The 57,671-nt window shown below is 49.1% G+C and carries 43 protein-coding genes, 1 tRNA gene and 4 pseudogenes (2 of these 48 cut by a window edge); 27 read left to right on the plus strand and 21 right to left on the minus strand.

The genetic code is table 11. The features are described from left to right. The 11 genes from rlmN to J5A66_RS04120 all read left to right on the plus strand — a co-directional run. Positions 1 to 855 carry the 3' portion of a 23S rRNA (adenine(2503)-C(2))-methyltransferase RlmN gene (gene rlmN, locus J5A66_RS04070; RefSeq protein WP_211791211.1) on the plus strand. It extends 189 nt beyond the left edge of the window, so 855 of the gene's 1,044 nt are visible here — the last part of the coding sequence; its start codon lies off the left edge, out of view; it ends in the stop codon at positions 853 to 855. Between the two features lie 100 nt (positions 856 to 955). Next, positions 956 to 2,074: a PdxA family protein gene (locus J5A66_RS04075; protein WP_211791212.1), complete on the plus strand. Its 1,119-nt coding sequence runs from the start codon at positions 956 to 958 to the stop codon at positions 2,072 to 2,074. Positions 2,075 to 2,077: 3 nt separating this feature from the next. Then, a complete protein-coding gene (locus tag J5A66_RS04080; RefSeq protein WP_211791213.1) occupies positions 2,078 to 3,130 on the plus strand; it encodes a lysylphosphatidylglycerol synthase transmembrane domain-containing protein in 1,053 nt (350 codons plus the stop codon). 155 nt (positions 3,131 to 3,285) lie between these two features. Continuing rightward, entirely contained in the window at positions 3,286 to 6,633 is a 3,348-nt protein-coding gene (locus tag J5A66_RS04085) for a protein O-mannosyl-transferase family (protein WP_211791214.1), read from the plus strand. 182 nt (positions 6,634 to 6,815) lie between these two features. After that, complete coding sequence (locus tag J5A66_RS04090; protein WP_211791215.1) at positions 6,816 to 7,427, plus strand: polysaccharide deacetylase family protein; 612 nt, start codon at positions 6,816 to 6,818, stop codon at positions 7,425 to 7,427. Beyond that, complete coding sequence (gene queG, locus J5A66_RS04095; protein WP_211791216.1) at positions 7,405 to 8,415, plus strand: tRNA epoxyqueuosine(34) reductase QueG; 1,011 nt, start codon at positions 7,405 to 7,407, stop codon at positions 8,413 to 8,415. Before J5A66_RS04090 ends, queG begins: the two co-directional genes overlap by 23 nt. A gap of 63 nt (positions 8,416 to 8,478) precedes the next feature. After that, positions 8,479 to 9,342 (plus strand): RNA polymerase sigma factor RpoD/SigA, encoded by an 864-nt coding sequence (locus J5A66_RS04100; protein WP_211791217.1) that lies wholly within the window; start codon positions 8,479 to 8,481, stop codon positions 9,340 to 9,342. 57 nt (positions 9,343 to 9,399) lie between these two features. Then, entirely contained in the window at positions 9,400 to 9,810 is a 411-nt protein-coding gene (locus J5A66_RS04105) for a hypothetical protein (RefSeq protein WP_211791218.1), read from the plus strand. Between the two features lie 41 nt (positions 9,811 to 9,851). Beyond that, entirely contained in the window at positions 9,852 to 10,733 is an 882-nt protein-coding gene (locus J5A66_RS04110; RefSeq protein WP_211791219.1) for a hypothetical protein, read from the plus strand. Further along, a complete protein-coding gene (locus J5A66_RS04115) occupies positions 10,709 to 11,194 on the plus strand; it encodes a S24/S26 family peptidase (RefSeq protein ID WP_211791220.1) in 486 nt (161 codons plus the stop codon). The genes J5A66_RS04110 and J5A66_RS04115 overlap by 25 nt, the downstream gene beginning before the upstream one ends. Before the next feature lie 35 nt (positions 11,195 to 11,229). Next, a complete protein-coding gene (locus J5A66_RS04120; protein WP_211791221.1) occupies positions 11,230 to 11,499 on the plus strand; it encodes a PqqD family protein in 270 nt (89 codons plus the stop codon). A 395-nt stretch (positions 11,500 to 11,894) separates the two neighbouring features. On the opposite strand, the gene J5A66_RS04125 is transcribed toward J5A66_RS04120, so the two are convergent. Next, positions 11,895 to 13,214, minus strand: coding sequence for an MATE family efflux transporter (locus J5A66_RS04125; protein WP_211791222.1), 1,320 nt, complete (start codon positions 13,212 to 13,214; stop codon positions 11,895 to 11,897). Positions 13,215 to 13,423: 209 nt separating this feature from the next. On the opposite strand from J5A66_RS04125, the gene J5A66_RS04130 reads away from it, so the two are divergent. The 3 genes from J5A66_RS04130 (at position 13,424) to J5A66_RS04140 (ending at position 17,186) form a co-directional block, all read left to right on the plus strand. Continuing rightward, positions 13,424 to 14,755, plus strand: coding sequence for a TolC family protein (locus J5A66_RS04130; RefSeq protein WP_211791223.1), 1,332 nt, complete (start codon positions 13,424 to 13,426; stop codon positions 14,753 to 14,755). A 475-nt stretch (positions 14,756 to 15,230) separates the two neighbouring features. Continuing rightward, positions 15,231 to 15,446, plus strand: coding sequence for a hypothetical protein (locus tag J5A66_RS04135; RefSeq protein WP_211791224.1), 216 nt, complete (start codon positions 15,231 to 15,233; stop codon positions 15,444 to 15,446). Positions 15,447 to 15,506: 60 nt separating this feature from the next. After that, on the plus strand, positions 15,507 to 17,186 hold the full coding sequence (locus J5A66_RS04140) for a hypothetical protein (protein ID WP_211791225.1): 1,680 nt from the start codon (positions 15,507 to 15,509) through the stop codon (positions 17,184 to 17,186). 967 nt (positions 17,187 to 18,153) lie between these two features. Here the strand turns inward: J5A66_RS04140 and J5A66_RS04145 are convergent. The 9 genes from J5A66_RS04145 to J5A66_RS04185 all read right to left on the minus strand — a co-directional run bounded on the left by J5A66_RS04145 (position 18,154) and on the right by J5A66_RS04185 (position 30,533). Continuing rightward, entirely contained in the window at positions 18,154 to 18,300 is a 147-nt protein-coding gene (locus tag J5A66_RS04145; RefSeq protein ID WP_211791226.1) for a hypothetical protein, read from the minus strand. A gap of 38 nt (positions 18,301 to 18,338) precedes the next feature. After that, positions 18,339 to 20,492, minus strand: coding sequence for a helix-turn-helix domain-containing protein (locus tag J5A66_RS04150; RefSeq protein ID WP_211791227.1), 2,154 nt, complete (start codon positions 20,490 to 20,492; stop codon positions 18,339 to 18,341). Positions 20,493 to 20,594: 102 nt separating this feature from the next. Further along, positions 20,595 to 21,134, minus strand: a complete 540-nt coding sequence (locus tag J5A66_RS04155; protein WP_211791228.1) for a low molecular weight protein-tyrosine-phosphatase — start codon at positions 21,132 to 21,134, stop codon at positions 20,595 to 20,597. Positions 21,135 to 21,256: 122 nt separating this feature from the next. Then, positions 21,257 to 21,347 (minus strand) — tRNA-Ser (locus J5A66_RS04160). Positions 21,348 to 21,414: 67 nt separating this feature from the next. Then, a complete protein-coding gene (locus tag J5A66_RS04165; protein WP_211791229.1) occupies positions 21,415 to 22,002 on the minus strand; it encodes a YigZ family protein in 588 nt (195 codons plus the stop codon). A gap of 139 nt (positions 22,003 to 22,141) precedes the next feature. After that, positions 22,142 to 23,392: a DUF1015 domain-containing protein gene (locus J5A66_RS04170; protein WP_211791230.1), complete on the minus strand. Its 1,251-nt coding sequence runs from the start codon at positions 23,390 to 23,392 to the stop codon at positions 22,142 to 22,144. 6 nt (positions 23,393 to 23,398) lie between these two features. Beyond that, positions 23,399 to 24,316 (minus strand): NAD(P)-dependent oxidoreductase, encoded by a 918-nt coding sequence (locus J5A66_RS04175; RefSeq protein WP_211791231.1) that lies wholly within the window; start codon positions 24,314 to 24,316, stop codon positions 23,399 to 23,401. A 96-nt stretch (positions 24,317 to 24,412) separates the two neighbouring features. Next, positions 24,413 to 25,480 (minus strand): 3-phosphoserine/phosphohydroxythreonine transaminase, encoded by a 1,068-nt coding sequence (gene serC / locus J5A66_RS04180; protein WP_211791232.1) that lies wholly within the window; start codon positions 25,478 to 25,480, stop codon positions 24,413 to 24,415. A gap of 622 nt (positions 25,481 to 26,102) precedes the next feature. Beyond that, positions 26,103 to 30,533: a translocation/assembly module TamB domain-containing protein gene (locus J5A66_RS04185; protein WP_211791233.1), complete on the minus strand. Its 4,431-nt coding sequence runs from the start codon at positions 30,531 to 30,533 to the stop codon at positions 26,103 to 26,105. Between the two features lie 568 nt (positions 30,534 to 31,101). Between J5A66_RS04185 and J5A66_RS04190 the strand changes: the two genes are divergently transcribed. From J5A66_RS04190 to J5A66_RS04200, 3 genes are all read left to right on the plus strand, one after another. Beyond that, positions 31,102 to 32,925 (plus strand): leucine-rich repeat protein, encoded by a 1,824-nt coding sequence (locus J5A66_RS04190; RefSeq protein WP_211791234.1) that lies wholly within the window; start codon positions 31,102 to 31,104, stop codon positions 32,923 to 32,925. Positions 32,926 to 32,946: 21 nt separating this feature from the next. Next, positions 32,947 to 33,147, plus strand: coding sequence for a hypothetical protein (locus J5A66_RS04195; RefSeq protein ID WP_211791235.1), 201 nt, complete (start codon positions 32,947 to 32,949; stop codon positions 33,145 to 33,147). A gap of 386 nt (positions 33,148 to 33,533) precedes the next feature. Further along, complete coding sequence (locus J5A66_RS04200) at positions 33,534 to 33,980, plus strand: HU family DNA-binding protein (RefSeq protein ID WP_211791236.1); 447 nt, start codon at positions 33,534 to 33,536, stop codon at positions 33,978 to 33,980. Positions 33,981 to 34,372: 392 nt separating this feature from the next. Here J5A66_RS04200 and J5A66_RS04205 read toward each other — a convergent pair whose 3' ends face one another. Then, positions 34,373 to 34,840 carry a transposase gene (locus tag J5A66_RS04205; RefSeq protein ID WP_249110027.1) on the minus strand — a complete coding sequence of 156 codons (468 nt, stop codon included), beginning with the start codon at positions 34,838 to 34,840 and terminating at the stop codon, positions 34,373 to 34,375. Between the two features lie 35 nt (positions 34,841 to 34,875). Beyond that, positions 34,876 to 35,028, minus strand: coding sequence for a hypothetical protein (locus J5A66_RS04210; protein WP_211791237.1), 153 nt, complete (start codon positions 35,026 to 35,028; stop codon positions 34,876 to 34,878). Between the two features lie 406 nt (positions 35,029 to 35,434). On the opposite strand from J5A66_RS04210, the gene J5A66_RS04215 reads away from it, so the two are divergent. From J5A66_RS04215 to J5A66_RS04245, 7 genes are all read left to right on the plus strand, one after another. Next, positions 35,435 to 36,784 carry a Na(+)-translocating NADH-quinone reductase subunit A gene (locus tag J5A66_RS04215; protein WP_211791238.1) on the plus strand — a complete coding sequence of 450 codons (1,350 nt, stop codon included), beginning with the start codon at positions 35,435 to 35,437 and terminating at the stop codon, positions 36,782 to 36,784. A gap of 9 nt (positions 36,785 to 36,793) precedes the next feature. After that, a complete protein-coding gene (locus tag J5A66_RS04220) occupies positions 36,794 to 37,966 on the plus strand; it encodes an NADH:ubiquinone reductase (Na(+)-transporting) subunit B (RefSeq protein ID WP_211791239.1) in 1,173 nt (390 codons plus the stop codon). Then, positions 37,966 to 38,694, plus strand: a complete 729-nt coding sequence (gene nqrC / locus J5A66_RS04225; protein ID WP_211791429.1) for an NADH:ubiquinone reductase (Na(+)-transporting) subunit C — start codon at positions 37,966 to 37,968, stop codon at positions 38,692 to 38,694. Before J5A66_RS04220 ends, nqrC begins: the two co-directional genes overlap by 1 nt. Positions 38,695 to 38,708: 14 nt before the next feature. Further along, entirely contained in the window at positions 38,709 to 39,335 is a 627-nt protein-coding gene (locus tag J5A66_RS04230) for an NADH:ubiquinone reductase (Na(+)-transporting) subunit D (RefSeq protein WP_211791240.1), read from the plus strand. Between the two features lie 35 nt (positions 39,336 to 39,370). Beyond that, the gene (nqrE, locus tag J5A66_RS04235) at positions 39,371 to 39,997 is read left to right on the plus strand and encodes an NADH:ubiquinone reductase (Na(+)-transporting) subunit E (RefSeq protein ID WP_211791241.1); all 627 of its coding nucleotides are present in this window, start codon (positions 39,371 to 39,373) and stop codon (positions 39,995 to 39,997) included. A 9-nt stretch (positions 39,998 to 40,006) separates the two neighbouring features. Continuing rightward, on the plus strand, positions 40,007 to 41,275 hold the full coding sequence (gene nqrF / locus J5A66_RS04240; protein WP_211791242.1) for an NADH:ubiquinone reductase (Na(+)-transporting) subunit F: 1,269 nt from the start codon (positions 40,007 to 40,009) through the stop codon (positions 41,273 to 41,275). A 167-nt stretch (positions 41,276 to 41,442) separates the two neighbouring features. Beyond that, entirely contained in the window at positions 41,443 to 41,994 is a 552-nt protein-coding gene (locus J5A66_RS04245) for a hypothetical protein (RefSeq protein WP_211791243.1), read from the plus strand. A 63-nt stretch (positions 41,995 to 42,057) separates the two neighbouring features. Here the strand turns inward: J5A66_RS04245 and J5A66_RS04250 are convergent, their stop codons facing one another. Further along, complete coding sequence (locus J5A66_RS04250; protein ID WP_211791244.1) at positions 42,058 to 44,211, minus strand: hypothetical protein; 2,154 nt, start codon at positions 44,209 to 44,211, stop codon at positions 42,058 to 42,060. Between the two features lie 3 nt (positions 44,212 to 44,214). Continuing rightward, on the minus strand, positions 44,215 to 45,123 hold the full coding sequence (locus J5A66_RS04255) for an ABC transporter substrate-binding protein (protein ID WP_211791245.1): 909 nt from the start codon (positions 45,121 to 45,123) through the stop codon (positions 44,215 to 44,217). On the opposite strand from J5A66_RS04255, the gene J5A66_RS04260 reads away from it, so the two are divergent. Together J5A66_RS04260 and J5A66_RS04265 are read left to right on the plus strand one after the other, a co-directional pair. Next, complete coding sequence (locus J5A66_RS04260) at positions 45,116 to 45,622, plus strand: hypothetical protein (protein ID WP_211791515.1); 507 nt, start codon at positions 45,116 to 45,118, stop codon at positions 45,620 to 45,622. The genes J5A66_RS04255 and J5A66_RS04260 overlap by 8 nt on opposite strands. A gap of 258 nt (positions 45,623 to 45,880) precedes the next feature. Beyond that, positions 45,881 to 48,316 (plus strand): C10 family peptidase, encoded by a 2,436-nt coding sequence (locus J5A66_RS04265; protein WP_211791246.1) that lies wholly within the window; start codon positions 45,881 to 45,883, stop codon positions 48,314 to 48,316. A 425-nt stretch (positions 48,317 to 48,741) separates the two neighbouring features. Here the strand turns inward: J5A66_RS04265 and J5A66_RS04270 are convergent. The 3 pseudogenes from J5A66_RS04270 to J5A66_RS04280 form a co-directional block, all read right to left on the minus strand. Then, positions 48,742 to 49,192: pseudogene (locus J5A66_RS04270) on the minus strand (DUF1896 domain-containing protein). Positions 49,193 to 49,253: 61 nt separating this feature from the next. Beyond that, positions 49,254 to 50,521: pseudogene (locus J5A66_RS04275) on the minus strand (tyrosine-type recombinase/integrase). Between the two features lie 40 nt (positions 50,522 to 50,561). Further along, a pseudogene (locus J5A66_RS04280) lies at positions 50,562 to 50,789 on the minus strand (tyrosine-type recombinase/integrase); the annotation flags it as partial. Between the two features lie 253 nt (positions 50,790 to 51,042). Here J5A66_RS04280 and J5A66_RS04285 point away from each other — a divergent pair. Beyond that, the gene (locus J5A66_RS04285) at positions 51,043 to 52,272 is read left to right on the plus strand and encodes a site-specific integrase (RefSeq protein WP_211791247.1); all 1,230 of its coding nucleotides are present in this window, start codon (positions 51,043 to 51,045) and stop codon (positions 52,270 to 52,272) included. Positions 52,273 to 52,954: 682 nt separating this feature from the next. Here J5A66_RS04285 and J5A66_RS04290 read toward each other — a convergent pair. From J5A66_RS04290 to J5A66_RS04305, 4 genes and pseudogenes are all read right to left on the minus strand, one after another. Beyond that, complete coding sequence (locus J5A66_RS04290) at positions 52,955 to 53,518, minus strand: hypothetical protein (protein ID WP_211791248.1); 564 nt, start codon at positions 53,516 to 53,518, stop codon at positions 52,955 to 52,957. Further along, a complete protein-coding gene (locus J5A66_RS04295; RefSeq protein ID WP_211791249.1) occupies positions 53,509 to 54,999 on the minus strand; it encodes a transglycosylase domain-containing protein in 1,491 nt (496 codons plus the stop codon). Before J5A66_RS04295 ends, J5A66_RS04290 begins: the two co-directional genes overlap by 10 nt. 150 nt (positions 55,000 to 55,149) lie before the next feature. Next, positions 55,150 to 56,406: a MobV family relaxase gene (gene mobV / locus J5A66_RS04300; RefSeq protein WP_211791250.1), complete on the minus strand. Its 1,257-nt coding sequence runs from the start codon at positions 56,404 to 56,406 to the stop codon at positions 55,150 to 55,152. Positions 56,407 to 56,737: 331 nt separating this feature from the next. Continuing rightward, a pseudogene (locus J5A66_RS04305) lies at positions 56,738 to 57,671 on the minus strand (toprim domain-containing protein) (it continues 9 nt past the right edge of the window).

The following is a 57,671-nucleotide window of genomic DNA, read 5'->3' on the forward strand; positions in this document are numbered from 1 at the left end:
GAAATAGGATGCGCCAAGCACGTTGATGCGCAATATTCGAAAGATGGAACCATCAAATATCTCTTCCCGACGGAGAACGGACGCTTTGTTGAGACAGTGTATATCCCCGATCGCGACCGCGCCACGCTGTGCGTTTCGTGCCAGGTGGGCTGCAAAATGAACTGTCTGTTTTGTCAAACCGGGAAGCAAGGCTTTGAAGGTAGTCTTACCGTTCGTGACATCCTGAACCAAATTTATGCACTGCCTGAGCGCGAAACGCTGACCAACATCGTGTTTATGGGGCAAGGAGAGCCGATGGATAACTTGGATCATGTGCTCAAAGCTACCGAGATTCTCACCGCAGACTATGGTTATGCCTGGAGTCCGAAACGCATTACGGTGAGTAGCGTGGGGGTGAGAGGGAAACTCAAACGATTTCTCGACGAGAGCGATTGCCATGTGGCCATCAGCATGCACTCGCCTTTGCCCGAGCAACGGGCTCTGTTGATGCCCGCCGAAAAGGCGATGTCGATAGAGGAAATCGTCGACTTGTTGCACCAATACGACTTCTCGCACCAACGCAGACTTTCGTTCGAATACATCCTCTTCGGCGGTATCAACGACTCGATGACCCATGCCCGCGCTATTGTTCGATTGCTCGATGGACTGGATTGCAGGATGAACCTGATTCGTTTTCATCAGATTCCGAATGTGAACTTGCAGGGGACAGACGAAAAACGGATGGAAAGCTTTCGCGATTATCTCACGGCCCACGGCATTTTCACCACTATACGCGCCAGCAGAGGACAGGATATTTTTGCCGCTTGCGGTTTGCTGAGCACGGCTAAACAGACGGTCGATGAGCGAAAGACTTGACGGCGGGCTATCGCTATCAACCGGTAGGTGTATCGGAAAGGAAGAAAAGAAATAGCATCGGGCAGCGAGAAATTGTGCTGCTTACACTAAAATAAAGAATATGGACGAAAAGAAGATACGCATAGGTATCACCCAGGGCGATACCAACGGCGTGGGTTACGAACTGATATTCAAAATTTTTGCAGAACCCGAACTCTTGGAACTCTGCACACCGGTGATCTATGGATCGCCGAAAATTGCCACTTATCATCGCAAAGCCCTCGAGATGGAGGTGAATTTCAGCATCATCCACCACGCAGATGAAGCTCGGACCGATCGGCTGAACCTGTTGGCCACGACGGAAGAAGAGGTGAAAGTGGAACTGGGAACACCCAGTGAGGAGAGCGGAAAGGCTGCGCGCAATGCACTGGATAGGGCTTTGGCCGATTGTAAAGAAGGCTTGATAGACGTATTGGTGAATGCTCCGATCAACGAAAGTACCTTTTTTGCCAAAGACGAGACGAACAAAGATCTCGTGGAATATATCGCTCAAAAACTCGGAGCAGAGAAAGAACCGGAGATTCTCTCGGTGAACGACCAGTTGCACGTCGCTACCGTGGCAGGCGAAACTGCTATTAAAAACGTGGCGAAAGAGATCACCAAAGAGAATATCGTGGCAAAGGCTACGTTGATGCACGAAACACTGAAGCGAGACTTTCGGATATCCATCCCTCGTATCGCTGTGCTGGCTCTCAATCCGGAGACGAGCGAGGGGCAGTTGGGCAAGGAAGAACAAGAGGCAATCGTGCCTGCCATTAAAGAAATGGTGGCCGACGGATTGACGGTTTTCGGGCCCTACCAGGCCGATACGTTTTTCGGAGGTAGAGAATACGATGCCTTCGACGGTGTGTTGGCTATGTATTATGACCAAGGAATCACGCCGTTTAAAGCCTTGTCGGTGGAAGGCGGCGTGCGATTGTTGGCCGGTTTGCCGGTAGTTGTTGCCTCGTCGGACCATGAAGTGAGCTACGACAGAGCCGGACAAGGCCTAACCGACGAGCAGGCTTTCAGACATGCGCTCTATCTGGCGATGGATGTGTTCCGCAATCGCTTGTCTTACGATCGACCTTTTGCAAATCCTTTGAAAAAGCTCTACCACGAAAAACGGGACGAGAGCGAAAAAGTGCGATTCTCGGTGAACAAAAAACGAGGGACAGACGGCGAAAAGAAATCTTCGTAAGGAATGAACAAGAAATACCAAAACGGCTTTTTCATCTTCGGTATGGCAGTGCTTGGGTTGATGATCACCCAACTCGACTTTGCCGAAGTGTGGTCGGGTTTGCAACATACGGGCTATTGGTTTTTGGCCGTTTTGGGATTATGGTGCGTTCTGTATGTGTTCAACACCGCTGCTTGGTACCTTATTATTAAGGCAGGAGCAAAGAGTGAGAGCCCTTTGCAGGGTCAACGCAGGGAGAAAGTGGGCTTTTGGTGGCTGTATAAGCTGACAGTGTCGGGTTTTGCCTTAAACTACGCCACGCCGGGAGGGCTGATGGGCGGCGAGCCTTACCGGGTAATGTCGCTCGCACCTAAGATAGGAACCGAGCGAGCCTCGTCGTCGGTGATTTTTTATGCCATGACTCACATCTTCAGTCACTTCTGGTTTTGGCTCATTTCCATCCCTCTCTATCTGCTGACGCAGCCGTTGAACGTTCTCACCGCCTTGATGCTGGGGACTGGTGGAGTCTTTTGTGGATTGGGACTGTGGTTTTTCATCTCGGGCTATCGCAAGGGACTGGCTGTAAGAGCGATGAATCTGTTGCGCCATATTCCCTTCGTGAAGAAATGGGCGAGGCCTTTCATCGACCGGCATCGCGGCGAACTGGATACCATCGACTGCCAAATCGCGGCGTTGCATCGGCAGAGCAGGGCCACTTTCATCGCTGCTGTGGGGCTTGAATTGACATGCCGGCTTCTTTCGGCTTTGGAAATCTACTTCATCCTTTTGGTCATTCTGCCTGAGGTAAGTTATATACAATGTGTTTTGATCCTGTCCTTTACCAGTTTGTTTGCTAATCTGCTGTTCTTTATTCCCTTGCAATTGGGGGGCAGAGAAGGCGGTTTTCTCATGTCGACCGCGGGTTTGGGCATTGCGACCAGTGCCGGGATATTCGTTGCTTTGATTGTGCGGATGAGAGAACTGTTGCTCACGGGTGTGGGATTGCTGCTGATCAAGTTGGGCTCATCTGCTCCCGTCGTTCGAGATAAGGAAGAGAGAAACGAACCTAAAGCCTGACAACAGAAAGAAGAAACGGGAAAACGCTCTGACGAACGCTTTCCCGAAGCCTAGATAACACCTCTAAACAATGTTATTTATTTTGTACTTATAGCGATTTGAGCTATCTTTGCAGCCGTTATTTCGAAATAAAACCTTTTTATTTTCACCGATAAATGAAACAGTATAAGTTAGTAGACAATGCGCTGGGTTGGCTTACTTTTCTCATCGCAGCATTTGTTTACTGCTCAACCATCGAGCCGACAGCCAGTTTTTGGGACTGTCCCGAGTTTATCACAACAGGTTATAAACTGGAAATAGGTCATCCGCCGGGTGCACCTTTCTTCATGCTCACGGCCAATCTGTTCTCGCATTTCGCGAGCGATGCAACCCAAGTGGCACGCATGGTGAACACGATGAGCGCCCTGTTGAGCGCAACGACCATCCTCTTTCTCTTTTGGACGATTACGCATCTGACACGGAAGCTGGTGCTGAAAGATTGGGACGCACTGACTACCGGTAAGTTGATCGCTATTGAGGCTTCAGGATTAGTGGGTGCATTGATCTATACTTTTAGCGACACTTTTTGGTTCAGTGCCGTTGAAGGCGAAGTGTATGCCTACTCGTCGGCCTTTACGGCCATTGTATTCTGGCTCATACTGAAATGGGAAGACCATGCCGACGAACCGCATAGCGATCGTTGGCTGGTACTCATCATGTATATGACGGGATTGAGTATTGGCGTTCACTTGCTCAATCTGTTGTGCATTCCGGCTATTGTGTTGGTGTTTGTGTATCGGAAATTCCCCGACATCGAGGTGAAAGGTTCGCTTCTGGCGTTGGTCATCTCGTTTGTGGTGGTGGCGGCGGTGCTCTATGGCGTAGTACCGGGCATCATCACAGTGGGTGGATGGTTTGAATTGTTCTTCGTCAACACCTTGGGTATGCCGTTCAACACGGGTGAAGTGATTTACATTATTCTCTTGGCAGCTATTGTGATTTGGGCTATCTATGAGAGTTACACGGGAATTCATGCGAAGCGCGAGAATCTCTCGTTCATCGCCGCTTTTGCTATGTTGGGCATTCCGTTCTACGGTTACGGCTGGTCGGCGGTATTGATAGGAGTGATTGTGTTGGCTTTGCTCTACGTGGTGCTGAATTACAAACGGCGGACGGCCGATAGAAAACTTGTTCCTCTTGTTTCTTCGCGCATCAAGAACACGGTACTGCTCTGCATGCTGATGTTGATGATCGGCTATTCGAGTTATGCGGTGATCGTGATTCGTTCCCTGGCGAATCCACCGATGGACCAAAACTCGCCTGAAGACATCTTTACGTTGGGCTCGTATCTGAGTCGCGACCAGTACGGCGACCGTCCATTGCTCTACGGACAAGCTTTCAGTTCGCAGGTGCAGCTCGACCAAGAAGGTAACATGTGTAAGCCCCGAATGACAGAAGGAGCACCCATCTATCAGCGAAAAGAGAAGGCACGGGCCGACGAAAAAGACTCTTACTTCGTGGTGAGCCACAAGAATAAATACGTTTACGCGCAGAATATGCTCTTTCCGCGGATGTACAGTTCTGCGCATGCTCAGGCCTACGATGACTGGATGGGCGGAATCGACGGATCGGAAGTGCCCTACGACCGATGTGGCGAGAACATTATGGTGAAGATGCCCTCACAGGCTGACAACTTACGCTTCTTTCTTTCCTACCAATGCAACTTTATGTATTGGCGATATTTTATGTGGAACTTCGCCGGAAGGCAAAATGATCTGCAAGGAAACGGCGAACTCGAACACGGCAACTGGCTTACGGGTATCAGTTTTATCGATAATCTGCGGTTGGGCGACCAGAGTAAGCTGCCCGATGACCTCAAGAACAACAAAGGACATAACGTCTTCTACTGTCTGCCGCTGCTCTTAGGGCTCATCGGATTGTTTTGGCAAGCTTTCCGCGGACAGCGAGGTATCCGACAGTTCTGGGTGGTGTTCTTCCTGTTTTTCATGACGGGCCTGGCCATCGTTATTTATCTCAACCAAACTCCCATGCAACCCCGCGAGCGCGACTATGCTTATGCCGGATCGTTCTACGCCTTTGCCATCTGGTGCGGCATCGGTGTGGCGGCACTGATTGATCTGCTCAAGAAGCGGTTGTCGATGAACGAGACGGTGCTTTCGGCTATTGTGGGAGCGGTGTGTCTGCTGGTGCCTGTGCAAATGGCTTCTCAGACTTGGGACGATCACGACCGAAGTCATCGCGACACCTGCCGAGACTTCGGGCAGAATTATCTTATGACTCTGCAAGATAAAGGTAATCCCATTCTCTTCACCAACGGCGACAACGATACCTTCCCTCTGTGGTACAATCAAGAAGTGGAAGGTGTGCGAACCGATGCCCGTGTCTGCAACCTGAGCTACCTGCAAACCGACTGGTATATTGACCAAATGAAACGTCCGGCCTACCGTTCGCCATCGGTGCCTATCACCTGGCCAAGACTCGAATATTGTTCGGGTACGAACGAATACGTCGAAATCGTACCCCAGGCTAAGCAGCAACTGCTCGACTTCTACAAAACTAACCCCGAGCAGGCACGAGCTACCTACGGCGACGAACCCTTTGAACTCAAGAACATCCTGCGCTACTGGGTACGCTCGAAAGATAAAGACACCCACTTCATTCCTACTGACACGCTCTACGTTACCATCGACAAAGCTGCCGTGCGTCGCAGTGGAATGATGATGGCGGCCGACACGATTCCCAACAGAATGGTCATCTCGTTGGCTGGGAAGAACGCCCTTTATAAAGGCGATCTGATGATGCTCGAGATGATTGCCCAGTGCAATTGGGAGCGACCCATCTACGTAGCCCTCACCGTGGGACAGGAGAACTACATGAATTTGGGTGACAACTTCGTGCAGGAAGGACTGGCCAATCGCATCACTCCCTTTACCACCAATCTTCCCGGTGCGCGCAACTTCGATACCGAGAAAACCTATCGCAATGTGATGTATCGTTACCGCTACGGCGGACTCTCGCGCCGCGGCATCTACATCGACGAAACCGTCATGCGGATGTGTTACACCCATCGCCGGCTTATGGCTCAGCTCGCCACCCAGCTTATCGCCGAAGGCAAGAAAGAGAAGGCCCTACGCGTGTTGCAAAAAGCCGAGCAGGAGATACCCTACGAGAACGTGCCGGTAAGCTATGTCACAGGTGGCTTCGACCTGGGAGCCGGCAATGAGTTTGCCCGTAACTACGCCCTGCTGGGGCAGAAGGGAAAGGCACGCCAGCAAATCGACGCTGTATGGAAGAGTGCCGAGCAATATTTGGGATGGTATCTTTCACTCGAGGGAGCACGCTTCCAAGGTTCCACGCGCGACTGTTTGGCGCAATTCTATCAGATGCGGCAGACGGTGGCTATCACCGAGATGTTTGATCGTTCGCTGGCTGCCAAACAACGCAAGCAGCTCGAGAGTCTCATGTCGCTCTATCATAGCAAAGGAGGCGTCTTCCCCGAATAATCCTGATTTTTTCCGTTAGCCATGGCTGTTTGTACCGCGAGTTCATTGCCCCAAACCGCCATGGCTGTTTGCATTGCTGGACTTCGTTTGATCGAATTATATCGGTACGATTGCATCGCTGGATTTCGTGATGCGTTGTGGAATAAGGCAAATTTCCTTGTCAACTCGTCAACTAAAAAACAATGTTCATCGAGCAACCCTCCATCTGGTTACGTTGGCTTTATCCCCACGCTCTGTGGCGGATGGACAAACGGGAACGCGCCGTCTACCTCACCTTCGACGACGGGCCCATCCCCGAGTCTACTCCCTTCATCCTCGAAACCCTGGCCCGATATAACGCTCTGGCCACTTTCTTCATGGTGGGACAGAACGTAGAAAGATATCCCCATCTCTACCGCCAAATCCTCGACGCCGGGCATCGCGTGGGTAATCATACCTACAACCATATGGGTGGTGCACGACACACCATCCGCACCTATAGCGATAATGCCCGACAGGCCGACGAACTCATTCACTCGCACCTCTTTCGACCGCCGCATGGATGGATGCGACTCAGTCAATATGCCTGGCTCAGCCGGAAATACAAAGTCGTCATGTGGGACGTCGTGACACGCGATTACTCCAAATGGATGACCGCCGAAGACGTCCTTAACAACGTGAAACGATACACCCGAAACGGATCAATCATCACCTTTCACGATTCGCTCAAAAGTATCGACAAACTTCGCTTTGCCCTGCCGCAGACCCTGCAATGGCTCAAAGAACAAGGCTATGAATTCAAAACCATCGATTGACAAGAGTGAACTCTCCCGCCAGATCAAAGCCGAGGCCGCACGCCTCGGCTTCTTCGCCTGCGGCATCGCACATGCTGAAGCTGTAGACGAGGAGACGGCTCATGAGGTGAGACGATGGCTCAGCGAAGGACGGCACGCAGGTATGGACTATATGAACAATCATACAGACAAACGACTCGACCCACGACTGCTCATGCCCGGTGTACAGTCTATCGTGAGTGTTGCCCTTAACTACGCTCCTGCCCAACGTATCCCACAAGAACAATATCAACTTGCCGGCTACGCTTACGGACAAGACTATCACGACGTCGTCAAGACAAAACTCAGATCTCTCGCCACACACCTCGGCTTCACACCCTATCCCTCGCCTTCGAACCCATCCAATACCTTGACTCCCTCAAGTCCCTATTTCCGAGTATTCTGTGACAGTGCCCCCATCCTTGAACGATACTGGGCCGTGAAAGCCGGACTCGGATGGACTGGACGCAATCATCAACTCATTCTTCCACAGGCCGGCAGCCAGTTCGTTCTCGGCGAACTCTTCCTCGACATCCCCCTCCAATACGACCAGGAAATGCCCAGTCGCTGCGGCTCCTGTCACCGCTGCCTCGAAGCCTGCCCCACCCACGCTCTTGGCACCTGGAATCCCCATCACCCTCACCAACGACAGCCTCTCGACGCTCATCGCTGTCTCTCCTATCAAACCATCGAAAACCGCGAGGACCTCAACCCCACCACCATCCAGGCAATGGGCAATACCATCTACGGCTGCGACAGATGCCAAACCGTCTGCCCTTGGAACCGACTCGCTCCACCCACTGATATCCCCGAACTCCAACCCCGAACCGAACTCCTCGAAATGACCCGCGAGAAATGGCTCCGTCTCTCCGAAGACGACTATCGCCGACTCTTCAAAGGTAGTGCCGTCAAGCGCGCCAAATATACCGGTCTCATGCGCAATATCAATGCTGTAGGAAAAAAGGAATAAAAAGATTTGCAGATGTACACCAAAGTAATTAAATTTGCACACAAGCATAAAGGCAACACTTAAATGAGACAGCTGAAAATCACAAAATCAATCACCAACAGAGAGAACGATTCCTTAGACAAATATCTCCAAGAAATTGGACACGAGGAACTCCTCACGGTGGAAGAAGAAGTAGAATTGGCGCAGCGCATACGAAAAGGCGACCGAAAAGCCCTGGAAAAGCTCACCAAATCTAACCTCCGGTTTGTGGTGTCTGTTGCCAAGCAATATCAAAACCAAGGTCTGAGCCTGCAAGATCTTATCAACGAAGGCAACGTAGGACTAATTAAAGCAGCCGAGAAATTTGACGAAACACGCGGTTTTAAATTTATCTCGTATGCCGTGTGGTGGATTAGACAAAGCATTTTGCAAGCCATCGCCGAACAAAGTCGCATCGTAAGGCTCCCGCTCAATCAGGTAGGTTCGGTGAACAAAATCAATAAAGTGCTCAATAAGTTCGAACAAGAAAACGAACGACGCCCCAGCATCAACGAACTCGCAGAGAAAATCGATCTCCCCGAAGAGAAAATCGAAGATGCAATGAAGGTGACAGGTAAGCACATCTCCGTGGATGCCCCCTTTATAGACGGCGAGGAAAGCAGTCTGCTCGATACGATGACAAGTTCGGACACACCAACCGCCGACAATGAACTGGTTTTAGAATCGCTACGCAACGAAATCGCACGAGCATTGCAGTTTCTCAACGAGCGTGAGCGAAATGTCATCGAAGCCTTCTTCGGAATCAATCAGCAAGAAATGACGCTCGAGGAAATAGCAGACAAATACAGTCTTACCCGCGAAAGAGTGAGACAAATAAAGGAAAAAGCCATTAGAAGACTGCGAAACAATACAAAGAACAAAATGCTGAAAAGCTATTTGGGGCAGTGACAAAGAGTCGTGTGACTTACACACGGAAGAACTTGCAGTCATAAACAATTATCATTGATGAAGAATTATAAACAATATCTTTTTGCCATCTTATTGGCCTTGCTGGCAGGCAACGCGTCAGCAAAACTGAAACAAACAAAAGTTTACGCATTTGGATTTGCAGCATCATTCAACGACTCCACGGTCTATTTCACCGACGTTCAAGAAATAGATTCTGCATGGGTCAACGAAGGAAATCACTTTCTTTACAGTCGGGAGAACTACTCTTACCAACTGCGCGATTATTTGAAAGGCCAAGGCGTATCCTATCCCACTCCCATCACGAGTTTTGCACTGAAAAGAAAGACGGCGGAAAAGAAGCTGGCAACGCTTAGGAAGAAATACACGGAGAAAGGAAAATTTGATGTGCGCTACATTAAGGAATCGGAATTCAGATATGCGCCCATCGCTCCCGAAGAGGAGAAGTGAAGCATCGTCATTCCCATCAAGCACTCAAAGCGAAACACCGCATGATTCATCATTTCAGGATAGCAGAACTCAACATTAGAATCATTTTCGAGGAATCAAGGCACAACGGTCCGTCACTGATACAGTCGTTCGAGCCTTTTCGTGTATCGCCGTTCACAGACGATTTATTTTTTCAGCTCACGGTGGACGACCGGCTACGGCCCACGGACCAAGAGGAGAGAGAGACGATCAGAGATTTCGATACAGGGAATGGAAACACGCTTGTCGATCGACTCTCTGATGGTGGATATCAGTTTCTCATCAAAGACTTGCGAGGCAATCACTGCTGTTTGCTGCGCACGAATAAAGACTTTTCCGACTGTCGTTGCGCCCTCAATGGCAATTACGACATGCGTTGTTTCGGACTTAACAACGCCCTCATGCTCATCTTCGCCTTTGCCGGCAGCTTCAGGCAAACGTTGCTCATTCATGCTTCATTGGTCCGTCATCAGGGACGTGGATACGCCTTCACGGCCAAGAGCGGAACGGGGAAGAGCACGCACGTGAGTCTTTGGCTCCGCCATATCCCCGACTGCGACTTGATGAATGACGACAATCCGATCATTCGGATCATTGACGGACAGCCCTACATCTACGGCGGACCCTGGAGCGGGAAGACCCCCTGCTACCGCAACGTGAAAGCACGCTTGGGAGCCATCTCGAGGATCGACAGAGCCACGCAGAACAGCGTCGACAAGTTGAATCCTATCGAGGCGTTTGCCTCCCTGTTGCCCTCCTGTTCATCGATGAAGTGGGACAAAGACATCTTCAACAGCATCTGCAACACCATTTCCCGAGTCATCGAGACAACGAATATTTACACCGTCCACTGTCTACCCAACAAAGAAGCCGCCCTCCTATGTCACCAGATCATCGCCCAATAAAAGAACTACAGTTTGAAAACGCGCGTTTTCTGCCCGAGGTGGTAGCCCTTTTAGAAGAGGGGCACACCGTAACACTACGGCTCAAGGGCTTCAGCATGCGTCCCTTTTTGGAAGACAACCGCGACAAAGCCCTGCTGAGCAAGCCCACCACCATACAGAAAGGCGATGCCGTACTGGCTGAGATTGCAAAAGGGCATTTCGTTCTGCATCGCATCATCCGCATCAAGGGCGATGAGATTACGTTGCGCGGCGACGGAAATTTAGGTACGGAGCATTGCCAACGGAGCGACATCCGCGCTTTCGCCTTGGGATTCTACCGAAAGGGACGGAAGAAGCTCGACAAGACCAATAGTCTGAAATGGAAAGTCTACTCTTTCCTTTGGACCCGCCTCTTCCCCCTGCGCCGCTACCTCTTAGGCTTTTACCGGCGAGTGTGGCTGAAGGTATTTCAACCGATTTAGAAAACAATAAAAACAAATATTCAACAACAAAAAGGATGAAAGCAAAAAAAGGATTCAACCTGCGTTCCATCTGCGGCGAGCGTGTGATTGTGGCCGAAGGGAAAGAGAACATCGATTTCAGCAATATCATCAGTATGAACGAACCGTCGGCCTATCTTTGGGACTCGATTGGAGAAAAGGAGTTCACCGTCGATATGTTAGCCGACTTGCTCACGTCGCACTACGAAGTAGAGCGAGCAGTGGCTCTGGCCGATGTCCAGGCTCTTGTACAGCAATGGAGAGAGGCAGGCATCATCGAGGAATAGACCTATTTCGTTCCGAGCACCTCTGGTCTTCGCCTCAATGAGAGGATGTATCAACATTTTTATGATACATCCTCTTTTTTGTACCTCTTTCAATGCTACCATGTAGAACGCAAAAAGATTTTGGTGCACAGAATCTCAGGTTTTCGTGCAGAAAAAAGATTTTGATGCACAGAATCCCGGATTTTCGTGCAGAAAAAAGATTTTGGTGCACAGAATCTCGGATTTTCGTGCAGAAAAAAGGTTTTCATGCACAAAATGCCGCAGTTTGAGGAGGAAATGAAGACGGAGCGAACTATCCTCTCAGAAAAAAGGGCGCATCGGGATTTTGATACGCCCTTTATTGCCCGTTTTATGTTTCTGTGGGTGCAGAAGTCTCTGATTTGAGTTGGGTAGCATCACCGTTTCCCTTCGGTTCGCACAAACGGATGGCGCATGAAGAGAAACGTTTGGATGGCTCCGCGACTGAAGAGATAGACGAGGAACGAGAGCCAAAGGGCATGATTGGCGATGGTAGATCGGAGTAGCCAGTAGACCATGAAGAAGAGAATGGCCGAGAGAACCGACGAGACCAACATTCCTCGTGTCTGAGTGGTTCCGATAAAAAGGCCGTCCCACACGAAGGCTGCCATGCCGCTCAACGGAATCAGCACGGCCCAAGGAAAATAGGGTAGAGCAGCGGCCACCACCTCCTTGTTGCTGGTGAGCAGCGACAGGAACGCCCGTCCGCCCAGGAGATACAGTCCGCTGAAAGCCACAATCATCCCTCCGCCCCAAAGAAACAGTCGTGTCACCGTGGCAAGGAACGCCCTGCGATGGTTCGCCCCATAATATTTCCCGCCCAGTGCCTCTCCGGCGTAGGCAAAGCCATCCATCACGTAAGAGAAAATGGTGAAGAGTTGCAACAGCAGTGTGTTCACGGCCAGAATAACGACGCCCTGTGCCGCTCCGGCCGAGGTGAAGAAGAGATTGACGGCCACGAGGAAAACGGTGCGCAGGAAGATGTCGCGATGGATGTGGAAGAAGGGCGAGAGTTCCGCGCGGCGGGCGATGCCGTGCAGGTGGAAGTAGGTGCGTAGAGGCGGAAAATAGCGACGGAAGAAGAAGAAAAGACCCAAGGCCAGTCCGGCATATTGGGCCACGAGTGTGCCCAGGGCCACGCCCTCGATGGTCATTCCGCAGAACGCTACGAACAAGAGGCTCATGCCGATGTTCACCACATTCTGCACCATGGCAATGAACATGGGAATGCGTGTGTTCTGCATTCCGACGAACCAGCCCGTCAGACTATAAAGTCCCAGCATCGCCGGAGCTCCCCAGATGCAGACGACAAAATAGCGGCGCGCCATTGAGGCCACCTCCTCTGCCGGGCTCATCACTGCCAGAACACTCCGGCAAATGGGTTCTTGCAGCACCAGCAGACCCAAAGCCAAAAGCAACGCAATGAGCATCGAACGCAGCAGAATCCGGGCCATCTTCTCATGATTGCGTTCGCCGTAGGCCTGCGAAGTCATCCCGCCGGTTCCCATCCGAAGAAATCCGCATAGCCAGTACATCACGTTGAAGATCATGCTGCCCACGGCAATGGCTCCGATATATTGGGCCTGACCGAGGTGTCCCATAATGGCTACGTCTACCATTCCGAGCAGTGGGACAGTGATGTTGGAGAGGATAGAGGGGAGGGCGATTTGGAGAATTTCTTTGTCGGTCGAAGTCATTTCGTCGCGGATTTTACGTGAGTTTCGGGCGCGAAGATACGACAAAAACGGGAGATTGCGGACAACAGATTTTTGCAAGCGTACCGCTCGAGGGGTAATAATTGTTAATTCCGACACGGTCGAATCAACTTTTTCTCCCTTGCGTCCGTCTCACTAAAGAAATCGCTGGGGACTTTCATCCCTTGTGCCAAAACAACATCGGAAAGAACATGAAGAAACAAAGAAGACTCATCGCTGCTGTGCTGCTCATGCTCGCAGCCCTCGGAACGGTTCAGGCCAGAGAGTGGTCGCTGAAAGAATGCATTGACTACGCCTTGCAAAACAACATCACTCTGCAAAAGAGCCGCCTCTCGGTCAAGAGTGCGCAGGAAGATCTGCTGCAAAGTCGGGCCGGTTTGCTGCCATCGCTCTCGGCCTCTACCAATCAGAACCTCAACTATCGACCGTGGATCGAGTCGGCGGCAGGTGGTGGTGCTCCGTCGAGCGTGGATAAGGTTTATTATAACGGTTCCTACAGCCTTTCGGCCAATTGGACGGTGTGGAACGGCAACCGAAACCGCAACACCATCAAGCGAAATCGCCTCCTGACAGAATTGGCCGAGGCGCAAACCGAGGTGTCGGCAGCTACGATTCAAGAACAGATTGCACAACTCTATGTGCAGATTCTTTACTCGACTGAGGCCCTCCGTGTGAGCGAGCAAAGTCTGAACACGAGCCAAACCAACGAAGACCGCGGCCGAGAAATGCTGCGTGTGGGCAAGATGAGCCGCGCCGACCTGGCGCAACTCACCGCGCAACGAGCCCAGGAAGAGTATAACCTCGTGGCTGCGCAGAGTACGCTTGCCGATTACAAGCGACAGCTGAAGCAGCTCTTGCAAATAACCGATGGCGAGGTCTTCGACGTAGTCGTTCCGCCCTCGACCGACGAGATGGCCCTGCAACCGATTCCCTCTGTGAGCAATGTCTATCTGGCCGCCGTTGAATGCCGTCCCGAACTCAAGGCCGCACAGCTGGCCCTGGCCGGAAGCGACGTCAACATCAAAATAGCACGGGCTCTCCGTCTGCCCACCGTCAGCCTGGGCGGAGCCTTCAACACCAACACTTCCTCTACCTCCCACAATGCCTGGGGCACACAGTTGAAAACCCATCTCGACATGGGTGCAGGTCTTACCGTGAGCATCCCGCTTTTCGACAACCGCACGCAGCGCACCGCCCTCAACAAGGCGCTCATCGAGCGGCAGGGCTATCTCCTGGATTTGAAAGACCGGCAAACCGCTCTCTACGCTAACATCGAGAACTATTGGTTGCAGGCCACCACCCATCAAAGTAAGTTCAAGGCTGCAAAGGAGAGCGTGAAGAGTGCGCAGGAAAGCTTCGACTTACTTAGCGAGCAGTTCAGACTCGGACTTAAAAACATCATCCAGCTCATGACCGGAAAGAACAACCTCGTTGCCGCCCAGCAAAACGCCCTGCAAAGTAAGTATCTCGCCATTTTGAATCTCGACCTCTTGCAGTTCTACCAAACGGGGAAGATGAGGTAGGCCTTTAGGTGCAGATCTTCCTCCTCCGGTTTCCTCTTTTTGGTGAATTCAAAAGTTTGTATTACCTTTGCCCCGTCTTTTAGGCAGCAGAACAAAGGATATATATATCATATAATGTGTAGCGTGCATCTCCATACAGGCATAACAGCGGAGCAGAAAGGGGCGAACTTTTCTGCATCTTTTAACGCCTTTTCTTTGGTAGTCTCCGAGAAAATGACTACCTTAAACACACACACACACACACACACACACACACACACACACACACACACACACACACAATGTTCGCACCTATTGTAGTGTAAGACTTTTTCACTTTCTCCTACGCGCGCGCGAAGCGAGTGTAAACCATAGCCTGCAAAGGGATTCCCAGCGAATCTCTTTGCAGGTTTTTTCGTACTCGGTCAGTGCGGGAGGAAGAGAGCGTGAAACCAAATTTTCCAGGATATATTAACAACAAAACCAAGTTTTAGTTATGAAAAGAGATCAAGTAAACATTCAACATTACACACGTCCCGAGATTAGGGTCTTGAGGCTCGACACGGACAGTCAATTGATGCATCAATCTGGCAGCGGCGGTCACCAGTCGGCCGGCAATGAGCAGGTGCTACCCGGTGCCAAGCAAGGATTCTTTGACGAAGAGGATACCGACGATGCCGCCTACACGCCCTACCGAGTATGGGAGGAATAAAAAGAAAAGTAGTAAGTGATAAAGTAAGTAGTAAGTAATAAAGTAGTAAGTAGAAAAAATATGATCAAGCAAATAAGAACATCTGCCCTTGCCTTGAGTGCGCTTTTAATGATGAGCTGTGCGGGCGAGAATACGGCACAAGGAGATAAGAACACAGAAGAATTCGATACAAGAGGACTGACAGAGTTTACCACGGCCCCAAGTTCCAAGTTGACTTCGGCCAAATCAGGATTGCCCTGGCAGGAAGACGAGATAGAAACGCGCACCACGGGCGAGTACACCGGATCGGGTATCGACTTCTATTGGACCACGGACGACATTCTTTGGATTCACACCGACGACGATGTCCTCAATCCGCTCAAGAAGAGCAAGCGCAGCAATATCGCTACCCTGAGTGCTGCCGACACGAAGAACCGAACCGCCACGGCCAAGTTTTATTTCGATGGCTCCTTTACCAAGAGCAGCTACACCGTGCGCTATACCGGAAAGAACAGCACATCGGGCGACAAAGTAACCATCCAGGCCCAGCAATCGCAGGCTGAGCCCAACGTTGTCCGTCAACTGGGCGAGAGCGGCGACTGTGGCATCGCCACGGCCACGATGAACAACGGCCGCTATGAGTTCACCCTCCGGCATCAAGCCGCCTACCTCACCTTTATCCCCTACAACGCGCCGGGTGACATCAGCACCGCGGCCAAACTCGTCAAGATCAAGGTGACGGCCAACAAGCCCCTGGCCGGCGAATACAACTTCAGTGATACCGGTCTCGACCTGGCCACCTCACCCGCCAACCCCTCCAACACCATCGAACTGAGCGTAGGCGGCTCTACTGGTTATGCCCTGCCTACGGCCGCAGCCTCCGACAAGTCTTTCACCATGGTGTTGGCTCCCGGTACATACAGCAGCTTCAAGGTAGAATACATCTTTAAGAACCAAGACGACAACACCGAGATCAGCACCACTCGAGAGTATGCCAACCTCACCTTCAATGCTGGCAAGAACACCGAGCTGGGCAAAGACTTCGACATTCGTGTCTATCATCCCAAATACACCCTATGGGATGCGAATAATGATCTGTGGTATGGTAACGAACAGCATCAACCTAAAACGCCGGGTGGACAGCATACAGCGCATCTGCCCGTCAATGAATACGATTCGTATCTACGATGGGCGAATGGTACGAGCGTCCTTGGCTCTTATTTTCAGGCCCGCCGGAATTGTAAAGACTGTCCTAATCCCAATATCCTGTTTTGGTATCTGTACAAAGGTGATCCGCACTGGGATGCAGACAGAATGTGGGTGGCTTTGGGCAGGCTCTTTAAAGGTGGCGTTTGGCTGAAAAGACAGAGTGTAATCAAACAAGAGAATTTGGCTCTCTTGGGAGGAAAGAACATGGAGGATGGTTTTGACGATGGAAATGGTTGGATAGACTGGAAAGATGAGAATAATTGCATTAAAAGAGAAACCTTTTCTCCCACTCCGCTGTCACCCTCTGCCCTCAATAAATATTTCTTCTTACCTGCTACAGGAATGTATGGCATGGCTCCGAGTGCGCCTTCTTCCTATGGCAGATTTGATCAGTCGTATGCTGCTTTTTGGTCGAATATAAGTGATGGAGATGGCGATCACGCCTGGTCAATAATCTTCTACTCTAATGGCCCTGGAACTCTCAAGGGAGAGCTCAATTCAAATACAAGCCGTTCCTTGAACGGCCTTGGCATTTGGCTGGGGGAGAACTAAACCAACCTGGATGCGACGCCATTCTCTCCTGCAATTAGTTCAGTGGCAAGAGCACCTCGTTGAATATCAAGGACAGTGTAGTTGAATGTCAACTACACTGTAGTGGAAAACGGGTGGGGCGTAGAATAAAGAAGACAGAATCCTAATGATGCGATGCGCATCAACTGTCAACGTCGCGCGTGAGCATCATTTACAATTCAAGAGGTGACTTCCCGATGTGTGGGAAGTCACCTCTTGCGTATCGGGAGATCATCTGCCATACATCAGGAGATCATCTGCCATGTATCGGAAAGTCATTTGTTATGCATCGAAATCGTATCTGTCATGCATCGGGAGGTTATCTGTCATGCAACGGAAGGACATCTGTCATGCATAAAAATCATATTTACCACCTATTGGGGCATTGTGCGTAAACAACCCTGTAAGGGTTGGTCTGTTGGCAGGGCGGGGTTGGCGAGTGAAACGAGCCTACCCTGCCTGAGCGATACTCCCAATAACAACCCTAAAGGGGTTGGTCTGTTTTTATAGAAAATCCCTCTAACTCAGGAAGTCAAAAACAACCTTCCCACTCCCCTAACTTAAGGGGGTTAAATAGACCAAGACCTACGGCCTTGTTTTCTCTTTGCATGTCGTAGACAGGGTAGGCTCGTTTCACTCGCCAACCCTGCTCTACCAACAGACCAACCGCTACGCGGTAGACTGCATGCAACCCTCATTCACATCACAAGAGGTTATTTACTATGCATCGTGAGATTATCTCCCAGGCATTAAAATCGTATCTGTCACCTATTGGGAATGTTGTGCGTAAACAACCCCAACGGGGTTGGTCTGTTGGTAGGGTAGGGTTGGCGAGCGAAGCGAGTCTACCCTATCTAAGGAGTACTCACCAATAACAACCCTGTAGGGGTTGGTCTGTTTGAATTGGAAATTCCTCTAATTCAAAAAACTAAACGGTTTCCCATTTCTCTCATTTAGGGGGCTCGGAGAGACCAAGACCTACATCCTTGTTTTCTCTTTGCATGTCGTAGACAGAGTAGGCTCGCTTCGCTCGCCAACCTTGTTTTACCAACGGGTCAACCGTGATGCGGTTGTTTGTGTGAGGGATATTTGGCATTGTTTGCACTCCCTTTCCCTCTTCTCACTCCTTAACTCCTACTTTCCCCGATAGAAGTCGGCCAGGACGAGTTTGATGTCTTCGTAGCTGATGTCGGGTGCGACAGCGGCTTTCACCTCGCCGCTGTTTTTCTTTTCGTCGGGGTGGCGCAGGAGGAAACGGACGATTTCTTGGCGTTTCCGCTCGTCTACCAACTCTCGAACGTCCACCTCGCCTTGTGCCACATAGCGAACCAGATGCGAGGCGACGGTCGAGAGGGCCAGACCACGCTGGCGGGCTATGGCGGCAATGTCGAGCCCTTGGCGAAGGAGGGTGAGGCTGACCTGGTGCGTGTCTGCTTTTGGAGCCTTCTCCTTGCGTTCCTTACGGGGACGACGCGTCTCGGCGATGGGGTCTCCGAGGAGCAGACGGGTTTTGGTGGCGAGGTAATCGCCAACCTCGAACTGTGCCTTGGTTTGGCTCTCGTGCTTGAGTAGACCTATTTTCAGCCGTAGAGCTTCGTCAAGTTCGAGTTGTCGCTCGCGAAGGGTGGTTTTGAGAGAGGGGTTGTCGGTGGAGATGGAGGTTTTGCGGTGCAGGTCGGCCAGGGGAGCGAGTCGGGCACGGAAGTAGGTGGCGGCGGCTCGGATGCGTTCCGGCAGCGACTGGGCGGGCCTTTCGGCTGTGAGCATCGGCGCGTATTGGTGGCGGAACTTGGCGGAGACCATTACAAGTTCGTCTAACTGCGGGCGGACTTGTCGATATTCGGCCGCCAGACGGGGGAAGTTTCGATGGAAATGCTCGTCGACGAGGCGGGCCATCCGTTCGAAAGCTATTCCCAGGGGGCGGAAGTCGAAGAGTTCGTCGACGAGGCTGAGCCTATAGGCTTGTTCCATCTTCGAGAGCGTCTCCTGGGTGGGCTGATGGGCGGCAGCATAGGCGTTGAAGCGGCTCACCTTCTCGTCGCAGATCACAGCCTCGGCGTTGAGGGGAGCACTTAGGACGAGCCCCTCGAGCGTTCGGCAACGGCTCAGGGCCACGTAGGTCTGGCCGTGGGCGAAGGAGTGTTGCGCGTCGATGATGGCGCGGTCGAAGGTGAGGCCTTGACTCTTGTGAATCGTCACCGCCCAAGCCAGTCGTAGGGGGTATTGCCGAAAAATGCCTTCCACTTCTTCGCGAATCTCCTGCGTTTTTTTGTCGAGCACGTATCGGGCGTTGGTCCACTCCTCCCGGTCGAGTTCAATCTCTTCTCCATCGGCATTCTGCACGGTGATGCCACGAGGTGACAGTTCCGTCACCCGGCCCAGCATTCCGTTGTAGTAGCGGCCTTGCCCGGTGGTGTCATTCTTGACGAACATCACCTGCGCATGGCGTTTGAGGGTGAGCACTTCGTCGGTGGGGTAGGACTGTTCGGGAAACGTGCCTTCTACCTCGGCGCGGAAACTCGTGGACGGTAGCTCGATTTCGGAGAGTTTGGCCTCGTTTACTTGTTGCGCTTGATGGTTGTGGGTGGTGAGCCGGATGTAGCCCTCCTCTTCGGGCGGGTTGAAGTGGGGGATGACGCGGCGGTTGAGCTGCTGGAAGGTGTCGGCGTCGGCACGGTTCTCGCGGATGCGGTTCAGCAGATCGAGAAAGGCTGCATCGCTCTGCCGATAGACGGTTTTGAGTTCGATGGTGACGTATTCGGTTTGCCGCAGGGCGTTGCTCGAGAAGAAATAAGGCGAGTCGTAGTACTGACTCAGTAGGGCCCAGTCGGCATCTTTCACCACAGGGGGCAGCTGTTGGAGATCGCCGATGAGCAGTAGTTGCACACCACCGAAGGGTCGGCCGTGGTCGCGATAACGACGTAGCACGGTGTCGACGGCATCGAGCAGGTCGGCCCGAACCATACTGATTTCGTCGATCACCAGTAGGTCGGTGGTGCGGATGATGCGCTGCTTCTCCCGTCCGAACCGAAAGGTGCCCTCCGCCCGAAATGTGGTGTTGGGGATGTAGGGCGAAAACGGCAATTGAAAGAACGAATGGATGGTGACGCCACCTGCGTTGATGGCGGCGATGCCTGTAGGGGCAAGCACAATCATGCGTTTGGGCAGTTGCTCTTTGAGGGTGCGCAGAAAGGTGGTCTTGCCGGTTCCGGCTCTCCCGGTGAGAAAGACGTGTGTGCCGGTGTTCTTCACAAACTGCCAGGCAAGGTTCAATTCGGGGTTTTTCATTCCTGTGTGTAACTCTTTTTCGTCATTTTGGGAATCTTCGTAGGAGTACGACGGCTCGTTTTTTCTCTTTTCTATGTTTCGGGATGCTCCGATAGTTGTTTTTTAGTTTTTGGACGATCGGGAGAGTGTTTCGAGGAGATGGGCGGTGGCTTCTTCAATCAAGTCGAGTGCATAGTCGAAGTCGCGCTCGTCGCCGTAATAAGGGTCGGGGATGGCGCAGACATCTTTTCGGCGAACGAGATAACGGGCCAGTATCTCCACCTTCTTTGCATCCTCTGCTGTGCGAGCCTGGGCGGTGATGGCCCTGAGATTGTCGGCATCCATGACGAGAATGCGATCAAAACGGTCGAAATCGGCCGGCGAAAATTGTCGGGCTCTACTCTCAAAATGGTATCCGCGGCGACTTCCGCACTGTCGCATGCGCTTGTCGGGTAACTGTCCGGCGTGCCATCCTCCGATACCGGCAGAATCGATCTCGAAAAACTCTTCCTCTCCAGCCTTGCTCACCAGATGGCGCATCACGCCTTCGGCCGCCGGTGAACGACAGATGTTGCCTAGGCAAACGAAGAGCAAACGCTTCTTGATTCTTTTTCTCTCGGTTCTTTCCTCATAGACAGTCGTCTCGTTTCTTTGTGTCGTCATTGTGTCTCCTTTCGTTGTCGTCTTATTTTTTTTGTGTTGAAAATGTGGCTTGATGGCGTTTGAGAATGTCTTCCTGAAACGCAATGGCACGAAAAAGGGGCAACACCTCAATGGTGTGCCCCTGGCGGAAGATGAGGGATTCAAACCCCCGATACCCGAAAGGGGTATACCGGATTTCGAGTCCAGCGCATTCGATCACTCTGCCAATCTTCCTTTCTGCGTGCAAAGGTAATCATTAATTTGAAAAAACGGCAGGCTTCGGTCGAATAATTCGTAAAAGCTACCCCTCGAACGAGATTTTGTCGAGTTTGCTGCGCAGCAAAAAGGCTTTTGAACGGGCGATGGAGAGGACGATTTCGCAGGTGTTGTCATAGTGCATGTCTACGATTCTTGCGCCCATCTCTCTGGCTGTGCGCATCACTTTATTCATCAGCGGGTAGACGAAAGTGTGAACAACGGTTTCTTCTACGGTCTTTTTCACCTTCGAGGCGTTCTCAATGGCCAGTGCCGCTGCAGTTCGGTAGGCTGAGATGAGTCCGCCCGTCCCGAGATTCACCCCCCCGTAATAGCGCACCACCACGACGAGAATGTCGGTCAGTTCGTTGCTGTTGATTTGTCCGAGAATAGGTTTCCCTGCCGTACTGCTGGGCTCGCCGTCGTCGTTGGCCCTGAAATCCTGACGCTCGGCCCCCAAAACGTATGCGTAACATACGTGTCGGGCATCGTAATATTTCTTTCTGTAATCCGCAATGAGGTCTTTCACCTGCTCTACCGATGCTGCCGGATGCGCAAAGGCCAAAAACTTACTCCGTTTCTCAGAGTAAATCCCCTCGCCGATGCTGTCTATTGTCTCGTACTCATCGTTCATTCTTTTTCCTTTTTACATGAAAGAAGTGGTCTCTATTTGAAAAGATAGAGACCACTGTCTGTCTTGTTTGCGAAGCGACAACGTTATTAAGGCTGCCTGTTCTCCGCGTTCATTTCATCTTACAGATGATGAAAAGAGGCTATTCGCCCAGTTTGTGAATCACTAAACCAGACCGGAGCTTCGGCTCGAACCAAGTAGCTTTAGGCGGCATGATTTTTCCGCTGTCGGCAATGTCCATAATCTGCTTCATCGAGACAGGATAAAGAGCCAATGCCATTTTCATTTCTCCACTGTCTACGCGTGCTTTCAGTTCTTCCAATCCGCGGATTCCGCCAACGAAGTCGATGCGTTTGTCAGTCCGTAAATCTTTTATATTCAGGATTTCGTCGAGAATCAGTCTGCTGGAGATGTCTACATCGAGCACGCCGATGGGATCGGAATCGTCGTAAACACCCTTCTTGGCTGTCAAGCTGTACCACGTACCGCCTAAGTAGAGTGAGAAATTGTGCAGAGCCTCAGGATGATATATTTCCGTTCCCTTCTTTTCTACAATAAAATTCGTTGCGAGTTTCTCAAGGAACTCTTCCTCCGTTAGTCCGTTCAAGTCTTTCACCACCCGGTTATAGTCGAGAATGGTGAGCTGCGAAGCCTGGAAACAAACGGCCATAAAGTAGTTGTATTCCTCGTCTCCTCGATGATTCGGATTGGCTTTAGCCTTTTCTGCACCCACCAAAGCAGCAGCTGCCGACCGGTGATGTCCGTCTGCAATGTAGAGAGCGGGCATTTTGGCAAACTCGCGAGTGATGGTTTCGATATCGGCAGCGTCTGAGATGATCCAGAATTGGTGTCCGAATCCGTCGACAGGTGCAATGAAATCGTATTCCGGTGTGGAAGTAACATATTTCTTGATCAAGCTGTCGAGCACACTGTTGTCGGGGTAAGCGAAGAATACGGGTTCGATGTTGGCATCGCAAACCCGAACATGTTTCATTCGGTCTTCTTCCTTATCCTTGCGCGTGAGCTCATGTTTCTTGATCACACCATTGAGATAATCGTTCACAAACGCCCCTACGACAAGCCCATACTGGGTTTTTCCGTTCATCGTCTGCGCGTAGATGTAATAACAATCCTGCGTGTCTTGCTTAAGCCAGCCTTTCTCTTGAAACTTTCTGAAGTTGCCGGCGGCCTGTTCGTAAACTCTCGGATCATATTCGGAAGTGCCTGGTTCAAAGTCGATTTCTGGTTTGATGATGTGGTAAAGACTCATCTCATTGTCACCAGCCTCCGCACGTGCCTCTTCCGAACTCAGCACATCATACGGGCGGGATTCTACTTTTTCTACAAATTCTTTCGGGGGACGAATCCCTTTAAACGGTCTGATCGTTGCCATACACGGTTATTTGTTAACTTGAAACTTTGTACATCCGTCAGCAAAATAGGCATTGATTTGCTTTGCTGCGGCCAGTCCTGCATTGAAGTTTGCCTCTGCCGTCTGCGCGCCCATCTTCTTTGGCGTACTGAAATAGCGGCCTTCGAATTTAGCAAACTCAGCATCGGCATCGGGTTGGATGTCTGTAACAAATTTGAGGTCCTCTCGCTCAGCCATCAGTTTGAGCAATTCCGGTTCGTTAATGACCTCCTTGCGTGCCGTGTTAACAAGGATTCCGCCTTTGGGTAGCAAGTTAACGAGTTCGAAATTGATGCTCTGTTTCGTTTCGGGAGTAGCGGGAATGTGCAGACTTACGATGTCGCATTGTTCGAACAATGCTCGTTGGTTGGGCACAGCATGAACTCCGGCTTCCTCAATCACATGAGCCGGACAGAAAGCGTCGAAAGCATAGACCTCCATGCCAAAACCCTTGGCGATACGAGCTACGTTTCGGCCTACGTTTCCAAAAGCCAACAGACCCAGTTTCTTGCCCATCAGCTCAGAACCCGACTTGCCATTGTAGAAAGCCCGCACGACATATACCAACAAACCCAGCACGAGTTCTGCCACGGCATTTGCATTTTGTCCCGGGGTATTTTCTACGATGATGCCTTTCTTTTTGGCATATTCCGTATCGATAGAGTCGTAACCTGCTCCTGCGCGTACAATGATTTTCAGTTGATGTGCAGCATCGAGCACATCGGCTGTTATCTTATCGGAGCGCACGATCATCGCGTTCACGTCTTTTACTGCATCGAGAAGTTGCGACTTCTCTGTGTATTTTTCCAGCAGAACCACTTGGTGACCTGCGTTTTCAATCTCTTTTGTAATGGCCTTTACCGCTTTTGCAGCAAAGGGTTTTTCTGTTGCAACAAGTACTTTCATAAGGGAAACGTGTGTTTTGAAAGAGGAATGAAAAGGTATAGAGCCGACTGCTCGGCTCCACACCCTATTATATCACATTTTTTATCGAGGGAGTTCTCACTTTTTGGCTTCAAATTCTTTCATACAAGCCACAAGAGCTTCGGCTCCTTCAAGCGACATGGCGTTGTAGCAGCTGGCTCTGAAGCCACCCACAGAGCGGTGACCCTTGATGCCTACCATACCGCGTTCGGTTGCAAATTCCATAAAGGGTTTTTCCAATTCGGCATATTCTTCGTTCATCACGAAACAAATATTCATCAGCGAGCGGTCTTCTTCGCGCACTGTTCCCTTGAACAGCTTGTTTCTGTCGATTTCGGAATAGATGATTTCGGCCCGTTGTTTGGCTTTCTTATCCATCGCTTCTACGCCACCGCTCTTCTTGATCCACCGAAGTGTCTCTAAGGCAGAATAGATGGGTACGACAGGAGGGGTGTTGAACATAGAGCCTTTTTCAACATGTGTACGATAGTCGAGCATGGTTGGAATCTCGCGTGGGGCCCGGCCCAACTTGTCATCTTTCACGATGATAACGGTGACACCGGCCATCGCCAGATTCTTTTGGGCACCGGCATAGATGCAATCGTATTTGGAAACGTCTACCGAACGACTGAAAATATCTGACGACATATCGCCGATCAATGGTACGGGAGAATCCGGCTCGCGACGAATCTCGGTGCCATAGATGGTGTTATTGGTGGTGATATGGAAGTAATCGGCGTCAGTAGGGATAACATAGTCTTTGGGAATAAAGGTGTAGTTGGCATCTGCCGAAGAGGCCACCTCCACAGCTTCGCCATACAGCTTTGCCTCTTTCAGAGCTTTCTTTGCCCATACACCTGTGTTCAGATAGGCTGCTTTCTTGATAAGGAAGTTACAGGGCACCTGGGTGAACTGCAAGGAAGCACCGCCTCCAAGGAAAAGCACCGAGTAGCCTTCGGGTACATTCAGTAACTCTTTAATCAAGGCAACGGCTTCATCCAATACGGGCTGAAAATCTTTTGCTCGATGGCTGATTTCCATCAGAGAAAGGCCTGAACCATTGAAATCCAAAATTTGTTTCGCCGTGTTCTCAATCACTTCCCTTGGAAGAATCGACGGACCGGCATTAAAATTGTACTTCTTCATACACATGATATTTTAGTTAAACAAGTTCGTTTTTGTTTTCGGATAGTAAACATCGCGAAGATAGTTTTTTTTATTTGTACAGCCAAATTTTTTGTCGAATATTTTTATGAACAAGAGTTTGTTTGAGAGAGACAGGTGTATTAAAAAATAGAATATATGTTGAGATTGCTTGCAGAAGGGAGGTGGAACCCGGTGTGAATAAATCCTTGTTGTCGTTGTTTTTATAAAACGAATATCTTTTTGATAAATTGATTTTCTATCTGTTTGACCCTGCAAAACATTCCTTTCTCGGTTCGTTTGGGTCATTCTGCTTCATCAGGATGAGTGGGATTATTTTCTCACGCCTTGGTCTCTGTTTCCTAATGCTTTGATTTCGGTATGGCCATCTCTTAGCTTTTGCATCCTCATCTCTTAGCTTTTGCAGGTCATTTTCTTAGTTTTTGAAGTGCAAAAGCTAAGAGATGGAAAAGTGAGAAGGAAACCATTGGAAATCAGTTGAATAGCGTGGTGAGGATCATGTTTAAGTGGGAGTGGATTCAACGCTAAGCAAGAATGGACTTAACGCCTTGAATGAGTAGGAAAGATAAGGGGATGGGCGATCGTTTTCGGCTTGCCTATCTGATCATGTAGTTTTGTTTTTCTTTTGCAGAGTTCTTTTTCGGGTCCAGCCAAAGAGATCTCGCCAGCCGTTGAAGTCTTTTTTAAGGATCAGTCCGATGCCTTGAGTGTTGAGACTGTTTCGAGTGAAATATCGGTCGTTGGTTTGATTGTACATCTTGATGGCCATGCTTCCGCTGGGGAAGAGCAGGTAGCGGATGTCGAAATCGCCGATGAAACCGGTTGTAGCATTGGCATTGTCGCGGTAGCCGAACTGACTATTGATGAGCAAACGGTTGTTGAGCAGACGCCCGCTGAGGGTTCCTTCATACTCGGCGTTGTTCCATCCCTCGTCGCCTGTAGAGATGTTGGCTCCGAAGTTCCAGTTCGTGTTATTGATAACCGAGCCTAACACGTTGTTGAGCTGCTGACTGAGTGTGCTGCTCAGCAGACTTTGCATGGCAAGCGACGTTTGGCTCTGTGCGTTGGCATTGTCGAGGTCGGCATTATTGCGGCCTTGCGTATAGAAACGACCCACGGCCAGGAGGTAGAGCACTTGTTGGTTCATTTCCTCTTCGCCGTTGATCAGGCTGTAGATCATTTGTTTCACGTTGCTGTTCACGGTGGGCATGTCGAGGTCGAAGGCCACTTTGGGGGCTGCGGGCGTACCGGTGATGTTCATCAAACAGTTGACGCGGATGGTGTTGTTCGAAAAACTGCGACCGATGTTCAGGTCGGAGAGGCTCACGCCGTTAGCCGTATAAATGGCTTTTAGGTTGAGTGGAGCAGCATAGGGGTCACCTCCAAAGGCGATGGTACTGCCTTGTTCGAAAGAAAATTCTTTCTTGATGACGTTCTGAATGGTGAGTTTGTAGAGGCCATGATCGATGACGTAATTGCCAAAAAGGTCGAATGTGCCCTTATTATAATAGGTGGCGCGGAGCGTCCCGTTGCCGTTCAGGGTGATATAATCGCCCGTTTGCCGATCCATCATCAGTTTGATGGTAGCCTCGGGTGTACAATTCACCAAGAAGTTCAGGCGGATGTCAGTGGGAATATCCACCTCTTCCTCCTCCTCTTGGGCGGTTTCTTTATCGGGAGAAGAGGCGATGGAGGAAACGATGGGGGAGAGAGGAGAGGAGGCCCAGTGAATGAAGTGGTTGTTGTTGATGTTCTCCGGACTTGAAACGTTATAAACCAACGTAGAATTTCGTTCGGGTGTCGCGGTGATATCTATGTTCACCTCGCCGCTTTTCCCGGTAATGAGACATCGGCCGGTGGCGAAGACGGTTCCATAGAAAGTGTCTTCGCCGAAGTCTTTCGTGTCATAGACCAACAGTTTGCGGGCCTTGATGTCTAAGTCGTAAGAGAGATGGGTGAGATGTTTGTGCCGGATGAAACCTTTGAGAATGCCTGTGTTGCCGTGTCGGTCTTCAAACTCCTCGCCTTTGAGTTCTATTTCGTCGGGCCGCATGCGCACCACGGCGTTCTTGAGTTGGTAGGTGGTGTTGAGACTGCTGATGGTGAAGAAGCCGTTAGCGGTGAGTTGGCCCGTCAGATTGATGTGACTCAGTGGCCCCGAGAGCCTCACTTCGCCCGTGGCCTGGGCCTGGACGTCTTTCATAAAACTCTTGCAAAAACCCTCTAAGAATGCGATGTTGGTGTTGCTGGCACGGATGCCCAGGTCGATATAATTGTGTTTGGGTGAGACATAGCCGTTGATGAAGGTGTTTTTGATGGGGCCGTCGTTGGCAATGGCATCGATGTCGATTTGCCCTTTGAGGTTGTTGAATCGCACGTCGGCTGTGAGTGTTCCCATGTCTCCGCCTTCGAACCGGAAGTTTCTCACCTTCAGACGGGCATAAGCATCGGGAGTGGTAAACAGAGTCTTGACAATGGCGGTGCCTGTGGCCAGTCCGTCGAATTCAACCGAGTGGAAGTCTACCAAACCGAGAATGTAGTTTACATCTACGTCTTTGAGTTCTACGGCAACCGAATCCATTGGATTTTTTGTGGCCGCGCCGTCGATGATGATGTGTTGGTTGTTGTGACTCACGGCAAATTGGTGAAACACAAGATGGTTTTGTTGGTAGGTCAGCTCCGAGGCTCTCACCTTCCACACAGTGTCGCCCACCAGAATGTCGGATGGTTTCACAGCTACGTGTGCCGTAGACAGTCCTGCGGCATCTTTGAAGAAGGTGGTCTCCGTTTTGACTTCTCCTCGCAGCAACGGCTTTCGCCCGTTGTCGAAGGCGATGATGGAAGAGAGCTTGTTGTCGGCGGCGGCGGTTTGGAGGTCGAGGCGAAGCTTTTTCCCGTCGGTAGCACGTTTTTCGAGCTTTGCCGAGACGTTGAGCGTATCGTTGATGGTGATGATGCGCACGTCGCCACCTTCGAATCGATTGCCGTCGTAGGCAAAGCCGGGGGCCTGGAGCAGCAGATCGAGCGACCTTCCCGTGTCGCTCATCGAGCCTTTCAGCTGCAACGGGTGCGTCAGTTCTAAGGGGATGTTGAAGAGATGTTGCAGCCAGTCGGTGCGTTCGATGTGTGCGCTCACCGAGAAGTTATTCGTCTGTGCATCGGTGGTGTGTGGCAGGCCGGGCAACGTGGGCAGTTTGCTGCCAATCAGGTTGGTGATGCTCTGCGAAAGTGTGTTGTAGTCGTACTTACCCATCAACGAGAATTCTCCGAAATCGCTCGTTGCCGTCAGCGTGTGCAGATGATGGGTGTTGCTCACGTCAACGAATAGCCCCGAGAGTCGGTATTCGCCGCGTTCGGAGGTCATGGCGAAGTTGGTCAGTTCTATCTTTCCGTTGGCCGTGTTGAGACTTCGGCCAGTGATGTCAGCCAGGAGTTGAAAGCGGAATTGTGTGTTGGGCCACGTGTGTAAGAGCTTTAAGGCCGATGGGTTCAAGCTTCTTACGTCGGCCGTGAGTTTGGCATAGGGCTCGCGCGCCGAGAAGCACACCCGGCCATGGAGCAGGATGTCGGCGTTGGGGTCTTCGATTTGCAGTCGCCCGTCGGCGGTTTTGTCGTACCATTGCCCGTCCAGCGAGATGTTTTGATAGCTGTAGCCATTGTAGTCTATCCGTGAGATGAGACCTTTGGCCTGCACAGAGGGTTGAGCGTTGGCCGGTATTCGTCCGTCGAGGTCGATGCGTGTGGCGACGATTCCCAGGCGGGCATCGGCCAAAATCTTACCCACGTCGATGCCGCTGGTTTCGATTCGGCCCGAGAAAGCATCGCCGCGTTTGTGCACCGCAATCGAAGCCCGCCCCGCACTCGTTTTGACAAGACCTTTGGCGGTCACGTCCGATCCCTGTCCGCTTGCTTCTCCAAGGCAGTCGATGTTTCCCAGGCGGACGAGATGGGGCGGAAGATGGAAGTGGGCACCAAAGTTGTCGGCCAAAAAGCGGATGCCTTCATGGCTAAGTCGTAGTCGGTCTATCTTCGTACTCCAGCTGATTTTTGCCCCTCGACGACTGACAGATCCGTTGGTCAAGAGCGATGCGCCCCCACCAGCAGCATTGATCTCTAACAGCGGGATGCGCAACGAGTGGCTCGTGCCCGAGAAATGGGCCCGAAGATGCAGCGTCTTTGTCGACTTTCGCAGAGCCGGCACAAAGCAAGAGAGTTCTGAAAGGACGATGCGCGAGGGCTCGATGCCTCCGCTAAAGCGCAGCGATGGCAACCAGAGCTGCCCGTCGCGGATGCTGTAGGTGGCCGTGAGTGGGCCCAACTTGAGGCGTGTGGTGGGCAATTGTAGATAGACATCTTCCAGTTGGGCCGCTTTCCGGTTGGCCGTGAGATGGGCGGCAAACGAGCGCAGATGCAGCCCCGAGGCCTCGTTCAGGGCGATGTCGCGGATGTTGAGGTTCAGGCTGTCGTCGCTGAGGGCGTTGAGGATGAGGTGTGCGCTGATGTCGCGCAGGTCGAGGTGATGGGGTGAAAAGCGGTTGGAAGGTGGAACGTCCTGCCGGTCGTAGCGGATGCTGCCGCGGCGGATGATGAGGGTGTTGATCTTTAGGTCGATGGGTGTGTGCGTGGTGGTGTCTTTCGAGGCCAGTGAGTCCAGCAGAAATTGGAAATTGGCGGGTGTCTGCGCATTAGATTGGTAGAGCTTTGCCTTCAGTCCGAACAGCTGAGCCGAATAGATGTAGACCTTTCCGTTCAGCAAGGCAGCATAATCGAACTTGGCCGAGAGCCGCGCCGTGCGCAACATCTCTTTCTTTTGCTGGTCGAGGATCAGCACATCGTCGATGATGATGCGGTTGAGAAAGCCCAGGTTCACCCGTCCCACGGCAACGGTTGTGCCCAATTTCTTCGACAGAGCCTTGCCTACGCTGGCACCCACAAGGCCCTGTATGGCGGGGATGTGTAGCAGTACCACTATCGCCAGATAGAAGATGACCACCGTTATGAAAACTCCGTTGATGATGTGCCTTAACTTTCTCAAAAGCTTTGTTTTGCGTGCAAAATTACATCAAATAGGGCTGAAATGCTCATATTTGTCTTCACAATGTTTGTCTGTTTAAGAAAGTTTGCATACCTTTGCCGCCGTCTTCCTCTCTGTATAAGGTGTATGAATGTGGCAGAGGGGCAGAAAAACAAAAACAACAGTGCATATATAATAATGTATAGCGTGAGTGTAGATGGTCAAGGCAAAACGGCAGGACAGAAAAGCAAAAACTTTTCTGAAAATTTTATTGCCGATTATTTGGTTATTCCAAATAATTTGCTAACACACACACACACACACACACACACACACACACACACACACACACACACAATATTCGCACCTATTGTAGTGTAACACTTTTTTGCTTTTTCTTACGCGCGCGTAAAGCGTGGCGCAACCATAGCCTGCAAAGGGATTCTCTGCGAATCTCTTTGCAGGCTTTTTGGTGCAGCTGTCTCTCACCCTATTTCTCAAAATATCGAGAGTAAAGCCTCAATGCTTTTCAATAGTAATTCTTTAAAAATAGAGTTTTATAAAGTTTCATTTAAAATCAAGACAAGTTATGACGAAAAAGATTTATCTCTTCTTATTCTTCTGTGTCCTGTTTGCCAATCAGGTTTTGGCACAATCGGGTACCTATACCGCCAATGGCGTGACGTGGAAATATGAGATCAACGGAACAGAAGCAACCATCACTGGCGAAACACAGGGGGCAGACAATTTAACTGGTCCGTTAAACATCCCTGCAACCATAATAGATGGAGGGAATAATTACCAGGTTACAAAAATTGGAATAGCCGCATTTTCTTTCTATAAAAAGGCTACAAACATACAAATTCCAAATGGAGTGAAGACGATAGGGGATGCAGCTTTCCAATTGTGTTCGAATTGTACAGGTACCTTAGTGATACCGAATAGTGTCACATACATTGGAACTAGTGCTTTTAGATATTGTTATAACTTATCTGGATTGGTGTTACCTAATGGAATAACCGCAATTTCAGAAACTACGTTTGATGGTTGTAGTCGTTTAACGGGTACAATTACTATCCCCACAGGTGTAACCATAATTGGAGATAACGCTTTTCAGAATTGTTTCAGAATTACGGGAGTGGTTATTCCAAACACCGTTACCCAGATTAGAGACTATGCTTTTCTGAATGCGGGAGGATCGCAACAAGGTTTAGGAACCGTAACAATCCCCGGAAGTGTAACCTATATTGGCCAGATGGCATTTAATGGTTCTAGAATCTCAAAATTAATCCTCTCTCCTGGTATAACCACGATAGAAATGGCTGCTTTTTCTGGTAATTTAATTACTGAACTAACTATACCTACCGGTATTAATAAAATAGCAAATGGAGCATTTCAATCGAATTACTTGTTAGAAAAGGTTACTTTTGAAGCTGGGCCTTCACCTGCGATATTTGAACAGGATATATTTCGTTCTTGTCCTGAACTAAAGTATATCGATATGAATGCTGTTACAAGTCCGGTTACGCAGGTCGTTTCACGTTTGCCAACTTCGCTTACATCACCATTCAGAGGATTAAGTCCTTCAACAATGGTATATCTTCCTTCCGGCACATCACAGCCTGCAAATGATGAGGAAAATTTTGTGGTAAATGGTGCTTGCAATAATTTTAATGTATATGATAGATTGATAGGGGTTTATAATGGATTTAATTATACTTCAGTCAATCAGGATTATCGTATCCTTTATCCTTTTACTGCTGCAAAGGCTACCTATAAAAATAGAACTTTCATAGGAACAAGTTGTAAAACTGTTTGTTTGCCTTATCCCGCAACGGTTCCTTTGGGTATGATGGCCTACGAATTACGGGGTAAAACCGGCACTGGAAAAAGTTTCCGTTTTGTTTCAATCATTGGTAATCAGATGGAAGCTAACAAGCCCTATCTTCTCTGCGTTAGAGATAATGGTATACATACTTTCAACACAGATATAAATGTACCAGTGCCAACCACCCCTCCTACAGCTATAGAAGTGATTGCTACGGCTGATGCAACTTCTTACTTTGGCGGAACGACCGAGAAGATCGATAACGCTACAGCCGCCGGTATGAACATCTACAACTTAGAGAATGATATGTGGAAACCTATCCGCACGGACAATCCCAATGGTTATGTACATTCCTTCCGTTGCTACATCCGTTCCACCACTCCTATCCCCGCGGGGGCCAAGGGGTTTGCCATTGTGATAGACAATGAGGGCGAGACTACAGGTATTGAGACGGCCGAACAGGACTTAGAGCAAGGGCAAGGACGAATTTATACACTCGATGGCCGGTTTGTAGGCACAGACATGGATGCACTGAAGAGCGGCGAGGTGTATGTGAAAAATGGACGGAAATTTTATAAGTTTTAATGAGAAAAGGAGAACACAACAATGACAACCAAACAACCCTATAGCACACCGCAAACAAAAGTGTGGGCCGTGCAGACCGAAAGCTATCTCGAAACCATTTCACTGCCTATCAACAATGGGTCGTCCAGCAGTGGTGGCGATGCCAAAGGCGGCTATTTTGACGAAGACGAGTTCGACGAGGAGGAAGAAGAACAACAGGGATTCTTTCCTCTTGGGCTTTGATTGTGGAGAATGAACGATTAACCGTTGAGCAGTGGTCATTGAGAATGGACTCTAAAATGGCGAGATGGACAGGGTGTGACAAGGGAAAGAAATGCCTCTGCCGCGCGAAAGGTGTCCTTTCGCTCTGCAATAGGACTCCCTTTGCTCTGCAATAGGACACCTTTCGCACTTCAATAGGACGTCTTTCGACGTGCAAAAGGATAGCTTTCGCAGGGCAAAAGGATAGCTTTTGAAAGATTATCTCTATCCTGCTGATTATCAATGGATTGCAAATGCGATTTTCTAACCGGAGAAACCGCCCCGAGAAGGGCCTCCCCACAGAGGGAAACCGGACGACGGGCGGCAACTCCAACTGATTATTTTTTCTAATTTTAAATTTAAAAGCTATGGCAGTATTCTTATCGTTGTATCAAGACAACCGAAAAGACAGTAAGTTTAAGGGCAAATGGTATGCCCGCGCAAAAACTATCGGAACGAAAGATTTGATGGACATTGCAGAGATGATTCAACGCAACTCGAGTATGAAACGCAGCGACGTGGCAGCCGTGTTGCTCGAGGCTTCAGAGGTGGTGAGCGACTTCCTGGCCGATGGCTATCGGGTGAAACTCAATGGACTGGGCACGCTGAAGGTGGGCGTGAGCACGCTTCCGGCCGACACGGAGAAAGAGTTCGACCTGGCCAAGAACGTCAAAGGTAGCCACATCTTGTTTCAACCCGAAACCGAGAAAGACGGTTCGCACAAAACCCGCAGTAGGGTGATTGCCAAGAAGCTGGAGTTTAAAAAGGTGACGGTGCTGACAGAGAAGAAGGCCAAGAAGCCTAAGAAACCATAATCGAAATTGATGGGTTGACAAGTTAACCAGTTAACGAGTTGATAAGTTGACGAGTTGACGAGGAAGTTTGCTTTTTTGAATAGACGAGTTGGCAGGAGGTTGATCTCCTTGTCAACTCGTTTATTTATCAACTAAACAGCTCCCTTACTTAGGAAGCTTGGATTCATCAAATTACAAATCCTTTCCTTAACTTAGGCGGCCTGGATTCGTTTGTCGCTAACAACCGCGCAAGATCAACCAGGATGTCATCATAAAACTTAGAGGGCCTGGATGCATTTGCCGCTAACAACCGCATCGCGGTTGGTCTGTTGGCAGGGCAGGGTTGGCGAGTGAAGCGAGCCTACCCTGTCTACGGCAAGTGGGGAGAGAACAACGCCATCGGTGTTGGTCTGTTATTGCCAATAATATCTATTCTCATATTGTGTGATACCCGCATTTTTCAATAACATTTCAAATTCGTCATACATAGAACGCTTTTTATGATGCTCTTCTTGACGGAGAATATATTCATACACAACATTCTTTAATTTCTCGGAAACAGAGAAACCTCCATAACCTGACTGCCAATGAAAGTGATGATAATAAACACCATCGCACTCTTTAAGAAATAATGTAGAGGTGCGCTTTATTTCTTTTATCAGATGTGACAAGGTAACTTCTTGAGAAAGAAGAACCAAGAAATGTAAATGATCGCCAGGACCATTCACGATTAGACACGGACATTGATACGTCTCGCAGGTCTTCTGTACAAAAGCATTCAGCCGTTTTTGGTCTTCTCGACGAATGCATGGAGCGGATGTCTTTTTGTGAAATACGCCATGAATAAGCAGGCTGCATAGAGTTTGTGGCATATAGGTCATACTTGTGATGAAATACAAAGGTAGACATTTTGGGCTTATTTGAGGAAGTAAAACATCGTAAACAATGACAGACCAACACCGATGGCGTTGTTTCCTCTCTGCATGCCGTAGACAGGGTAGGCGCGCTTCGCTTGCCAACCCTGCCCTGCCAACAGACCAACCGCGATGCGGTTGTTATTGGTTGGCAAGTTGACAAGAAGACAATTTAACGAGGTGGGGTTGTGCTTGAAATGCAAGTATCACGAAAGATGAGAATAGATATTATTGGCAATAACAGACCAAGACCGATGGCGTTGTTTTCTTTCCGTCTGTCGTAGACAGGGTAGGCTTACTTCGTTTGCCAACTCGTCAACTGCTTAAACAATCCTGTAAGGGCTGCTCTGTTGGCGGCGAGAGAGGTTTGGCATTTATTCTGAATGGGTTGTCAACAGAGTCATCACTATGCGGCTGTTGATATAAAGAATACTCCAAACATATCTCGAACTCACATTATTCTCAAATTTTATGTGTACTTTTGCAACGTTGAAGCCAAGGGCTGAAGACGCAAGCAAAGAAAACAATTACACATTATATATTTATAGATCAGAAATTTGTATGGCAAATGTCATTAGGTTGCGCAAGGGCTTGAACATCCGTCTCGAAGGCAAAGCTCGAGAGGAGAAACGCGAGCTCGGCCGATGCAGAGAGTACGTGGTTTGTCCGGATAGCTTTGCCGGGGTGATCCCAAAACTGGCGGTGCGCGAGGGCGACCGCGTGGAGGCTGGCGATGCATTGTTTGTAAACAAGAACTGTCCGGAGGTGGGATTCGCCTCGCCCGTGAGCGGAACGGTGAACACGATCGAGCGTGGAGAGAGGCGAAAAATCGTGGCTATACGTGTGAAGGCCGACGAGAAACAATGCTTTCGCGACTTCGGACGGAAGGATGTTGCGGCGATGTCGGCCGAGGAAGTGAAGAGTGCGCTGCTTGAGGCAGGGCTCTTTGGCTATATTTATCAGTTGCCTTACGCAGTGTCTACCGTTCCCACGTCGACCCCGAAAGCGATCTTCGTTTCGGCATTGAGAGATATGCCACTCGAAGGAAACTTCGAGTTCGAACTTGTGGGCAATGAGCGCGACTTCCAAACGGGACTGACGGCTCTGTCGAGGATGGCCAAAACCTATCTCGGCATTGGGAAAGGGCAGACGGCTGCGGCACTCGTGGGTGCCAAAGACGTGGAGGTGACAGTGTTCGACGGGCCTTGTCCGGCCGGGAACGTAGGTGTCCAGGTGAATCATCTTTCGCCGGTGAACAAGGGTGAGGTGGTTTGGACGGTGGATCCTACATTTGTTATCTTCTTCGGTAGGCTCTTCAATACCGGGCATGTAGACTTGCGACGCACCATCGCCCTCGGTGGTAGCGAGATGCGAGAACCGGCTTATGTAGAGGCTTTGATGGGCATGCCCCTCTCGCTGATAGTAGATGGTGCCCTTAAAAGGGAAGAAGGCGTGCGCATCATCAATGGCAATCCGCTCACAGGTACCATCGCTCGGCCGGAAGATGGCGTGGGGGTGAAGACCTCGGCGATAACGGCTATCCCTGAAGGAGCCGATGCCGACGAGATGTTGGGCTGGATTCTGCCCCGAATCGATCAGTTTTCCACCTCGCGCAGCTACTTCTCCTGGCTGATGGGGAAACGGGAATATCGATTGGATGCACGGGTAAAAGGAGGTCAACGGCATATCATCATGAGCGGCGAATACGACCGGGTGCTGCCGATGGACATCTATGGCGAGTTCCTCATCAAGGCCATCATCGCCGGCGACATCGACAAAATGGAGCAATTAGGCATCTACGAGGTTTCGCCCGAGGATTTCGCACTGGCCGAGTTTGTCGACAGTTCGAAGCTGGAACTGCAACGCATCGTTCGCCAAGGCTTGGATATGTTACGAAAAGAAAACGCATAAGAGACGGTTATGAAAGCATTGAGAAAATATTTAAATAGGGCGAAACCCCACTTTGAAGCAGGCGGGAAATGGCATGCCTTTCAAAGTGTGTTCGACGGACTGGAAACCTTTTTGTTCGTTCCCAATACCACGTCGAAGAAAGGAACGCATATTCACGACGCCATCGACTCGAAAAGAATTATGAGCATGGTGGTGATTGCGGCTCTGCCGGCACTGCTCTTCGGTATGTACAACGTGGGCTATCAAAACTATCTGCAAGCCGGTCGGTTGGCAGAGGTCGGGATTTGGGAGCTGTTCTTCTTCGGTTTCCTGGCCGTACTGCCCAAGGTGTTGGTAAGCTATATCGTGGGATTGGGCATTGAGTTTGCCTGGGCGCAATGGAAAAAAGAAGAGATACAAGAGGGTTATCTTGTAACGGGAATCCTCATACCGCTCATCCTCCCGGTGAACTGTCCGCTTTGGATCCTGGTTATCGCCATCGCCTTTGCCGTGATTATCGGTAAAGAGATTTTCGGCGGAACGGGGATGAACATCTTCAATGTAGCTCTTTTGGCTCGCGCTTTCCTCTTCTTCGCCTATCCTTCGAAAATGACGGGCGACACGGTTTGGGTGGCCAATGAGTCGATACTCGGTTTCGGTAATACACTTCCCGATGGTTTTACGGCAGCCACTCCGCTGGGTGAGATTGCCGTAGGAGCAGAAGTGCCCTATCCTCTCACGGATATGATAACGGGATTGATTCCCGGTAGCATCGGCGAGACAAGCGTTATTGCCATCGGGATTGGGGCCGTCATTTTACTATGGTCGGGCATTGCCAGTTGGAGAACCATGGGGAGCGTCTTTGCCGGAGGCATTGTTACGGCGTTGTTGTTCAAGTGGCTGGGCATGACACCCATCAACTGGTATGAGCATGTGGTGCTGGGTGGCTTCTGTTTCGGTGCCGTCTTCATGGCCACCGACCCCGTTACCTCGGCTCGAACCACAACCGGACAATACGTCTACGGGGCTTTGATCGGTGCGATGGCTATCCTCATCCGTGTGATGAATCCGGGTTATCCCGAGGGAATGATGCTCGCTATCTTGTTCGCCAATATGTTTGCACCGCTCATCGACTATTGTGTGGTGCAGGCGAATATCAACCGACGCATGAAACGTTTAACCGATAACAACCAATCAAGATGATGGCTGAAGAGAAGAAAAAAAGATTCGACACCAATGCAAACGGCTATACGCTGATCTATTCTGTCGTTATTGTGGTGGTGGTGGCCTTTCTGCTGGCCTTTGTTTTCAAGGCACTCAAACCCATGCAGGATGTAAACGTAGCTTTGGATAAAAAGAAGCAATTGCTCTATGCCCTTGATGTGCGAGACATCACCGACGAAGAGGCCGCAGCGAAATATAAGGAACTGGTTTTGGCAGACGAGATCATCGATGTCAATGGCAATGTGTTGAAAAAAGGCGAACAGGGCGGCGAGAAAGCCGGATTTCTGCTCAATAGTGCCGACTACAAAGCCGGTCGACTGGCTCTTTATATTTGCCGGGTGGACGGACAAACGAAATATATTCTCCCCGTCTATGGTATGGGACTCTGGGGACCCATCAGTGGCTATATCGCTCTTAATGATGATAAGAACACGGTCTATGGAGCTTACTTCAATCACGAAGGCGAAACAGCCGGACTGGGTGCCGAAATCAAAGACAATCAGGCATGGCAAGAACAGTTCCGGGGCAAGAAGATCTTCGCAAAAGACGGTCAGCACAACAAAGTGGCCTTGTCGGTGGTGAAGCAGATTGAAGACCCCACGACGCAGGTGGATGTCGTTACAGGAGCCACACTCACAAGCAACGGCGTGACCGACATGCTTGCCGAAGGACTCTCGAAGTATCTTGTGTTTTTAACCAGCAAATAACCGAGACATACATTATGAGCAAATTATTTTCAAAGGAAAACAAAGAAGTCTTTGTCAATCCGCTAAATCTCGATAACCCCATCATGGTGCAGGTGTTGGGCATCTGTTCGGCACTGGCTGTGACGTCGCAGTTGAAGCCCGCCATCGTCATGGGACTGGCTGTAACCATCATCACGGCCTTCTCGAATGTCATCATCTCCATCATCCGCAACACCATCCCCTCGCGCATCCGCATCATCGTTCAGTTGGTGGTGGTGGCTGCATTGGTAACGATTGTGAGTCAGATTCTGAAGGCCTTTGTCTACGACGTGAGTGTAGAACTCTCCGTCTACGTCGGACTGATCATTACCAACTGCATTCTCATGGGGCGGCTCGAAGCTTTCGCTATGATGAACAAACCCTGGCCGAGTTTTCTTGATGGGGTGGGCAACGGACTGGGCTATGCGCTCATTTTAGTGTTGGTGGGTGCCATACGCGAACTCTTCGGTCGTGGATCGCTGCTCGGCTTTCAGCTCGTTCCCGATTCCGTGTACGACATGGGCTACCTCAACAACGGAATGATGACCATGCCTGCGATGGCCCTCATCCTTCTGGGCTGCGTCATTTGGATTCACCGCGCCTATTTCTACAAAGAGAAATGAGCCTTTTTCATTCAAGACATCAATCATAAAGAATAATGGAACACCTCATTAGTTTATTCTTCCGGTCCATCTTTGTGGACAACATGATATTTGCATTCTTCCTGGGCATGTGTTCGTTTTTGGCCGTATCGAAGAACGTAAAGACATCGTTGGGTTTAGGACTGGCCGTCACATTCGTGCTACTCGTCACGGTGCCCGTCGACTATCTCCTGCAAACCCGCGTCCTGGGGCCCGACTGCCTCATCCCCGGCGTCGACCTCTCCTATCTCAGCTTCATCCTCTTCATCGCCGTGATTGCCGGTATTGTGCAGTTGGTCGAGATGGTGGTCGAGCGATACAGTCCCTCGCTTTACGCCGCGTTGGGCATCTTCCTGCCACTCATCGCCGTCAACTGCGCCATCATGGGAGCCTCGCTCTTCATGCAGCAGCGCATCAACATGGATCCCGCCAGCACGCAATACATCGGTTCGGTGTGGGATTCCATCTCCTACGCGATCGGAAGCGGAATCGGATGGACCCTGGCCATCGTCTCGATGGGAGCCATCAGAGAGAAGATGCAATACAGCGATGTGCCCAAACCCCTGCAAGGATTAGGCATCACCTTCATCACCGTCGGACTGATGGCCATGGCGATGATGTGTTTTTCGGGATTAAAATTATAACAAAAGGATATGGCACAATTTATATTGACAAGCATAGCAGTCTTTCTTCTCACCATCTTGCTTTTAGTGGTGATTCTGCTGGTGGCAAAGAAATACCTCTCGCCCAGCGGAAAAGTCACCATCACCGTCAACGGCGAGAGAGAACTCTCCGTAGAGCAAGGCAACAACGTGATGGCAACGCTCAACGAGAACGGCATCTTCCTACCCTCGGCCTGCGGAGGAAAGGCCAGCTGCGGACAGTGCAAGCTGCAAGTGATGGAAGGCGGTGGAGAGATTCTCGACTCCGAACGCTCGCATTTCTCGCGTAAGGAAATCAAAGATCACTGGCGACTGGGTTGCCAGTGCAAAGTCAAGAGCGACCTTCAGGTAAAAGTTCCCGAAAGCGTGCTTGGCGTCAAAGAGTGGGAGTGCACCGTCATCAGCAACAAGAACGTGTCGAGTTTCATCAAAGAATTTATCGTCGAGCTGCCCCCTGGCGAGCACATGGATTTCGTGCCGGGAAGTTACGCCCAAATCAAAATCCCGGCTTACGCCGAGATCGACTACGACCGCGACATCGACAAGCAATCCATCGGCGAAGAATACGTCCCCGTATGGGAAAAGTTCGGCATCTTCTCGCTCAAAGCCCACAATCCCGAAGACACCATCCGCGCCTACTCCATGGCCAACTATCCGGCCGAGGGCGACCGCATCACCCTCACCGTCCGCATTGCCACCACGCCCTTTAAACCGCGGCCCGAAGTAGGATTCCAGGATGTTCCCACGGGCATTGCCTCGAGTTACATCTTTTCGCGAAAGCCTGGCGACAAAGTCATCATGAGCGGTCCGTTCGGCGATTTCCATCCCATTTTCGACTCCAAGAAAGAGATGATTTGGGTAGGCGGCGGTGCCGGAATGGCTCCCTTGCGCAGTCAGATCATGCACATGCTGAAGACTCTGCACACGCGCGACCGCCAGATGCACTACTTCTATGGTGCGCGCAGTCTGAGCGAAGCCTTCTTCCTCGACGATTTCCACGCGCTCGAGCAAGAATATCCCAACTTCCACTTCCACCTGGCTCTCGACCGCCCCGACCCTCGGGCCGACGAGGCCGGTGTGCCCTACACCGCCGGATTCGTGCACGAAGTGATGTACAACACGTATCTCAAAGACCATGAGGCCCCCGAAGACATCGAGTTCTACATGTGCGGTCCCGGTCCGATGAGCAAAGCCGTGCAGGCGATGCTTGACAGCATCGGCGTAGAGCCCGAAAGCATCATGTTCGATAACTTTGGGTAAGGAGTGAAAAGGAGTGAAGGAGTGAAAGGGAGTGAAGACGAATGCCTCTCCGCTTCATACCTTAGTTGACGATGATCAACAGCTCGACCATCGCTTACAAACAAACGTTTTTCCGCTCCATCTTTTAAAAACAGCGTTTCTGAATTTCTCAGAAACGCTGTTTTGCTGTGCACACTTCCCGCCACGCATCGATCATCACCACCACTACTGTTTATCATGGCTTTCGCGCCAAGTTCAACCTCTATCCGCCGCATGAAAAGGTTTTCCGCGCGGCGCAGAAGCAGGTGGGCAGACTGCGGAGTAGGTTCCGCGCGGCGCAGAAGCAGGTGGGCAGACTACGGAGTAGGTTCCGCGCCGCGCAAAAGCAGGTGGGCAGACTGCGGAGTAGGCTCCGCGCGGCGCAGAAGCAGGTGGGCAGACTGTGGAGTAGGTTCCGCGCGGCGCGGAAGCAGGTGGGCAGACTGTGGAGTAGGTTCCGCGCGGCGCGGAAGCAGGTGGGCAGACTGTGGAGTAGGTTCCGCGCGGCGCGGAAGCGGGTGTACAGACTGTGGGATAGCTTCTGCAAGTTGCAGAAGCGGTTGGACAGACTGCAGGATAGCTTCTGCAAGTTGCAAAAGCGTGTTTGCAGACTGCTGGATAGCTTTTGCAAGTTGCAGAAGCTATCTTTCATTCTATTTGAGGGGTATTTTGAGCTGCAAAAACGGATTCATCGACGATGAATCCGTTTTTGCATGCCGCAGATGCGGGTAAGTGGACGAAGAAACAAGAGCAGAAAGAGGAAGTTAGCGTAAAAGGAGGTCGATGAGAAGATTTTCGTCCGTCTGCGTGAGATGATAATGCGAGAGTAGAGCTGCATCCTCGCGAAAAACCTGTTGAAGAAAGGCGGGTGCATCTTCCGCGGTTGTTTTCTGGCGTTCCAGATACTGCCGAAGATGTTGCACACAAGGCTCGATCCTTCCGGCAAACCACAGACTGTAGGCTGCATGCAGAAAATCGTCGGTCTGTGCCGCGTCCTCTTCTTCCAACAGCTGCGCATAGCGTTCGTAGGCCTGGTGAGGTTGGTCTCGAAAGAGTTCGACCCAAGCCAGGGCGCGGCGAATAGCGGCATCGACAGGATGCTGGTAGTCGAGTTTGAAAAGAAGCTCTGCCGCCTCTTGCGTTTGGCCATCCTTGATCAGCGCAGTGGCCAGTCCCAAGGCGTAGGCTGTGGTGTCGGGGTGCAGATGGCAAAGACGGCGATAGCAGTCAATGGCACGGGGGAAGTCTGCGGCGCGGAGAGCCGTTCGGGCACAGGCGCGGAGGGCGGGTAGGTCGTCGGGATGCAGAGCGAGAATCTCTGTGTAGAGAGCTTGCGCTCGGCGGTGCTCGGCGTGATGTTCGGCGGCAGCGGCACGCAGAAAAATGCTGTCGCGGTCGGTCGGCAGTTCTGCCTGCTGGGTGAGTCGATAGAGAAAGCTATACTTCTTTCTGCGTAAGAGGAAAATCCCCAGGTCTTTGGCCACGGCGGGCAGCACCGTGTTCCTGAGCAGTGGGTTGAGCAGGAAGAGCTCTTCGGTCTCTTCGGTCCCCCCTCCGAAGGGATTGGTAAAGGGGCTGCGCAAGGGGCAAACACGGAAGAAGCGATAGAGATCCTGCAGATAGAGGCGGCGCAGATAGGCGGGTTGGTCTTGATAGTCGGCGGCGTTGTCGTACTGAAAAAGGTGGTCGCCCGAGATGAGTTCGCGGATGTTCTGCGGAATGCGGTCGATGACCATCGACAGAGCCAGGACGAAGGAATACTTGTCGGAATGGCAGAAGGGACTTTGCGAGAAGATGTTCTGCAGAAATTTTTCTTTGTCTACCCCCGCGATGGGTTTGATTTCGGGATGGTTGGGGGAGAAGGGACAAAACCAGTTGTTGATTCGCCGAAAGAAGGGGAATTGCTTCATCTGAGAGAAGCCGCCAAAATAAACGTCGACGCCTTTCTTCTGTAGGTCCATCATCCGGGTGTAACTGGCTTCGAGCTTCTCCATGGCCTGCTCTGCGGCATGGGGATCGAGGATGTCGTCAAGGCTCGCTGCGTCTTCCGCTCCGCCCAAAGATAAGGCTCGACCCTGGAGGATGCCTGGGAGAATGTCACGACTGATTTGCTGTGTGTCGCGCTCGGCATCCATGCCATAGAGGAGCTGAAGCTGGAGCTCAAGGAGTTCGCGCTTCACCGCTTCGGGCGAAACGACTTTGCCGAGCAGGTCGACAAGTTCGGGAAAGAGCGTTGCTTCTTCTCCGGGCAGGGTGAGCGTCCAACCCACGAGCGCACGCTGTTTCACGGCCACGTCGGTGGCATACTGATAGAGGTAGAGCAGAGCGGCAAACCGGCGATCGTCGAAGGCGATGAGCAGCGAGAGGGTGATGGCACTGACGAGGAGTTGCGCGTCGAGCGTGTCGATGGTGGGCGAGAGGAGTAGCTCTTGGAAGAAAGTTTGGGTTTGTCGACTCCAGGGCGAGGCCGTCAGCACGTGGTAGAAGAGGGCCGTCATCAGTTCGTGATGACTTTGATAGAGGTTTTTCGAACGGGACTCGCCGTCGGTCTCGAGCGACAGGAGGGCGAGGTCTTGCACGAAGGCTTCCAAGTGGCTGCGCAGGTCGTCGTGGGAGAGCTGCGCGATGGGGTAGGGCGATGGAGAGGAGAGACTCTCCGTGCGACGGCTCAGGGTGAGGATGATCTCCGTGCGCAGGCGGAACAGTTGGCGTAGGAGGGCGGTGTAGAGTTGGTTGCGACTGGGGTCGGCAAAGCCGCTGAGCATGAACTCGAGGATGCGGCTGTGGTCGGCCTCGATTTCATTCAGCGGCTCGATGAATTGGGTCAGTTGCCGACTCTCGATGAGGTGGCGCATCTGTTGGATGGCCAATCCGAGGTTGCGCTGGGAAACGATCGTTTCGTAGGTCTTGTTCATCATCTGTCAGTGGGATTGAAAATTTCTGGCGCACCGTAGATCTTGCTCTCGCGGAGCCGACGTCCGCATGTAACGGGGAATGGACAGATGGGAGAGTTCGGATGGCGAGAGGCGATAATACTTCGCCAATACGTCGGCATAGCTTGCAAAACCGCGGAGGTTGATGGAGTCGCAAGCGCGATTGTAAACCTTGAGGAAGAGGGGCAACGCACGACTCACTTTGCGGCGATGCGCACCGTCGTTGCGAAAGACGATCACGCCCAGTCGTAGGTCTTTCTCGCGAGTGTCCATCAGCAGACTGTGACCCGCTCGCCGCGCCGCGCTGGCCTGGGGCTCGGGCAGGAAGGCTGCGTCGATCTCATTGCCTAAGAGCATCTTTTGACGGATGTTCACGTCGTTGATCTGGATGTTGAAGACCTCGCTCTTGGGTTTTGCGCTGTCTACCATGTTTTGGGCCAGGAGATGGGTGGCCGAGTGGCGCGTCATGCCTACCATCTTGTCGGCCAGCTGGGAGATGGTCTTGATTCTGGCGGCGCGATGGCTGTAGAGCTGCCAGGAGAGGTTGGTGGCGGTGGCGTAACGCAGGGCCAGTCCGTCGAGCTGGAGCCGATGGGCGCGGACGAGGTCGGTGGCGGCTCCCTCGACGCGTCCCCGCAGTAGGGCTGTGTCGCAATCCATCTGGGCCGTGTATCGCACCGGACGAAGGGGGATGCGCTCCTCGTCGAACCAACCTCGCTCGTGGGCGACATAGATCGGCAGACAGTCTAACGTGGGCATCACGGCGATTCGTAAGAGCGAATCGGCATTTTCTATTTTCTTGGCTGGGCCTTTCTGGGTTTCCTTCCTGCCCGAACAACTGCACAAGGCGCACGCCAAAAGGACGCACGCCAGGAAGGGACTTTTCTTTATGTTCATCTTGTTGACTGGGGTGTTATACTTTTTCTGCATCCATCAAATGCTGTTCTTTGCTTTGCGAAATCTCTGCAACTTTGATCAAATGCTGTTCATCGCGCCATTAGCTCTCTACTGCATTGAGTCGATCAGAAGCTTATTTTTCGGTATTGCAAAAGTAGATATAAAAATCGAAATGCCATCATTCGAGAAGTTTCAGATGAAAAGAAAAACGTTGCAAAAACCTGTTATTACGACGGAAATTTATAGCTACACCCAAAGAGACGCGCTCATATTAGAGAAAGAGGCGGTTCTCAAAGAGAAAGGAGAAGCAAAGGAAGAAACTGTTCTTTCCAAGGAGAAGGCTATTAAAGAAAAAGAGTACCTCCGTCAAAATGAAGAAGAGAGAGCTAGAAAAGTAAAACAAGACCGTGCGGAAACTCATGTCTCAGATTGGCTTGAAAGCAAAGCGGAAGAAACGGTACCATCACTCATTCTCCTATATTATCTTGTTTCTCACTAAAACGCAATGTTATTGTTATTTAATCAATGGGAATTTGTAAGTTAAAATAAATTACATTACTTTTGCAATGCGTAAAGAAAAAACAATGAAGAGACATCCATGAGATAGTGAATGAAGATGAACTTGAATGGTTGAAAGCGACTTGAATTTAGTAGGCACAACCTTTTTGGGGTAAAAATGTGCTGAGGCTATATTGCCAACTTTGATCGTATAATGATATAACAAACCAAAATACTTAATAATAAAATGAACGAACAAATGAAAAAGACATTGTTATTAGCACTAACAGTGTTGTCAAATGTTGTACTTTCTAATGCAAACCCCATAACAAAGGGACAAGCTTTGAGCATTGCATCGAAGTATATCAATAACCCAACGTTATCGAAGAACACACCTGTAACGCGCTCTTCACAAGCTAATGAACAACCTGCATATTACGTCTTCACGAGTTCGAGCGATAAAAAGTTCGTCATCATATCAGGAGAAAGCAAACTAAACAAATTGGTTGGCTATGGAGATAACATGTCGAAGAATAGCGACGAGCAACCACCATACTTCAAGAAGTTTCTAGAAGATTATGAAAGTGTGGTGAAAGCTGTACGCAATAGCAGTAAGCAAGCACCAACGACGCAGATGCCCATCAAGCGAAAGGTGGAACCATTGCTTACTTGTCAGTGGAGTCAGTATTTTCCTTATAACAAATATACGCTTAAAATTGATGGCAAAACAACGCCTACTGGCTGTGTAGCAACTGCAACAGCACAAGTGATGTACCACCACAAATGGCCCAAAAACCGTCCCACAGGGTATGTTAAAAAAGAGGGCGACGAAGCTAGGAAGAGTCCTACTTATTGGTGGGATGATATGAAAGACACCTCTAACAAGATGCTTTCAGAACGCTCCAGGCAAGCTGTTGGCGTGCTGATGCGCGACATTGGCAAAGCCGTTAACATGAGATATTACCACAAGGGGAGCGACTCAAACTTGCAATATGCGTGCAATGCACTTCGAGATAAGTTTGATTATACGGTACGTTTCCTTGATAAAGACTTCTTGCCTGCTAACGAATTCCTCAAAGAAGTGATGCAAGAAATATCCAACGGCTATCCTGTTTTGGTTTGCGGAGGCCCACATGCCTATGTTTACGACGGTTATGATGAACGTGGTTTTCTACATACCAACTGGGGATGGGAAGGACTAAACGATGGTTATTTTGATATAAACACCGTTTATTTAAATGTTACGGGCTTTGCGCTTAGTGGCACGTTTTGGGATGACATGTCTGTTGTTTTTGCCCATCCCAATGATGGTAAGGCCGTTCCATTTAAGGAAATAGAACGTGGATTGGATGCTCGCACCACCACTGCATTCACCATTAGCAAAACAGAAGCAACACGAACAGAGAAATTGAGTGCTTCAATTATAAAGTTAGGCTCATATAGTCCTGTTAAAGGAAAGCTGGGTGTGTTTACAGGTAAGGTTGCACTGGCACTTTATAACCACAAGAACGAACGGGTGAAAATATTTAACTCTGCCAGCGACAACATAGTTTGGGCATCCATTTTCACCGCTATGAGTTTTGATTTGACTAACATTAGCTTTGAAGGTTTACCCAATGGACACTATCGTTTGGTGCCCGTCTTCTCTGAAATGCTTGATGAACAGACTAAGAAAAACGGCGAGTGGAAACCCATTAACCACGCCAATGAAATGGAAGTTGAACTCACAACAAATGCTGTTCGCATCAACACCAACAACCCCCAAAATGTTGTCACTATTGAAAAGAGGCCAAGTGTGCTTGCTCCTTTCTATGAAGACTCGGGCAAGATGGGCGCTTTTAGTTTCACCATGTATAACCCTGGGCGAGAAGAAGTGCGTGGCGACTTGGTAATGACGCTTAAAAGCCTTGAAAACAATAAGGTTTATAATGCCTATTTGCTTACCCCTAACGTTGTTGCACAGCGTCTTGGGCACACTTCTTTTACCATCAACATGCAGGCGCTATACAATAATCCTGGCGATTTCGGCAAATTAAAGGTTGGTAAATACAGCGTAACCCTATCGATAAAGGTTAAGAAAAAGAATTCGGAATATATTGTTCCCATTACGATGAAAGAGCCTTTTGAGATAGAAGTGTTGCCCGATCCCCACCAAGGAACGATTGAGTTTAATTTTGTAGACTTCTTAGTAGATGGTGCTAACGCCAATTATAGCACCTTCCAGCTGAATAAGATAAGAGAAATAGGCTTACAAGTGCATGCCAAAGTGGCTGGCTACCAAATTAGGGAAGGCTATCGTGGGCGCATTTATTATCGTTTGCTCGACCTGACAGAGAACAAATGGATTGAATTAGGCTCTGCCAATAATGTTTATCTGCCTTGCGAAAAGCCCAACGATGCAAGCAAAACACGTGTTACTTTTAACGCATCGATGTTGAAACCCAACCGCTCTTACGAAATACATCTCGAAATTGAACGAGGTGGAAATCGTGAAGATGTTTGGAATCCTAATGCAAAGCGCAATGTGTTCTACACGGTTGACGATTTGAAGACTACTGCAATCGACTCGCTCGAAGCAGATAACAAAGCTCCAAAGCGCATCTTTAACATTGAAGGAGTGCGGCAAACGCAGGCTTGGGAAACACTTCCTGCGGGTATCTATATTGTGGATGGCAAGAAAGTGATGAAAAAGTAAACATAGGTTAGTTTTATTTTTTTAGAAGAAAGCTTGCAAGCTTTAAGCACAAAGCTCGGTAGCATCTCTTTGGGGTTCGATAGATAAATCGTCCGTACGATTGACAGGTAGAATGTTTATTTTATCGCTTGCGTCCAAAGAGCCTGAGTATGCCGTATTCGTTCGGGCATTTCTCTTTGGCGGTCAGCCTACTTTCGCAAAGTTGGAGCGAAAAATACAACCGTACAATAAATTGGGCTTGAATGAAAATGGTCTCGGCAGATAGAAGAAAAAAGCCCTGGTGCTGGAGATTTTCCGCTCCATCGGCAGGACTTGACCTTGCAAGAAAGTAAAGGCAACCGTCACATCTTTGCCCGACCGATTACGGCTTCAGGAACTTTGCGTAAGACTGTTTATAAGATGCAAACAAACGTTTTATCTGTCCATCAGACCGTTGGCAGCTTATTGCTCTCGATGAGCAGCACAATCGTGCCTGTGAGTTCGGTGTAAAGACGGTCGTATTGTCCGCTTGCGGCAAATGTGTCCGTCAAACCGAACTTGTCGAATGTGGCTTGAACAGTCTTTTCGACAACAGTATGGGTGTGAGCTTCTCAGGGAACGATGTTGGCAGTTCCCTTTCAAACTTGTTCTCCAAGACAGAAACAAGCGTGTTATACTTGGAAAAGTGCAAACCTTGATACAATCTTCACTTGCCATGCTCTCTGCTTCGAGGTGCGTAAAACCTTGTGCCACGGCATCGCAGTAAGCAGTGAGAGCCATGTCTGCCCGTGTGGTGATAAACTCCGTGTCGTGCAATCTTTCGGGGTGATGCTTACTCATATAACTTCTTACTTTCAATTGAAAGTAGGAAAGTTCCTGTTTGTTGTTCTTTTTCATTTTGTCCTTATTCAGTGTTGATACTTAATGATGGTTGTTTAACGGTCTAAGAAAAATCATTTTATCCTATGCCTGGCTTTCTTGGCGGACAGACACGCAGGACCTTTCGCAGTTCCCTTGTGGTGTTGCTACCCATGAGTGGCTGCATTTCCCGTGCAATTTTGCTCTTGCTTACCTTTGCATAGAGTTCAGTGGTGGAAATGAAGCGGTGTCCGAGCATCTTACTGACGGTTTCTATCGGCAAGCCGTTCTCCAAGCAGATAGTTGTCGCAAAGGTGTGCCTTGCCGTATGCGAGGTAGCTTCAGTATTGGGAGGCAATCCCGCCTTGACGATGATGTCCCTTATCTTGCGGTTGAAATGGCTGTTGGTAGGGAATTCACGGAAGAAAAGCCCTTCCCTTCGTCCGTCGCAGGCAATGGTGAGTATCTCCTCAGCAATGGGTAGTAACGGGACAATATTTCTGTTCTGAGTTTTTGTGCGACAGAGCGATATGTACCTGCGCCCATCGTCAAGTGTGTAAACATCGTCCATCCGTAGTTTCTTTAAATCAGAAAAAGCTAGCCCCGTAAAACATCCCAATAGGAAGATGAGCCTGCAATGGTTATCCACAGAACGATGAGGGCGGTATGCGAGAAGCTTCTGCAGGTTGTCAGAAGTGAGAGCATTGCGCTCGTAGGTGGGAGTCTCAATGTCTATCAGTTCAAAAGGGTCTGCCTGGATATACCGCTCCTGCTGTGCCTTTCTAATGACCTGGTGCAGGTGGCGCAGACGGTTGGAAACAGTGCTTTCCTTGTGTCCTAAGTCCCTAAGCATGAACAGACGGTAGTTTTCTCTATTAGGTCCTTGTCGGCTTCTTTGGGAAGGCAGTCCTCATTCCTCCTTGTTTTCAGAAATTGAACAAAGCTCTTCCTGCTGTCCCTAAAAGCCCTGACGGTAGCCTTTCCTATAGACTTGCCCTGCAATTCCTCCTTACTTTCACAGACAGCTTGGTAAAGCTCTATAAGTGTCGGGGTGGGTTTGCCTTGATGCAGGAACTGCTCCTTAAGATATTCTGCTGTGATGTAGTTCTCTTCCCTTAATGTGAGTTCATAGAGTGCGTGAAGTCGTTTATCCATAGAGTCCAGTTGATGATTGACGACATTCGCTTTGTTAGCCGCCACTTTTATACGTCCTATCTTTGATTGCCAATCAACAGGAGAGGTGTACAATCCTGTTGAGAATGAAGCAGACCCACCGTTACAGGTAATACGACAGCGTATAATGCACTCGTTATTCTCATTTGTCTTGCTTCTGTCTATATAGAATAGAATTGAAAATGTACTTTTCATTTTTCCATGTATGTTTTATGATTTGTATTCCTTATAATTTCTAGTTAGTCAGACGGTATTGTGCAATGAGAGGAATAATCCTCTCCACATCCCGAAAAATACGCTCTGGAGATGTCTCCGCATACACTTGTGTGGTCTTTATCTGGCTGTGTCCGAGCATTTTTGACACACTTTCGATAGACACGCCTTCAGAGAGTGTCATCTGCGAAGCAAAGGTGTGGCGAGCCATGTGGAAAATATCATCCATTTGAGGAATTGGAAGAACATAGAGAATAAACCGGTAACAGGTTGTGAATTAGGTGTTTTTCTATATTCTGCGAGTGTGGTAGAAAAGCAATCCGGCACGGAATATTGAATCCTTTCGGTTACCAAACTGTTATCCGTTGGTTTCCCCAATGAGGTGAGGTAACGGAAAAAAGGAAAGGTTTTTCTGACATGGGTTCTATCTCACTATTCCACAACGTTTTGCGTATCAAAGAACGCTTTAACAACGGGTAATTTTGCCCATAAAATTAAAGCGTATGAAAATAGAGAAGTTCAAGGTGTTGCTCTACCTCAAAAAGAGCCGATTGGACAAGTCGGGCAAAGCTCCCATTATGGGACGTATCACCGTCAACCGTTCGATGGTGCAGGTCAGTTGCAAAATCTCCTGTACGCCCGATTTATGGAATCCTCGTGAAAGCCGTCTGAAAGGCAAGAGCCATGAAGCCGTGGAGACCAATGCGAAGCTGGACAAGCTGATGCTCTCCATCCACACGGCATTCGACACGCTTGTGGAAAGAAAAGCGGACTTCGATGCGGAAGCCGTCAAGAACTTGTTTCAGGGAAGCCTCGAAACACAGATGACCCTGTTGGGAATGACGGACATCGTCTGTGAGGGACTGAGGAAGCGTATCGGGATAGATCGGGCAAAAGGAATCTACCCTGCCTATCTCTATACCCGGAGAACCTTGGCAGAGTTCATCGAAAAGGAGTTTCGTACCAAAGACGTTGCTTTCGGTCAGATGACGGAGCAGTTCATCCACGATTACCAGAGTTTCATTTTGGACGAGAAAGGACTTGCCGTAGATACCTGTCGCCACTATCTGGCTATTGTCAAGAAAGTATGCCGAAAAGCCTACAAGGAGGGACATGCCGACAGATGCTTTTTCGCCCACTTCAGTCTTCCCCAACCAAAGGAAAAAATGCCGAAAGCCCTAAGCCGAGAATCTTTCGAGAAAATCCGTGACTTGGTAATCCCTGAACATCGCACTTCCCATCTCTTGGCAAGAGATCTGTTTCTCTTTGCCTGCTATACGGGAACAGCCTACGCCGATGCCGTTTCCGTTACGCGTGACAATCTGTTCACGGATGACAATGGCGGGCTGTGGCTTAAATACTGCTGCAAGAAAAACGAGCTTCGTGCCTGTGTCAAGCTGCTGCCCGAAGCCCTTGCCTTAATAGAGAAGTACCGGGATGATGAGCGTCCGACACTCTTTCCGATGCTGTACCACCCCAACCTTCGCCGTCTGATGAAAAGCCTTGCGGTTCTTGCCGACATCAAGGGAGACCTGACCTACTATGCCGGCAGGCACTCGTTCGCATCGCTGATTACTTTGGAAGCCGGAGTGCCCATAGAGACCATCTGCAATATGCTGGAACATTCAAACCTGCAAACGACGCAGGTATATGCGAAGGTCACACCCAAGAAACTCTTCGAGGATATGGACAAATACATTGAGGTGACAAAAGATTTGAAACTTGTATTATAACACCCCATAGAAAAAATATGATTTCGGTCTAAATGCTTAAATTACAAGGCTCTGCGATAAAACACAGGTCGTATAGGTAACGATTTAGAAATGAGTGAAGTACACTGATACACAATATTTTGAATAACCAAAGAACGCTCACTATTTTACTTGCAAAGGTATTAATTTACGAGGAAAAGTAAGCGTTCTTGTGTGACTTTCTTCTTAAAATTTTGTCGAGAAGAAATCTAACAATGAAAAGAAGGCTTTACGGTTTTACAGTCGTCGCAAGCGTTTACGATTGATGAGCTATTTCCATTTCCGTTAGCACCAGTCGGAAATGAGAAGTCCGTTGATAGTCAGGTATGGTCATTTCTTCTCATCCTTGATTATGTGAATTTCACAAACCTCTTCCGTAAAACGTCTCTTGTATAGTATAGTCTCAAATAGACTTTTTCCGTACTTCGTTAGGGAATTTCCGTGCGATACATTTCCTCTAATTCTATCCTCCGAAAAGTTTATCTTGTGGACATGAGGCGGAGAATCAGAAGTTAATAGAAGCCCACTGAAAAAGTTTTTTATCCAACTCCTCTCTTCCTTTTACCGTGTCCTGCAAGAGAACGACTTTCTTTTGAATTTTATTCACTTCTATAATCATGTAACATATTTTTATTGTGAACTAAGCAGTTTTAATCTCATTAGTTTAATTGTTTGCTGTTACTATTTTCTGAACCAGATAGCCTATTAATAATAATAAAGAAAATATTATTGTCGCAGCAACCAGATATATCAGAAATAGCATAAGCACTTTAAATATTCTATTGACAGGCCTTATATCTGTGTATTTGTAATAAAATTCATTTTCTTGCCTAATCTTAGAAACTAACGCCTCAAGTTCATTTTCAATCCTTTTAATTGTTTTTAATGTCAGTTCCTCATTAGTCGTTTCATCAATTGCGATTCTTGTTGTATTGTCAAATATTTCCTTGCTTATATAGGCAGATTTAAGTCCATCAAGTAATATCTTTTGCAGATTTTCTTTGAATTCTGTATTTAGGGGGAAGTAGGCTATGAAATGAAGATTAGCATTAAGTTCAGAAAGAATCTGAACCCTTTTTTCAAAGTATTTTACAAATGTGTTTCTAGAATTTTCTATAGGCTTTTCTATAAGCGTTTTTATAAGCCATGTTATAAATACAATAATGGAAGAAAATACTATAGTAGTTAATTCCGGACTTGATTCTTGTATTTTAGTAACTATATCCATTCTCTTGTCCCTTTTTTCTGCAGATTAAACATACTAGAGAATATTTTCTTGATTTCATAAATAAATCCTCCATCTTTAGAGTAATCATTCATTGGATTTTCATTTCTTAGAACTGCAAATGTAAGTTCCGTGTTACCAAAAACAGCGAATCTTTCAGTATTATTATTGGTAGTTCCTGTCTTTAAAAATACGTTATTAATATCTATATTCAGTTTGTCTCTAAAGACATTATTAAGAATTTTGAGGCAGTCAGATTTAATACCGTCGTTTATATCTTGAGAAAAAAAGGTAGAGTATACAAAGCAGAGTTCATATAAAGAGATCCCATTTTCTGTAGCTCCTAATAAACTTGACAATGTAAATGAAGAAAGAGGTTTATCCAAGAGCTCTGATAGATATTTAAGTACCTTTTCTACACCAACTTTTCCCGAAGCATTAATAAATACATTGTTATTAGAGAAATATAAGGCATCATCTATTGAGAGACAACCTTTAAAGGAAGAAGCTTCTCTAACGTCCCAATTCAGATTATTATATGTAGTTGGAAATACTTCATACTTATTAATGCCCTGTTCTCTCAAGAAACAATATATAAATGGCTTTAACGTGGAGCCTACATTTGTTTTGTTTGTAAAAGCATAATCAGTTCCATAAGAACTTGAGAATGCTACAACTTTTTTATCTCTAATAGCAATGATCGATATTGGGTATTTTGATTCCCTTACATTTTTTACAACAAGAGCTTGAATTTCTGTATTTATGCTGGAAAATAACGTTTTGGCTTTATCGTCTACCCTTTCCACAATAAAAGGAAGTGATGCTGGTCTAACAATAACTAACTGATTACAGAATATTTGGGGATAATTTTTGATCAATTTGTCAAACTTGCCGTTTGAAATAACATTCAAGGTCGTCAATTTTTTACTTATAAACAAATATCTCCTTTTTGTTTGTTCGAGATTCTGAGAATAAAAATTTGGTCCTCTTAAGATGGTAATTAAGAAAAGAAGTTGAGCGTGTGATAGTTGATTGATTTCTTTCTGAAAATAATAAAGCCCAGCAGATCTTATACCGCGAAGATTCTTTCCAAAGTAAATATGATTAAAATACAGATTTAAAATCTCTTCTTTCGAATACTTTCTTTCTAACTTAAGAGCTAAAGTAGACTCTTTGAGTTTTCTAAAGATGGTTTTACTGTTATCTTTAAGTAAATTTCTTGCAAGTTGTTGTGTAATAGTACTACCACCTTGAACAATACGCCCAACGATTATATTAACAATTAAAGCTCTTAAAATTGCTTTGATATCAATACCTCTATGTTTAAAAAAGCGAACATCCTCAATCTCTATAAGAGCTTCTTTTATTGAGGATGGAATATAATTTGATATAGCATGGCATTCGCTATTGCTAGAAGTAACTCCAAAAGGAATGAAACTCCCATCTTTTTTTGAGTAAATCACAAAACCGTCAAAATCATCCATCTTCTAATTATGAATAAATCCTAAAAATTTAAGGGATAAGCTTTCTGTTATTAAAGAACGCTCACTGTTTCAGTTGCAAAGGTAATATTTTGGGTGGAAAAGTGAGCGTTCTTTCGCGTTTTTCTTCTTTGTCGATGAAAGAAAGAGCGATTACAGCCGTTGTGAGCGATTGCGGTGAATGAGTTGTTGCCACTTCTGCTCACACCAGTCGGGGACGGACAGACCATTGATGATAAGGGTTGGTTGACGCTTCTCATTGGTCGTGATACGGAGTTCGGCATTCTCCTCGGTGAAAGTACGTTTGTACATTCCCGAATACACATCAGCTGTACTACGTACCGCAACTTGCTTTTGGTGCATTCTGACAAAGGTATCGTCATCAATGTCCATCTTGCGGAGCAGTAGACGAATATTAAGCAAGAGGTAGAAGCTGTGGAAGAAACGCCGAATGAAACTCCGCTCCTCCTCATACGTCTTGATTTCCTTTTGCTGTTCAGCTATGGTCTTGTCTTTAGCTGCAACGGTATCCTGCAGGAGAATAACCTCCTTGCGGATTTCGGCTTTCTCCTTTTCTGAAAGGAACTTCTGATGCTCCATCTCCTTTTCCAACTCTCCGATACGCTTCTCCGCCTTGTCAAATTCCATGTTGCCAAAGAGCGAGTAGAGCGTACCATTTACCCGAAGTTTGCCTGCCTGCTTCTCCAATTCCCTTACCTTTTCAATAAGTTCGGCTTCTTTGGCTTGCTTCTGTTCCGTCTCCTTGAGTATCTGCTTGTAATACTCCATATTGGAGCGGTGCTTGGCTTCCGAGCCGTACATACCTCTCTCCAACCCGAAAGGCCTCATCTGTTCTGCGTATGTGGTTTGGTACTCCTCCAATTTCTTCGGGGTAAGCACATCATCGGCACAGAGCCGTACCTTGTCTTTCTTTGTCTTGTACTTCCGCTTGCCGTTTTCGGCTTCGGTCTTGGCTTTTCGTCTTTCTCCTTGTACGATGGGTACTATCGTAGCATGGATATGCGGTGTTTCCTCGTCTGCGTGCAGTGTGGCAGCCACCACGTTTTCCTTACCAAAGGTGGTGTAAAGCCACTGCATCGTGCTGCCGCACCACTCTCCCAAACGCCCCTCGCTTTCAAGTCGGAGCATATCCTCGTGCGAGCCAGAAAGGATAAAGCGCAAAGCCTTGACTTGATTGTCTGCCACCTTTCGATAAATGTTTGCCGTGGCAATGCGGTGTTCTATGGCTTCCGTGCGGTTGGTGACACCTGCGGGGAATTGCACCAACTCACGGTTGAAGTGCGTGCGGGTGGCATCGACGTTGTTCGGCACGAATGTACGCTCGATGTGGGCGGTCATTGCCGAGTCGTTGCCCCGAGCCTTGTCTATGTGTAATACTGCGTAGCCCATAAGTTGAATATTGCTTTAAGGGGTATCCAAAGGGGCGGAGACCCTTGGCTCAGGAGGGCTTTTTCAGCGGTAACGGAGTGGAGCGTGAAGAAAATGCCCTAATAAGCTATGGCATTTCTTCTAAATGCGCTCCGCCCTGTCTGAAGTCAACCTTTACGGTAATTGCATTCCCCGAATGCGCAGAAGGCTTTGTTTCTAAGTTTCTTTTGAGGAAACTTGCAGTTGGGGAAACTGCCATCGCTCTCGAAACAAAGCCATCTTTCTGCTTTTGTTCTCTTTTAGTCCCTAAGGATACCCGATTGATTTTTGGTTTTGATTGCACTCTTTTGCCTTATCTGCGAAATCCCCGTTTGACAATCGATTGAGGTTTCTTCTGTCTCTGTTTCATCGCTTTCTGGCGAGAAACGTGGTACTCGTTAAGGTCTTTATATCCGCCATAATGTCGGCTCATGTCCTCTACGCTCATTCCTGTCGATTGAAGAAACCTGCAAGGCTTGCCGTCCTGCTTCATCGTTGTCAAGAAACGCACGGACGTGTGCAATACGATGCTCACGGAGATATGCAACGGCTCTATGGATATTGCTTACGGAGTTCAGCACAAGGCAGGGAGCGATTTCTTTTCCTTTCATCGTGAGATAGGAAAGGAAGTCCATAAAGCCCTCGAAGATGCAGTGAGGGATGTTGTTCGCTTCTCCTGCAATTACGAATATGTCCTTTGGGGCGATTGTTCCTTTGAACGTCTTGTCGTCCCGAAGCTCATACCCTCCTGCACGATTGGAAAAACCGATGGCAGAGTATTCCCGTTTTCCCACCTCATAGCGAATATGACGGAGATAAGAGCTTGATACGGCAAGGTTTATCTTGCGTACCTCTCGGAGATAGCTTTGCAGATGCAAGGGCAATTCTTCGCTGATGGAAAGAATATGCCTTGTGCTTGTGGGATTGGTTGCAGTAGTGGTTGTTGCACGATGAAAGAAAGAGGGTGCGAGAGTTATCACTTTTCCTTCGGCAAGATGTGCCATTGCTTCGTAGGCACTGCATCCTTTTATCCGCATCACAAGGTCGATGATGCTTCCGCCCTGACTTGTGCCGTAGTCGTGCCACAGGTTTTGCCGAAAATCCACTTTCAGGCTGGCATTCGGGTCTTCTCGGTAGGGAGCGTGATAGAGGGCATAGTCGTTGTAACGTTTGGTAGGTTCGATACCGCAGGCGGGCAGATAGTCTGCTATCGGTATCGCCTTGATAGTGGGGAGGTCATAATATCT

The organism is Prevotella sp. oral taxon 475 (assembly GCF_018127805.1).
Taxonomy (GTDB): domain Bacteria; phylum Bacteroidota; class Bacteroidia; order Bacteroidales; family Bacteroidaceae; genus Prevotella.

Coding starts and splice junctions, on each gene's coding strand:
- J5A66_RS04195 (WP_211791235.1), top strand. CDS start 32,947: ATGACAACCAAACAACCCTATAGCACACCGCAAACAAAAGTGTGGGCC.
- J5A66_RS04255 (WP_211791245.1), bottom strand. CDS start 45,123: ATGAACATAAAGAAAAGTCCCTTCCTGGCGTGCGTCCTTTTGGCGTGC.
- J5A66_RS04230 (WP_211791240.1), top strand. CDS start 38,709: ATGAGCAAATTATTTTCAAAGGAAAACAAAGAAGTCTTTGTCAATCCG.
- J5A66_RS04145 (WP_211791226.1), bottom strand. CDS start 18,300: ATGCCAAATATCCCTCACACAAACAACCGCATCACGGTTGACCCGTTG.
- J5A66_RS04170 (WP_211791230.1), bottom strand. CDS start 23,392: ATGGCAACGATCAGACCGTTTAAAGGGATTCGTCCCCCGAAAGAATTT.
- J5A66_RS04200 (WP_211791236.1), top strand. CDS start 33,534: ATGGCAGTATTCTTATCGTTGTATCAAGACAACCGAAAAGACAGTAAG.
- J5A66_RS04265 (WP_211791246.1), top strand. CDS start 45,881: ATGAAAAAGACATTGTTATTAGCACTAACAGTGTTGTCAAATGTTGTA.
- J5A66_RS04220 (WP_211791239.1), top strand. CDS start 36,794: ATGAAAGCATTGAGAAAATATTTAAATAGGGCGAAACCCCACTTTGAA.
- J5A66_RS04285 (WP_211791247.1), top strand. CDS start 51,043: ATGAAAATAGAGAAGTTCAAGGTGTTGCTCTACCTCAAAAAGAGCCGA.
- J5A66_RS04215 (WP_211791238.1), top strand. CDS start 35,435: ATGGCAAATGTCATTAGGTTGCGCAAGGGCTTGAACATCCGTCTCGAA.
- J5A66_RS04125 (WP_211791222.1), bottom strand. CDS start 13,214: ATGACTTCGACCGACAAAGAAATTCTCCAAATCGCCCTCCCCTCTATC.
- J5A66_RS04075 (WP_211791212.1), top strand. CDS start 956: ATGGACGAAAAGAAGATACGCATAGGTATCACCCAGGGCGATACCAAC.
- J5A66_RS04155 (WP_211791228.1), bottom strand. CDS start 21,134: ATGACGACACAAAGAAACGAGACGACTGTCTATGAGGAAAGAACCGAG.
- J5A66_RS04130 (WP_211791223.1), top strand. CDS start 13,424: ATGAAGAAACAAAGAAGACTCATCGCTGCTGTGCTGCTCATGCTCGCA.
- queG (WP_211791216.1), top strand. CDS start 7,405: ATGAATTCAAAACCATCGATTGACAAGAGTGAACTCTCCCGCCAGATC.
- J5A66_RS04080 (WP_211791213.1), top strand. CDS start 2,078: ATGAACAAGAAATACCAAAACGGCTTTTTCATCTTCGGTATGGCAGTG.
- J5A66_RS04105 (WP_211791218.1), top strand. CDS start 9,400: ATGAAGAATTATAAACAATATCTTTTTGCCATCTTATTGGCCTTGCTG.
- J5A66_RS04115 (WP_211791220.1), top strand. CDS start 10,709: ATGTCACCAGATCATCGCCCAATAAAAGAACTACAGTTTGAAAACGCG.
- J5A66_RS04140 (WP_211791225.1), top strand. CDS start 15,507: ATGATCAAGCAAATAAGAACATCTGCCCTTGCCTTGAGTGCGCTTTTA.
- J5A66_RS04165 (WP_211791229.1), bottom strand. CDS start 22,002: ATGAACGATGAGTACGAGACAATAGACAGCATCGGCGAGGGGATTTAC.
- nqrE (WP_211791241.1), top strand. CDS start 39,371: ATGGAACACCTCATTAGTTTATTCTTCCGGTCCATCTTTGTGGACAAC.
- nqrC (WP_211791429.1), top strand. CDS start 37,966: ATGGCTGAAGAGAAGAAAAAAAGATTCGACACCAATGCAAACGGCTAT.
- J5A66_RS04205 (WP_249110027.1), bottom strand. CDS start 34,840: ATGACCTATATGCCACAAACTCTATGCAGCCTGCTTATTCATGGCGTA.
- J5A66_RS04120 (WP_211791221.1), top strand. CDS start 11,230: ATGAAAGCAAAAAAAGGATTCAACCTGCGTTCCATCTGCGGCGAGCGT.
- J5A66_RS04150 (WP_211791227.1), bottom strand. CDS start 20,492: ATGAAAAACCCCGAATTGAACCTTGCCTGGCAGTTTGTGAAGAACACC.
- J5A66_RS04250 (WP_211791244.1), bottom strand. CDS start 44,211: ATGATGAACAAGACCTACGAAACGATCGTTTCCCAGCGCAACCTCGGA.
- J5A66_RS04295 (WP_211791249.1), bottom strand. CDS start 54,999: ATGGATGATTTTGACGGTTTTGTGATTTACTCAAAAAAAGATGGGAGT.
- mobV (WP_211791250.1), bottom strand. CDS start 56,406: ATGGGCTACGCAGTATTACACATAGACAAGGCTCGGGGCAACGACTCG.
- J5A66_RS04135 (WP_211791224.1), top strand. CDS start 15,231: ATGAAAAGAGATCAAGTAAACATTCAACATTACACACGTCCCGAGATT.
- J5A66_RS04175 (WP_211791231.1), bottom strand. CDS start 24,316: ATGAAAGTACTTGTTGCAACAGAAAAACCCTTTGCTGCAAAAGCGGTA.
- J5A66_RS04100 (WP_211791217.1), top strand. CDS start 8,479: ATGAGACAGCTGAAAATCACAAAATCAATCACCAACAGAGAGAACGAT.
- J5A66_RS04190 (WP_211791234.1), top strand. CDS start 31,102: ATGACGAAAAAGATTTATCTCTTCTTATTCTTCTGTGTCCTGTTTGCC.
- J5A66_RS04085 (WP_211791214.1), top strand. CDS start 3,286: ATGAAACAGTATAAGTTAGTAGACAATGCGCTGGGTTGGCTTACTTTT.
- J5A66_RS04290 (WP_211791248.1), bottom strand. CDS start 53,518: ATGGATATAGTTACTAAAATACAAGAATCAAGTCCGGAATTAACTACT.
- nqrF (WP_211791242.1), top strand. CDS start 40,007: ATGGCACAATTTATATTGACAAGCATAGCAGTCTTTCTTCTCACCATC.
- serC (WP_211791232.1), bottom strand. CDS start 25,480: ATGAAGAAGTACAATTTTAATGCCGGTCCGTCGATTCTTCCAAGGGAA.
- J5A66_RS04110 (WP_211791219.1), top strand. CDS start 9,852: ATGATTCATCATTTCAGGATAGCAGAACTCAACATTAGAATCATTTTC.
- J5A66_RS04090 (WP_211791215.1), top strand. CDS start 6,816: ATGTTCATCGAGCAACCCTCCATCTGGTTACGTTGGCTTTATCCCCAC.
- J5A66_RS04260 (WP_211791515.1), top strand. CDS start 45,116: ATGTTCATCTTGTTGACTGGGGTGTTATACTTTTTCTGCATCCATCAA.